At 41.2% G+C, this 57,671-nt stretch carries 57 protein-coding genes and 3 tRNA genes (1 of these 60 running past the window's edge); 40 read left to right on the top strand and 20 right to left on the bottom strand.

Features of this window, described 5'->3' with window-relative positions; all coding sequences use genetic code 11:
- Positions 1-152 carry the start of an alpha/beta hydrolase gene (locus tag FTU77_RS09980; RefSeq protein ID WP_180055692.1) on the bottom strand. Its footprint begins 811 nt before the window's first position, so the window shows 152 of its 963 coding nt (coding positions 1-152); it begins with the start codon at positions 150-152; its stop codon lies beyond the left edge, outside the window.
- A 246-nt stretch (positions 153-398) separates the two neighbouring features.
- Entirely contained in the window at positions 399-1,610 is a 1,212-nt protein-coding gene (locus FTU77_RS09975; protein WP_078191526.1) for an iron-containing alcohol dehydrogenase, read from the bottom strand.
- Between the two features lie 400 nt (positions 1,611-2,010).
- On the opposite strand from FTU77_RS09975, the gene FTU77_RS09970 reads away from it, so the two are divergent.
- Positions 2,011-3,711: an NAD-dependent malic enzyme gene (locus FTU77_RS09970; protein WP_180003556.1), complete on the top strand. Its 1,701-nt coding sequence runs from the start codon at positions 2,011-2,013 to the stop codon at positions 3,709-3,711.
- A gap of 138 nt (positions 3,712-3,849) precedes the next feature.
- Here FTU77_RS09970 and FTU77_RS09965 read toward each other — a convergent pair.
- From FTU77_RS09965 to FTU77_RS09955, 3 genes are all read right to left on the bottom strand, one after another.
- A tRNA-Gly gene (locus tag FTU77_RS09965) sits at positions 3,850-3,925 on the bottom strand.
- 46 nt (positions 3,926-3,971) lie between these two features.
- Positions 3,972-4,047: transfer RNA gene (locus tag FTU77_RS09960), tRNA-Gly, on the bottom strand.
- Between the two features lie 47 nt (positions 4,048-4,094).
- Positions 4,095-4,167, bottom strand: a tRNA-Gly gene (locus FTU77_RS09955).
- A gap of 242 nt (positions 4,168-4,409) precedes the next feature.
- On the opposite strand from FTU77_RS09955, the gene FTU77_RS09950 reads away from it, so the two are divergent.
- The 5 genes from FTU77_RS09950 to FTU77_RS09930 all read left to right on the top strand — a co-directional run bounded on the left by FTU77_RS09950 (position 4,410) and on the right by FTU77_RS09930 (position 7,341).
- A complete protein-coding gene (locus FTU77_RS09950) occupies positions 4,410-4,721 on the top strand; it encodes a BolA family transcriptional regulator (RefSeq protein ID WP_078191519.1) in 312 nt (103 codons plus the stop codon).
- Between the two features lie 8 nt (positions 4,722-4,729).
- Positions 4,730-5,122, top strand: coding sequence for a SirB2 family protein (locus tag FTU77_RS09945; RefSeq protein WP_168378832.1), 393 nt, complete (start codon positions 4,730-4,732; stop codon positions 5,120-5,122).
- A 63-nt stretch (positions 5,123-5,185) separates the two neighbouring features.
- Positions 5,186-6,022, top strand: coding sequence for a ParA family protein (locus FTU77_RS09940; protein ID WP_180003554.1), 837 nt, complete (start codon positions 5,186-5,188; stop codon positions 6,020-6,022).
- 13 nt (positions 6,023-6,035) lie between these two features.
- Complete coding sequence (locus tag FTU77_RS09935) at positions 6,036-6,440, top strand: hypothetical protein (RefSeq protein WP_078191516.1); 405 nt, start codon at positions 6,036-6,038, stop codon at positions 6,438-6,440.
- Between the two features lie 307 nt (positions 6,441-6,747).
- Entirely contained in the window at positions 6,748-7,341 is a 594-nt protein-coding gene (locus tag FTU77_RS09930) for a LysE family translocator (RefSeq protein WP_168378830.1), read from the top strand.
- A gap of 19 nt (positions 7,342-7,360) precedes the next feature.
- Here the strand turns inward: FTU77_RS09930 and FTU77_RS09925 are convergent, their stop codons facing one another.
- Positions 7,361-7,987: a DedA family protein gene (locus FTU77_RS09925; protein ID WP_180003550.1), complete on the bottom strand. Its 627-nt coding sequence runs from the start codon at positions 7,985-7,987 to the stop codon at positions 7,361-7,363.
- 194 nt (positions 7,988-8,181) lie between these two features.
- Between FTU77_RS09925 and FTU77_RS09920 the strand changes: the two genes are divergently transcribed.
- The 3 genes from FTU77_RS09920 to FTU77_RS09910 all read left to right on the top strand — a co-directional run bounded on the left by FTU77_RS09920 (position 8,182) and on the right by FTU77_RS09910 (position 11,608).
- Positions 8,182-8,604: a DoxX family protein gene (locus FTU77_RS09920; protein ID WP_078191513.1), complete on the top strand. Its 423-nt coding sequence runs from the start codon at positions 8,182-8,184 to the stop codon at positions 8,602-8,604.
- A gap of 212 nt (positions 8,605-8,816) precedes the next feature.
- The gene (guaA, locus tag FTU77_RS09915; protein WP_078194056.1) at positions 8,817-10,385 is read left to right on the top strand and encodes a glutamine-hydrolyzing GMP synthase; all 1,569 of its coding nucleotides are present in this window, start codon (positions 8,817-8,819) and stop codon (positions 10,383-10,385) included.
- A gap of 287 nt (positions 10,386-10,672) precedes the next feature.
- Entirely contained in the window at positions 10,673-11,608 is a 936-nt protein-coding gene (locus FTU77_RS09910) for a restriction endonuclease (protein WP_180022190.1), read from the top strand.
- Positions 11,609-11,655: 47 nt separating this feature from the next.
- On the opposite strand, the gene FTU77_RS09905 is transcribed toward FTU77_RS09910, so the two are convergent.
- Both FTU77_RS09905 and FTU77_RS09900 read right to left on the bottom strand, forming a co-directional pair.
- Positions 11,656-12,990 carry a GGDEF domain-containing protein gene (locus FTU77_RS09905; protein ID WP_257222233.1) on the bottom strand — a complete coding sequence of 445 codons (1,335 nt, stop codon included), beginning with the start codon at positions 12,988-12,990 and terminating at the stop codon, positions 11,656-11,658.
- A 144-nt stretch (positions 12,991-13,134) separates the two neighbouring features.
- Positions 13,135-14,310 carry a GGDEF domain-containing protein gene (locus tag FTU77_RS09900; protein ID WP_180055690.1) on the bottom strand — a complete coding sequence of 392 codons (1,176 nt, stop codon included), beginning with the start codon at positions 14,308-14,310 and terminating at the stop codon, positions 13,135-13,137.
- A gap of 392 nt (positions 14,311-14,702) precedes the next feature.
- Between FTU77_RS09900 and FTU77_RS09895 the strand changes: the two genes are divergently transcribed.
- The 3 genes from FTU77_RS09895 to FTU77_RS09885 all read left to right on the top strand — a co-directional run bounded on the left by FTU77_RS09895 (position 14,703) and on the right by FTU77_RS09885 (position 16,946).
- Positions 14,703-15,650 carry a pirin family protein gene (locus FTU77_RS09895; RefSeq protein WP_180039790.1) on the top strand — a complete coding sequence of 316 codons (948 nt, stop codon included), beginning with the start codon at positions 14,703-14,705 and terminating at the stop codon, positions 15,648-15,650.
- Between the two features lie 68 nt (positions 15,651-15,718).
- The gene (locus FTU77_RS09890) at positions 15,719-16,117 is read left to right on the top strand and encodes an OsmC family protein (RefSeq protein WP_180055689.1); all 399 of its coding nucleotides are present in this window, start codon (positions 15,719-15,721) and stop codon (positions 16,115-16,117) included.
- 151 nt (positions 16,118-16,268) lie between these two features.
- Entirely contained in the window at positions 16,269-16,946 is a 678-nt protein-coding gene (locus FTU77_RS09885; protein ID WP_180055688.1) for a glutathione S-transferase family protein, read from the top strand.
- Here FTU77_RS09885 and phoR read toward each other — a convergent pair.
- The 3 genes from phoR to FTU77_RS09870 all read right to left on the bottom strand — a co-directional run bounded on the left by phoR (position 16,943) and on the right by FTU77_RS09870 (position 19,950).
- Positions 16,943-18,301: a phosphate regulon sensor histidine kinase PhoR gene (gene phoR / locus FTU77_RS09880; RefSeq protein ID WP_078191505.1), complete on the bottom strand. Its 1,359-nt coding sequence runs from the start codon at positions 18,299-18,301 to the stop codon at positions 16,943-16,945. The two genes, FTU77_RS09885 and phoR, sit on opposite strands and share 4 nt — an antisense overlap.
- A gap of 23 nt (positions 18,302-18,324) precedes the next feature.
- Positions 18,325-19,035 carry a phosphate regulon transcriptional regulator PhoB gene (phoB, locus tag FTU77_RS09875; RefSeq protein WP_078191504.1) on the bottom strand — a complete coding sequence of 237 codons (711 nt, stop codon included), beginning with the start codon at positions 19,033-19,035 and terminating at the stop codon, positions 18,325-18,327.
- 231 nt (positions 19,036-19,266) lie between these two features.
- Positions 19,267-19,950, bottom strand: a complete 684-nt coding sequence (locus tag FTU77_RS09870; RefSeq protein ID WP_180055687.1) for a TetR/AcrR family transcriptional regulator — start codon at positions 19,948-19,950, stop codon at positions 19,267-19,269.
- Between the two features lie 224 nt (positions 19,951-20,174).
- Between FTU77_RS09870 and FTU77_RS09865 the strand changes: the two genes are divergently transcribed.
- The 9 genes from FTU77_RS09865 (at position 20,175) to FTU77_RS09825 (ending at position 29,768) form a co-directional block, all read left to right on the top strand.
- The gene (locus tag FTU77_RS09865) at positions 20,175-21,005 is read left to right on the top strand and encodes an SDR family oxidoreductase (RefSeq protein WP_180010800.1); all 831 of its coding nucleotides are present in this window, start codon (positions 20,175-20,177) and stop codon (positions 21,003-21,005) included.
- Positions 21,006-21,543: 538 nt separating this feature from the next.
- Positions 21,544-23,025 (top strand): carbohydrate porin, encoded by a 1,482-nt coding sequence (locus FTU77_RS09860; RefSeq protein WP_180055686.1) that lies wholly within the window; start codon positions 21,544-21,546, stop codon positions 23,023-23,025.
- Positions 23,026-23,058: 33 nt separating this feature from the next.
- Entirely contained in the window at positions 23,059-24,114 is a 1,056-nt protein-coding gene (locus FTU77_RS09855; RefSeq protein WP_180022184.1) for an ABC transporter substrate-binding protein, read from the top strand.
- Positions 24,115-24,123: 9 nt separating this feature from the next.
- Positions 24,124-25,377: an MFS transporter gene (locus FTU77_RS09850; RefSeq protein WP_180022183.1), complete on the top strand. Its 1,254-nt coding sequence runs from the start codon at positions 24,124-24,126 to the stop codon at positions 25,375-25,377.
- A complete protein-coding gene (locus FTU77_RS09845) occupies positions 25,374-26,222 on the top strand; it encodes an ABC transporter permease (RefSeq protein ID WP_180055685.1) in 849 nt (282 codons plus the stop codon). Before FTU77_RS09850 ends, FTU77_RS09845 begins: the two co-directional genes overlap by 4 nt.
- The gene (locus FTU77_RS09840; protein WP_180055684.1) at positions 26,219-27,013 is read left to right on the top strand and encodes an ABC transporter permease; all 795 of its coding nucleotides are present in this window, start codon (positions 26,219-26,221) and stop codon (positions 27,011-27,013) included. Before FTU77_RS09845 ends, FTU77_RS09840 begins: the two co-directional genes overlap by 4 nt.
- Before the next feature lie 12 nt (positions 27,014-27,025).
- Positions 27,026-28,081, top strand: a complete 1,056-nt coding sequence (locus FTU77_RS09835) for an ABC transporter substrate-binding protein (RefSeq protein WP_257223620.1) — start codon at positions 27,026-27,028, stop codon at positions 28,079-28,081.
- Between the two features lie 2 nt (positions 28,082-28,083).
- Positions 28,084-28,917 (top strand): ABC transporter ATP-binding protein, encoded by an 834-nt coding sequence (locus FTU77_RS09830; protein WP_078191496.1) that lies wholly within the window; start codon positions 28,084-28,086, stop codon positions 28,915-28,917.
- Between the two features lie 20 nt (positions 28,918-28,937).
- A complete protein-coding gene (locus tag FTU77_RS09825; protein ID WP_078194039.1) occupies positions 28,938-29,768 on the top strand; it encodes an ABC transporter permease in 831 nt (276 codons plus the stop codon).
- Between the two features lie 174 nt (positions 29,769-29,942).
- Here FTU77_RS09825 and FTU77_RS09820 read toward each other — a convergent pair whose 3' ends face one another.
- Entirely contained in the window at positions 29,943-31,037 is a 1,095-nt protein-coding gene (locus tag FTU77_RS09820) for a sigma-54-dependent Fis family transcriptional regulator (protein WP_078194038.1), read from the bottom strand.
- Positions 31,038-31,267: 230 nt separating this feature from the next.
- On the opposite strand from FTU77_RS09820, the gene FTU77_RS09815 reads away from it, so the two are divergent.
- Positions 31,268-31,483: a molybdopterin-binding protein gene (locus tag FTU77_RS09815; protein ID WP_067765474.1), complete on the top strand. Its 216-nt coding sequence runs from the start codon at positions 31,268-31,270 to the stop codon at positions 31,481-31,483.
- A gap of 45 nt (positions 31,484-31,528) precedes the next feature.
- Positions 31,529-32,353, top strand: a complete 825-nt coding sequence (locus FTU77_RS09810) for an ABC transporter ATP-binding protein (RefSeq protein ID WP_180055683.1) — start codon at positions 31,529-31,531, stop codon at positions 32,351-32,353.
- Positions 32,354-32,517: 164 nt separating this feature from the next.
- Here FTU77_RS09810 and FTU77_RS09805 read toward each other — a convergent pair whose 3' ends face one another.
- The 3 genes from FTU77_RS09805 to FTU77_RS09795 form a co-directional block, all read right to left on the bottom strand.
- Entirely contained in the window at positions 32,518-33,885 is a 1,368-nt protein-coding gene (locus FTU77_RS09805) for an LLM class flavin-dependent oxidoreductase (protein ID WP_180055682.1), read from the bottom strand.
- Positions 33,886-34,138: 253 nt separating this feature from the next.
- Complete coding sequence (locus tag FTU77_RS09800; RefSeq protein ID WP_180007962.1) at positions 34,139-35,506, bottom strand: MATE family efflux transporter; 1,368 nt, start codon at positions 35,504-35,506, stop codon at positions 34,139-34,141.
- Positions 35,507-35,653: 147 nt separating this feature from the next.
- Positions 35,654-36,808 carry a methionine aminotransferase gene (locus FTU77_RS09795; RefSeq protein WP_180055681.1) on the bottom strand — a complete coding sequence of 385 codons (1,155 nt, stop codon included), beginning with the start codon at positions 36,806-36,808 and terminating at the stop codon, positions 35,654-35,656.
- Between the two features lie 231 nt (positions 36,809-37,039).
- Here FTU77_RS09795 and FTU77_RS09790 point away from each other — a divergent pair, with 231 nt between their 5' ends.
- Genes FTU77_RS09790 through FTU77_RS09775 form a run of 4 tightly spaced genes read left to right on the top strand, consistent with a single transcriptional unit; the run spans position 37,040 to position 43,890 of the window.
- Positions 37,040-40,354, top strand: coding sequence for a type VI secretion system Vgr family protein (locus tag FTU77_RS09790; RefSeq protein ID WP_180055680.1), 3,315 nt, complete (start codon positions 37,040-37,042; stop codon positions 40,352-40,354).
- A gap of 11 nt (positions 40,355-40,365) precedes the next feature.
- Positions 40,366-40,947 carry a hypothetical protein gene (locus tag FTU77_RS09785; protein ID WP_180003511.1) on the top strand — a complete coding sequence of 194 codons (582 nt, stop codon included), beginning with the start codon at positions 40,366-40,368 and terminating at the stop codon, positions 40,945-40,947.
- Positions 40,931-43,243 (top strand): hypothetical protein, encoded by a 2,313-nt coding sequence (locus FTU77_RS09780; protein WP_180055679.1) that lies wholly within the window; start codon positions 40,931-40,933, stop codon positions 43,241-43,243. Before FTU77_RS09785 ends, FTU77_RS09780 begins: the two co-directional genes overlap by 17 nt.
- Entirely contained in the window at positions 43,240-43,890 is a 651-nt protein-coding gene (locus FTU77_RS09775; RefSeq protein ID WP_180005344.1) for a hypothetical protein, read from the top strand. The genes FTU77_RS09780 and FTU77_RS09775 overlap by 4 nt, the downstream gene beginning before the upstream one ends.
- Positions 43,891-43,933: 43 nt before the next feature.
- Here the strand turns inward: FTU77_RS09775 and FTU77_RS09770 are convergent, their stop codons facing one another.
- On the bottom strand, positions 43,934-44,854 hold the full coding sequence (locus FTU77_RS09770) for a Dyp-type peroxidase (protein WP_180010769.1): 921 nt from the start codon (positions 44,852-44,854) through the stop codon (positions 43,934-43,936).
- A 158-nt stretch (positions 44,855-45,012) separates the two neighbouring features.
- On the opposite strand from FTU77_RS09770, the gene FTU77_RS09765 reads away from it, so the two are divergent.
- A complete protein-coding gene (locus tag FTU77_RS09765) occupies positions 45,013-45,633 on the top strand; it encodes a LysE family transporter (RefSeq protein WP_180026143.1) in 621 nt (206 codons plus the stop codon).
- A 106-nt stretch (positions 45,634-45,739) separates the two neighbouring features.
- Here the strand turns inward: FTU77_RS09765 and znuB are convergent, their stop codons facing one another.
- Genes znuB through FTU77_RS09750 form a run of 3 tightly spaced genes read right to left on the bottom strand, consistent with a single transcriptional unit; the run spans position 45,740 to position 47,805 of the window.
- Positions 45,740-46,540, bottom strand: coding sequence for a zinc ABC transporter permease subunit ZnuB (gene znuB / locus FTU77_RS09760; protein WP_180024703.1), 801 nt, complete (start codon positions 46,538-46,540; stop codon positions 45,740-45,742).
- A gap of 3 nt (positions 46,541-46,543) precedes the next feature.
- A complete protein-coding gene (gene znuC / locus FTU77_RS09755; RefSeq protein WP_078194027.1) occupies positions 46,544-47,305 on the bottom strand; it encodes a zinc ABC transporter ATP-binding protein ZnuC in 762 nt (253 codons plus the stop codon).
- 2 nt (positions 47,306-47,307) lie between these two features.
- On the bottom strand, positions 47,308-47,805 hold the full coding sequence (locus tag FTU77_RS09750) for a transcriptional repressor (protein WP_078191481.1): 498 nt from the start codon (positions 47,803-47,805) through the stop codon (positions 47,308-47,310).
- Positions 47,806-47,944: 139 nt separating this feature from the next.
- Here FTU77_RS09750 and FTU77_RS09745 point away from each other — a divergent pair, with 139 nt between their 5' ends.
- The 12 genes from FTU77_RS09745 to FTU77_RS09690 all read left to right on the top strand — a co-directional run bounded on the left by FTU77_RS09745 (position 47,945) and on the right by FTU77_RS09690 (position 57,320).
- Positions 47,945-48,784 (top strand): metal ABC transporter solute-binding protein, Zn/Mn family, encoded by an 840-nt coding sequence (locus FTU77_RS09745; protein ID WP_180005341.1) that lies wholly within the window; start codon positions 47,945-47,947, stop codon positions 48,782-48,784.
- 170 nt (positions 48,785-48,954) lie between these two features.
- Entirely contained in the window at positions 48,955-49,353 is a 399-nt protein-coding gene (locus FTU77_RS09740) for an ATP synthase subunit I (protein ID WP_078194025.1), read from the top strand.
- A gap of 102 nt (positions 49,354-49,455) precedes the next feature.
- On the top strand, positions 49,456-50,331 hold the full coding sequence (gene atpB, locus FTU77_RS09735; RefSeq protein WP_078191478.1) for a F0F1 ATP synthase subunit A: 876 nt from the start codon (positions 49,456-49,458) through the stop codon (positions 50,329-50,331).
- 84 nt (positions 50,332-50,415) lie between these two features.
- Positions 50,416-50,661, top strand: a complete 246-nt coding sequence (gene atpE, locus FTU77_RS09730; protein ID WP_000424060.1) for a F0F1 ATP synthase subunit C — start codon at positions 50,416-50,418, stop codon at positions 50,659-50,661.
- A 38-nt stretch (positions 50,662-50,699) separates the two neighbouring features.
- Positions 50,700-51,170, top strand: a complete 471-nt coding sequence (locus FTU77_RS09725; RefSeq protein ID WP_078191477.1) for a F0F1 ATP synthase subunit B — start codon at positions 50,700-50,702, stop codon at positions 51,168-51,170.
- A gap of 12 nt (positions 51,171-51,182) precedes the next feature.
- Entirely contained in the window at positions 51,183-51,719 is a 537-nt protein-coding gene (locus tag FTU77_RS09720; protein ID WP_078191476.1) for a F0F1 ATP synthase subunit delta, read from the top strand.
- A 42-nt stretch (positions 51,720-51,761) separates the two neighbouring features.
- A complete protein-coding gene (atpA, locus tag FTU77_RS09715) occupies positions 51,762-53,306 on the top strand; it encodes a F0F1 ATP synthase subunit alpha (protein WP_078191475.1) in 1,545 nt (514 codons plus the stop codon).
- 88 nt (positions 53,307-53,394) lie between these two features.
- Entirely contained in the window at positions 53,395-54,264 is an 870-nt protein-coding gene (gene atpG / locus FTU77_RS09710; protein WP_078191474.1) for a F0F1 ATP synthase subunit gamma, read from the top strand.
- A 29-nt stretch (positions 54,265-54,293) separates the two neighbouring features.
- Positions 54,294-55,688 carry a F0F1 ATP synthase subunit beta gene (atpD, locus tag FTU77_RS09705; RefSeq protein WP_180055678.1) on the top strand — a complete coding sequence of 465 codons (1,395 nt, stop codon included), beginning with the start codon at positions 54,294-54,296 and terminating at the stop codon, positions 55,686-55,688.
- Positions 55,689-55,714: 26 nt separating this feature from the next.
- Positions 55,715-56,134 (top strand): F0F1 ATP synthase subunit epsilon, encoded by a 420-nt coding sequence (locus tag FTU77_RS09700; RefSeq protein WP_078191472.1) that lies wholly within the window; start codon positions 55,715-55,717, stop codon positions 56,132-56,134.
- Positions 56,135-56,251: 117 nt separating this feature from the next.
- A complete protein-coding gene (locus FTU77_RS09695) occupies positions 56,252-56,797 on the top strand; it encodes a hypothetical protein (protein WP_168378804.1) in 546 nt (181 codons plus the stop codon).
- A 217-nt stretch (positions 56,798-57,014) separates the two neighbouring features.
- Positions 57,015-57,320 (top strand): hypothetical protein, encoded by a 306-nt coding sequence (locus FTU77_RS09690; RefSeq protein WP_168378803.1) that lies wholly within the window; start codon positions 57,015-57,017, stop codon positions 57,318-57,320.
- A 6-nt stretch (positions 57,321-57,326) separates the two neighbouring features.
- Here the strand turns inward: FTU77_RS09690 and FTU77_RS09685 are convergent, their stop codons facing one another.
- The gene (locus tag FTU77_RS09685) at positions 57,327-57,533 is read right to left on the bottom strand and encodes a hypothetical protein (protein WP_180055677.1); all 207 of its coding nucleotides are present in this window, start codon (positions 57,531-57,533) and stop codon (positions 57,327-57,329) included.
- Between the last annotated feature and the right edge of the window lie 138 nt (positions 57,534-57,671).

Here is a 57,671-nt window from a genome sequence, read left to right as displayed (position 1 = left end):
TAGAGCACCGCTTTGGAGGTAGGAGCCGCTGCTTTTTTGCGAACCAGTGTGGCAACCACTGGGCCTTCATAATCATCAGGGAAGGTCAGCGTGGCTTGTTCATAACCTGCGCCCAAAATGTCAGGTTGATACTGAATATGTGAATGGCTCATTATTATACTCATCAATATTATTGGACATTATGCTTTATCCTTGATGAGCCATGAGCTTTTGTCAAATGAATAATCGATGCTGTTTTACCGACTAAAAAAGAGTGACCTCAGTATGAAAGCAACCAATCTATGGTCGCTTTCCTGAAATAAAAAGTGAAATGGATTCAGTTGAAGCCTACATCACCAGACTCAAAGGGTAATGTAGGCACTTGGGTCACTTAAACATGAAGACCTTTGAGGCTTAACTTAAACTGCTGCTTTGAAGTCGACCACAGAGGCATTGGCTTTAAGCGCTGCCTTGAAAATATCAACCACTTGAGCATGATTCGCTTTACGTGGGTTGGTGAGCATGCAGGCATCTTTTTGCGCATTTTCAGACATGATGCTGAGGTCTTGTTCTTTCACACCGAGTTCAGAAAGGCTCGATGGAATGCCAATCGAAGCAGACAGTTCACGGATTGCTGCAATCGCTGCATAAGCCGCTTCAGTCACCGTTAAACCGTCGGTTGGCACACCCATGAGCTGTGCGATACGTGCATAGCGGTCAGGGCAGGCGATCAGGTTAAATTCGCAAACGTGTGGTAACAGCACGGCATTACATACGCCATGTGGCAAGTTGTAGAAGCCGCCAAGTTGGTGCGCCATCGCGTGGACATAACCTAAAGATGCATTGTTAAATGCCATCCCAGCTAAGTACTGTGCATAGCTCATTGCATCACGTGCTTCTAGGTTTTCGCCATTGGCTACGGCAGGGCTGAGCCATTCGCTGATCATTGCAATGGCCTTTTCAGCACAAGCATCGGTAATGGGATTGGCTGCTGTAGACACATAAGCTTCGACCGCATGCGTTAATGCATCCATACCGGTTGCTGCAGTGAGCGCCGCAGGTTTCGCAATCATCAGCTTCGGGTCATCAATGGCGATAAGAGGGGTACAACGCCAATCGACAATCGCCATTTTAACGTGGGTGTCAGTATTGGTAATGATACAGAAACGGGTCATTTCTGATGCCGTACCTGCGGTGGTATTAATCGCAATGAGTGGAGTCATTGGGACTGTACTTTTATCGATGCCTTCATAGTCACGAATATGACCACCACCCGCAGTGACTAAGCCAATGCCTTTGGCACAGTCATGAGAAGAGCCGCCACCGAGAGAGACAATAAAATCACAGCCATTGTCATTATAGGCATCTACACCGCTATGCACGTTGGTGTCAGTTGGGTTGGGTTCTGCGCCCGGGAAGATGTGACTTTCTACGCCAGCTTCAGTTAAATATGCGGCAATGGTGTCTGCCACACCAAATTTGTAAAGACCGGCATCGGTCACGATAAGCGCTTTTTTTGCGCCAAGATTTTGTGCCTTTGCACCAATTTCTTTAGCACAGCCGGGGCCAAAAAGTGAAACACAAGGGATGTAAAAACCGTTTGTTTGATCTGCAATATTTTTAAAAGCCATGGTGCGATTCCTTCTACCATTCATTGTCATTTGTTATGGGTGATACTCACCTAAACTGAGTATTGCGAGGGATGTTTTAAATTCACACCTACCAAAGACCTACCAAATTTAGGGCTTTGTATTGAACTTATTTAATTGATTGAAATTTAATCATTAATTATTTTTGCTATTTTCTGAGATTCGCTAAAAGTCGTATACGTTTAAGCCCAAATAGGCGTTGCGATGATTGGATGCATGATCGAGTTATCAGATTATAAAATCTAACTAAAACTACTATCAATTTACTAAATGCCCCAAAGCACTCGAATCAGGATAGGCTATAACAAATAACGAGATAGTCACTTTTGTGCATTTCGCTTTTTGCAGTGCGAAACAAAAGATTAATTAAACGAGTTAAATAATGCCCAGTGAAAATTTGAAAACGAAACGTCCTTTATATATTCCTTATGCCGGAAATACACTTTTAGAACTCCCACTTTTAAATAAAGGTTCTGCGTTTAATGAAGATGAACGTAAGAGCTTTAATTTACACGGTTTGATTCCACACGTAACAGAAAGCATTGAAGAACAAAGTCAGCGTTCTTATCAGCAATATTGTGCATTTAATAGTGATATCAATAAGCATATTTACCTGCGCAATATTCAAGACACCAATGAAACATTGTTCTATCACTTAATTGAAAACCACCTCAGTGAGATGATGCCGATCATCTATACACCAACAGTGGGTGAGGCTTGTCAGCGCTTCTCGGACATTTACCGTCGTCATCGTGGGATTTTTATTTCATATCCTGACCGTGATCATATCGATCAAATTATTCATAACGTGAATAAAAAGAATGTGAAAGTGATCGTGATTACGGACGGTGAACGTATTCTTGGTCTTGGTGACCAAGGCATTGGGGGGATGGGGATTCCGATTGGTAAGTTGTCGCTGTACACTGCGTGTGGTGGGATCAGTCCAGCCTATACTTTGCCGATTACTTTAGATGTCGGAACCAATAACCAACAGCTGTTGAATGACCCGATTTATATGGGTTGGAGTCAGCCTAGGATTAGTGGTGAAGAATATTATCAATTTGTCGATGACGTGATTAAAGCCATTCAACAACGTTGGCCTAAAGCGCTGATTCAGTTTGAAGACTTTGCACAAAAAAATGCGATGCCTTTACTGGAAAAATATCGCGATAAAATTTGCTGTTTCAATGACGATATTCAAGGGACAGCAGCAGTGTCTGTCGGAAGTTTAATTGCGGCATCACGTGCAGCAGGCAAGCAGCTCAAAGATCAAATCGTCACCTTCTTAGGGGCGGGTTCAGCAGGTTGTGGGATTGCAGAACAGATCATCAAGCAAATGGTGGCGGAAGGTTTAACCGATGCTCAAGCACGTGCGCGGGTGTTTATGGTCGACCGCTTTGGTTTAATTACTGAAAATCAGCCGAATCTTTTAGATTTCCAACGCAAGCTTGCGCAAGCACCGGATAACGTCGCACATTGGGCAAATGCAGATTCGGTCATCTCACTCCTGGATGTGGTTACACATGCCAAACCGACTGTATTGATTGGGGTTTCGGGACAACCGGGGCTGTTTAGCCAAGAGGTTATTGAAACGATGGCTGCAAATTGTGAACAGCCTATTGTGTTGCCACTATCTAACCCGACATCACGTGTCGAAGCGGTGCCTGCAGATATTATCGAGTGGACCAAAGGTAAGGCCCTGATTGCGACAGGTAGTCCATTTGCACCAGTGAATTATCATGGCAAGATTCATCAGATTTCACAGTGCAATAACTCCTATATTTTCCCGGGGATTGGACTGGGTGTGATTGCATCTGGGGCGAAACGTGTGACGGAAAATATGCTGATGGCATCTAGTACGGCATTGGCGGACTGTTCACCAAAATTGGCAGATCCAAATGCTGATTTATTGCCAAGTTTGGATTATTTACAGGATATTTCGAAGAAAATTGCATTGAAAGTCGCGTTGGCTGCGATTGCTGATGGTGTTGCGCCAAATGTCAGCGTTGAAGTGCTCGAACATGCGATTGAAGCGAATTTCTGGAAACCTGAATATCGTGATTATGTCCGTGTGACCTATTAACGCAATTTTAATTTTTATTCATATTTGTGGAACCTGACTCAAACCATGTTCCACATACTGAATAAATATAGATTGATTTTGATTGGTGTAAGCGATAGATAAAAAAGCCCCCATCTTTCGATGAGGGCTTTTTGAATTTGGAGCGGGAAAGGAGACTCGAACTCCCGACCCCAACCTTGGCAAGGTTATGCTCTACCAACTGAGCTATTCCCGCGGAGTCTATCCTGTTTTTTTACTAAAAAACTGAATCGAAAAAAATTTGGAGCGGGAAAGGAGACTCGAACTCCCGACCCCAACCTTGGCAAGGTTATGCTCTACCAACTGAGCTATTCCCGCGGAGTCTATCCAATTTTTTAAATAAAAAACCGAATGAAAAAATTTTGAGCGGGAAAGGAGACTCGAACTCCCGACCCCAACCTTGGCAAGGTTATGCTCTACCAACTGAGCTATTCCCGCATAGCCACGTATAATACATTAAGGATTTTTCAGGTCAATAACTTTATGAAAAACTGTGCATCGTTTGCATAAAATAAAAACAATTTGTTTGAAAATTGGAAGATTTTTGCAGGTCGAAGGCTTCCATTTTGATGAAATCATGCAATTCAGATGGTTTCAGCAACTTTGCGACACAAGAACTTGAACAAATACAGGCTATACTAAGACCAGTTGAACCTTTTTTTGAATTTGGGAGAGCCGTTTTGAGTTTAGAACAGCAATTAATTGAGCGTCTACAGACATTAGCGCCTACACATCTTGAAGTGGTGAATGAGTCCGCAGGTCATGGAGGTTATTTCCCAGGTAAAGAGTCGCATTTTAAAGCAGTGATCGTGAGTGAGGCATTTGCAGGTTTGCGTTTGGTGCAACGTCATCAAAAAGTCTATGCCGCAGCCGGTGATTTACTTAGTCCGGGGCAAATTCATGCCTTGGCCATTCATGCGTTTTTACCCGAAGAATGGAAAGGTCAAGACACCACTAGCCCTGAATGTGCGCATGCACCTAAGTCATCTTAAGGTGAGCCATGGAAACGCAATTAATCATTAAAATCATTCATATGTGTGGTGTGGCTTTAGGCTGTGCTGCCATTTTCATTCGTGCTTTTACGTTGTTTAAAGGGACGCAGGGCAATTTACCCAATCCGGCAGGGCGGAAGTTTTTTGTTGCTTTGCAACATGGCTCAATGACATTAATTGCCGTGACTGGAATTATCTTATTGTTTATGAAGAACTTTGATGTGCAGCCATGGTTCTATGCCAAAGTTGTGCTGTTTTTGGTGCTGCTGTCTTCTTTATCTAAAGCGTATAAAAAAGATGACAGTATTTTATTGGTTCAGCGCCGTGCGGGCTTATTTATTGCAGCTATTGCACTTATTTTCATCATTACATTGGTTATAATCAAACCAGTTTTTGGATAAATGGCTTATCCACATGGCCGATTTCAAGGCTTGAGTAGAAAAACAAAGATTAGAGGGTTTTGAATGCGTACGCGTGTGGTATTTAACCAAAAAGGTGGTGTGGGGAAATCGAGTATTACGGTCAATTTAGCGGCGATAAGCGCGCACCAAGGTTTAAAAACTTTGGTGATTGACCTCGACCCTCAAGCCAATTCAAGTCAATATTTGTTGGGGGATGATGCGACGTATTCGGCAGATAAGCCTGCACTTGAACCCAATATTGAAAATTATTTTGAAGAAGTCTTGGGGACACAACAAAGTAAAGGTTTGTTGGGAAATGCCATCGGTTCGATTTTGAAAGGTCGTGCCAAAGGTTTGGAAAGCTATGTGCATGCATCACCTTATCCACGCTTAGATGTGATTCCTGCCAGTCCAAATTTAGGCGCGTTGGCACATGCCTTAGAATCTAAGCATAAAATTTACAAACTCCGCGATGCTTTGCAGCAGATGAGCGGTCAATATGATCGAGTGTTTATTGATACACCGCCGGCCTTTAACTTTTTTACCTTATCTGCGTTGATTGCGGCAGATCGCGTGCTGATTCCATTTGACTGCGATGTGTTTTCAAAACGTGCCTTACAGACCCTGATCGAAAATGTGTTAGAAACGCAGGATGATCATAATGATCATTTAGAAATTGAAGGCATTGTGGTCAATCAATTTCAGGCACAGGCGAAGTTGCCGCGCGAAGTTGTACAACAACTCAAAGATGAAGGACTTCCTGTATTGGACAGCATGTTACCGCCTTCGGTGCTGATGAAAGAATCTCATCATAAAAATCAACCTTTAATCCATTTGGCTGCAGATCATAAATTGACGCAAGCCTATCAATCATTGTTCAATGAAATTGAGCAAAAGTAGTATCGAGAAAAGTATGAATGCACTTAAATGTGGTCTAGTTGCTTTCACTGCTGTTGTATTGGGTGCATGTGCAAGTACGCCAAAACCAAGCTATGTTTCACCTACACAGTATCAGTCTTTGAGTTGCCAACAATTGCAAAGCGAATACAACCGAATCCACGACTATATTCAAAATGGTGTAGAAACACCGAAGCGTACAGGCGTTGGTGTGGGTGTAGGCCTTGGTGGTGGCTGGGGCAGCCGTGGAGGTTGGGGCATTGGTCCGAGTATTTCGGTCAATATGGGACAATCTTCAAATACCAAACGTACCGAACTTTCACGCGTTCTAGGTGAGCAAGAAGCGATTGTACAGGCAGCAAAATTTAAAGGTTGTCCGATTATCGTTCGCGCAAATTCGGCTACCGCAGCAAAATCATAAGCGGATCATGAGCTGAGGCTTAGGCCTGTGCTATGAGAAAAGTGTAATAAAATTTGTCAGTAGGTGAGGCGTCTACTGGCATTTTTTTTGAGCCAAATAAACTGCACTGTTTAGAGCCAATAAAATATTTAAATCTATGAAAAAATTAAATTAAATATTATTGGTGTATTTCAATACTTCCTTCTGGTCTTGAACATTCAGCGTGAGTGCATTGACTTGTACAAGGATAAAACTGACCTAGCGCGTACTTGTTTTTTTAAATTCATTTCGGCTAAGGTGTGCGCTTTGAAACATTGTCTGGGTATTTATGATTGAGAGTTGGCTTTTTGTATTGGCAATGATTGCGGTGATGATGACGCCGGGACCTAGCAATGCACTAATGGCAAGCTCTGCACATCAACAAGGCATTGCAAAGACGTGCATGCTGATTCCTGCAGAATTATTGGGCTATTTCTATGCCATTAATTTGTGGGCGTTGATTATTCATTTAAGCGCTCCAGTGTGGCCGAATTTAATTCACTTGCTACATTTTCTCAGTATTGCCTATGTTTTATGGTTGGCTTTTCATTTGTGGAAATCGACGCATTTACATCAGTACAATCAAAAACATCCTTCAATTCAACCACGTGAATTATTTATTTCCTCGTTAAAAAATCCTAAAGCGTTGCTTTTTGCTGCAGGTATTTTCCCAATTGAAACTTGGGCTAGCCCATTAAATTTTATTTTGGTTTTCGCTGTATTTAGCGTGGTTTTGCTACCAGTTGCATTGTTTTGGATGTCATTTGGACGGACGATTTTGGCCGGTAAGACCCAAAAAATTAAGGCCGATCTTCTGTATAAAGGATCGGCCCTGATGCTGATTTTATGTATGTTTCCCGTGGTTTTACGCTTTTTTGCTTAAAGGTGTTCACCACATCGGTTTATTTCTTTAATTTTGCTCGAATAAAACCAATCACGCCCGGTAAAATACTAATAATAATGATGCCGAAGATCAGATGGGTGAAGTTATCTTTCACGATGGGCATATTGCCAAATAAATAACCCAAAGTGATAAATGAGCCAACCCAACAAATCGCACCAATCATGTTAAAAGTCAGGAAGTACTTATAGTTCATGCTGCCTGCACCTGCGACAAAAGGCGCGAAGGTTCGTGCAAAAGGAATAAAGCGGGCAAAAATAATGGTTTTACCACCGTGTTTTTCAAAGAATTTTTGCGTATTGACCAAATGTTGACGGTTAATGAAGCGTGATTCAATTTCAAAGACACGTGGGCCAATATATTTACCAATATGGTAATTCAGCGTGTCGCCCAAGACCGCAGCGATAAACAGCAAAATCACCAAAACCCATGGATCCATGGCACCTGTTGACGCAGCGAGCGCGCCTGCTGCAAACAGAAGACTGTCACCCGGTAAAAAGGGCATGACCACTAAACCGGTTTCAACAAAAATGATCAGGAACAGAATTGCATAAATCCATACGCCATAATTGGTAATGAACTCGAGTAAATGGTCATCAACATGTAGTATAAAATCAATCAGTTCCATGGGGCTTATATGTGTAAAATAGTGGTCTGATGCTATCAGTCTGGGGCAGCAAAGTCAGTATTAAAACGTAATTAATTATCAGTAAAATCGTTCTATATATGGAATGATGAGTATTATAAAAGCATATTTAAAGAGAATAAGAAACGACCTAATCTAAGCACATCTTTTGAACAGTATTAAAAATAGGTTTCAGTATGTTTAATCCAAATCTAGTGGTGAAAAATCTGAGTCAACAGCCGCAAATCAATGCGGTAATCAGTCTCGTTGCACGTATTTTGATGGCTTATATTTTTATTGTGGCAGGTTGGGGCAAAATTACCGCTTACACTGCAACCGCAGGTTATATGGAGTCAATGGGTGTACCGGCAGGGCTACTTCCGATCACCATTTTAGTCGAGTTGGGTGGTGGCTTAGCTTTATTGTTTGGTTTTCAAGCGCGTTTTGCGGCACTGGGTCTAACCGTATTTAGTTTAATCACTGCATTTTTATTCCATGGTGGTGCAGAAGATGGCATTAACTTTATGAAAAATTTGGCGATGTCAGGCGGCTTATTATTTCTCATGTTACATGGTGCAGGTAAATTCAGTTTTGATCATTGGATCGAAAAATCAAAATAAAGCGGTCATGAGTCCGAGCATCCATCAAAGCGGCGTTCTGCCGCTTTTTTCATGTCTATCGCTGATTTAAAGTAAATCAATAAAGCCCTGAAATGTGTTGTAAAAAACATCGTTTGGCTTGTGGTTTTTGCCCCTGTCCGAATAGTGTGCGAAAGTCCAAGAAAAATGTTAGAATACGGCGCTTATATTCGTTGCCTGCATAGTTGTTTGCCATGACTACCAATACCCAAATTACTGAAGACCGTATCCTGATTTTGGATTTCGGTTCTCAATATAGTCAGCTTATTGCACGTCGTGTACGTGAAGCTGGTGTTTATTCAGAAATGTACGCATTTGATATGTCTGAAGAAGACATTCGTGCATTTAACCCAAACGGGATCATTCTTTCAGGTGGCCCAGAAAGTGTTCATGAAGAAGGTAGTCCGCGCGCACCACAAGTTGTATTTGAACTTGGTGTACCTGTTTTAGGTATTTGCTATGGTCTACAAACCATGTCAGAACAACTTGGCGGTAAAGTTGAGCCAGGTACTGTGCATGAATTTGGTTATGCAGAAGTTGATATTAAAGTCCGTGATGCTTTAATTGGTGATCTTGAAGATACCAAAGACCAATTAAAAGTGTGGATGAGTCATGGCGATAAAGTGACTCAAATTCCTGAAGGTTTCCAAATCACTGCAAGCACACCAAGCTGCCCAGTGGCGATGGTTTCTGATGAAAAACGTCGTTTCTACGGTATCCAATTCCACCCAGAAGTGACACACACTGCGAAAGGTGCTGAGTTATTGTCTAACTTCGTACATGGTGTATGTGGTTGCCGTAACTTGTGGAACTCAGAAAACATTATCGATCTTCGCGTAGAACAACTGCGTGAGCAAATTGGTGATCAAAAAGTTCTATTGGGTCTTTCAGGTGGCGTAGATTCATCTGTTGTAGCTGCACTTTTACACCGTGCGATTGGCGACCAATTGACTTGTGTATTCGTAGATAACGGTTTACTTCGTTTGAACGAAGGCGAGCAAGTGATGGACATGTTTGCGAAAAACATGGGTATTCGCGTGATTCGTGCCGACGCTGAAAATCGCTTCTTAACAGCGCTTGCTGGTGAAGTTGATCCAGAGAAAAAACGTAAAATCATCGGTCGTGAATTCATTGAAGTGTTTGCTGAAGAAGCACGTAAGCTTGACGGTGTGAACTTCCTTGCTCAAGGTACCATTTACCCAGACGTAATTGAATCTGCAGCAAGCAAACAAGGTAAAGCACACGTGATTAAATCACACCACAACGTGGGTGGTTTACCTGAAGATTTAGCATTCGAATTGGTTGAGCCAATCCGTGATTTGTTCAAAGACGAAGTACGCCGTTTAGGTACAACTCTTGGTCTTCCATTTGAAATGCTTTACCGTCATCCATTCCCAGGCCCAGGTCTAGGTGTACGTATTCTTGGTGAAGTGAAAAAAGAATATGCAGATATCCTTCGTCTAGCAGATGACATCTTCATGCAAGAACTTCGCGCAAGCGGCTGGTATGACAAAACTGCGCAAGCATTTGCTGTATTCCAACCCGTGAAATCGGTTGGTGTGGTGGGTGATGGCCGCCGTTATGCATGGGTGATCGCGCTTCGTGCTGTAGAAACTGTGGACTTTATGACTGCACGTTTTGCACACCTTCCTTATGATCTTGTAGACAAGATTTCTACACGTATCATGAACGAGATTGCTGAAGTTTCTCGTGTTGTTTATGACGTATCGTCTAAACCACCTGCAACTATTGAATGGGAGTAATTTAGGGATTTCAAGAAACAACGTTTCTTGCCTAAATTACGGCAAAGGCTATGCCTGCGCCAGACTGGGGTTTCACGAAGCACTGCTTCGTGCCAGTTTTACGCCAAGAGCTATGCTCGCGGCAGTTTTGGATTTCAAGAAACAACATTTCTTGCCTAAATTACGCCAAGAGCTATGCTTGAGGCTATTTAGGGAAACCTAGATAATTCTACTAATAAAAAAGGACGCCTCGGCGTCCTTTTTTTATTTATAATTATGAAAAATACTATTTTAAAAGAGCAGGTTAAATGTCATTGCCTACATACGATCAGTTGATGCTTCCATTAATGAAACTTTTAGCAGAACAAAAAGAGGCAATAAAATTAAGTTCTGCCACAAAAATTTTAGCTGAAAGATCTGGGTTATCTGAAGCTGATTTAAATTTAAGGCTATCTAGTGGTACAAAAACAGTATTTTATGATCGTGTTGGCTGGGCGAAAACATATTTGGTTAAAGCAGGTTTGATACAACAACCATCACGTGGTCTTTGCGAATTAAGTACTTTAGGTTGGTCTATTGATTTTTCTAGCTTATCCAATATAACTAATCAGTATTTGATGCAGTTTGAAGGGTTTTCTGATTATAAAATTGGTTCTAACCATAATAAAAATATTCAAAATCTAGTTCTAAAAGAAGAGCATGCTACATCTATTCAAACAGAACATTTGACGCCTGCAGAAATAATCGAACAATCATCAACGGAGCTTAATCAAACAATTAAAGATGAGCTATTAAATAAAATTAAAAGTAATTCACCCAAATTCTTTGAGCAATTAGTTGTCGATTTGTTGGTAATAATGGGTTATGGCGGTTCACATCAAGACGCAGCCCAAGCAATAGGTAAAACCAGTGATGGTGGCATTGACGGTATTATCAGTGAAGATCGTTTAGGTTTAGATAAAATATATATTCAAGCTAAACGTTGGGAAAATACGGTGGGGCGCCCTGACATTCAACAGTTTAAGGGAGCTTTGGCTGATCAAGTGGCGAAAAAGGGCGTATTTATTACTACTTCTTGTTTTAGTAAAGAAGCAATTGAGTCAGCAAAGAAATCAGGCATTGTTTTAATTGATGGTGACAAGCTTACATCTCTCATGATTGAATTTGGCTTGGGTATTCAAATTGAAAGAAGTTTCCATATTTATAAAATAGATCAAGACCGTTTTGATGAAGATAGTTTTTAAATAAACTTAAAGGACGCTTCAGCGTCCTTTTTTTATATCTCAACATTCTATTTATAAACAATTGACCAACTACGATCGCTCTCATTATTCGGTTCAGCTTTGGACTTCGCTTTATGGGTAAAGCTTTGCCAAGACTTCGTCGATTTACGTTCGGGCTTCATGCTTGGGTCATAGCGTTCGACACGGTTACGGCCATTTTCTTTTGCCTGATACAGCGCAATATCAGCTTGCTTAATCAGTTCAGTTAAATTTTGTTTATGTGATTTAAGCTGTGAAACACCAATGGAAACGGTAAATTGGATCGGGTGATTTGCGACATTCAGCAAAGATTGATTTTGAAGCGTTAAACGAATACGTTCCGCGATCAACATTGCATCCTGTATTTGCGTTTCCGACAAAAGCACAATAAATTCTTCGCCACCAAAGCGAGCCAAAACATCTTTTTGGCGCATTTCTTTGCGGGTGGTTTCAGCGATACATTGCAGCACCTGATCACCAACATCATGCCCGTAATTATCATTAATATGTTTAAAATGATCGACATCAAACATCAGTAAGCAGGTGCTTGCGGGTGTTGGCCATTCATGGATGCGATGTTCAGCCAGTTGAACAAACTGACGACGGTTATATAACTGGGTGAGCTCATCTGTATGCGCTAGATTTTTCAGCGTATGCATATTCCAATCGTCAAGCAGGGTGCGTAAAAAATGACGTCGTGCATTGAGCGTATTGTTCCAGCTCATATGCAGGCTGATCATCCAAACGGGAATAGACACGACCACAAAAATCAGCGCTTCTTGCCATGATAAAAGCTGACTCACCGCAAAATATACCAATAGCGAAATGAGACCCGAACAATACAAGGCAGGCTTAAATTGTGTTTGTACGCAGACATTGGCAATTAAAATAAAGATCGCCGCACCATAGATATAGGACGAGACCATTGGGCTATTTGAAGCCAGTAATAAGCCAATCCAAATCGCGGTGCTACAGACCGTCCCGATCGGTAAGATCATGTCGAGTACACGAATGTCTTTTTTGTATTTAAACAGATAAAAGCTGACCAATAGGGCAGCAATAATCATGGCCACTCGAGAAAGACCTGACCAAAAGAACATGTCAGGGATAATAAAAATGTCAGCAAAGAAATAAAGAAGAAATGTAATCTGCGCCATGTAATTCACTTGACGTAAATAAGGTAACTGATGGGCATACTGATGTTGTAGAAAATAGTTTCTAAACTGCGTAGGAATACGTGCAAAAGGATCTGCAATGGCTTGTTCAATCTCGGCACGATTGGCAAGATCACACTCAGAAAGTTTCAAAGTATGATTATGATTTTTACGAACTTCCTGAGCAGACGAATTAGTCCGAGAACTCATTCGTACATCAACAGACATGTCCCTTCTCCATAAATGGCTTAGGATAAATTATGAACAAAAAACACACAAAAATATCTACCTGAAACTAGGGATTTTTCGAATGAATGATAAAAAATCGTCTGATGAATTTTACAAAATATATTATTAACTCGCTGTTTTATAAGTTGAAATTTGATTGCGTCCAGCGGATTTTGCTTGGTAAAGTGCCTGATCGGCCATGCGAATTACACTTTGTAAATCTCGGTTTTTTTGACCAAATTCGGCAACACCAATTGAAACGGTAAATTTAAGTTTTTGTAGTGTATCAAGTTCTAAATAATCATCGGCTATTGCCCGTCGTAGACGTTCGGCAATATCTTGAGCCTGACGCAAGTGTGTCTGCGGTAAAAGAATAATAAATTCTTCACCACCGAAGCGGGCAATGATGTCTTGGCTACGTAAAGTATGTCGGCACGTTTCGGCAATTTGTTGTAAAACATGATCACCAATATAGTGCCCAAACTGATCATTAATATTTTTAAATTTGTCGACATCAAAAATCAGTAATGAAAGGGGCTGTAACGATTTGGACTGATGATGAATATGATAATTGGCAAGTTGAATAAATTGACGTCGATTGTTTAAGCCAGTCAGCACATCGGTATGCGCCATAATATTGAGCGCTTCACGGTTCAACTGATCGAGTTTACTGTGTAAAAACACAATTCTGGATTTTTGTGTTGAATTCCAACTGATATACAAACTAAATAACAACACGGGCGAATAGATCAAGATAAACAGTTGCAGTTGATGGATATTGCCAGAAATGGCGAAATACACCCCAATCAGTAAAATAAGACTGATACATAGAGAAATGAGCACAGCAGCCTTAAAGCGGATTTGCACACATAAATTGGCTAACACAATAAAAACCAAAGATGCATATAAATAGATCGGCACATCGGGGCTATTGGATAAATTGAGTAGGCTAAACCACAGCGCAGAAGCACCAACGATCGATAGGGGAAGCATCAAGTCAAAGAGTAAAATGCTCTTACTATATGTATAAATGCCCCATGTGATGCCCATCATCAGTAAGGTATAGGCCGTTTTTAAGCCTATCGCGAGCAAACCCACATCGGGCAACATAAACCAATCCGCTATGGCATAAGAGAGATAGGCCAATTGTGCAACGATGTTGACTTGGAAAAAGAATTTAAAAAGTTGACGACGATGGTAGTGGAAAAATTCTTGGCGAAATTGAGCAGGAATACGAACAAAGGTTCCTTTCAAGGCTTTTTGGATCAGTGCACGTGATTCTTTCTTATACTCATTGATCATGCAAGATTACCGACGGGTGAGCATGGTTTGTATGTAAATTTATGTAACTCAAATAATTTATATCATTTTTATTTAAAATTAAACACGTTATTTCAATGATTTGTGAATTATTTGGTATTGTTTGGTCAAAAGTGAGTGTTAATTTATGTTACTTAAATTTACATTTCACGTGATTTGAGCAAGTAATTTAGCATTGTGTGTTGTCTAAATAATCATCGATAACTGTTATGCTATATGTCATATTAGGCAACAAAAAACGATTGTCCTATCTCTGTGATTCAGCGTATTAATGACAGCTGAAGAAGATTGAGTTAATGCAGATATAATGGAAAAAAATGCATAGCTCTAGCCGATAGTCCTTGCATCGGCTTAGCCAAATTTAGGGTAAGAATATGACCAATACCAATTACACAGAAATATCTCATTCCGACGATTGTGAAAAATACGTCAATCAGTTCATTCAAGAATTTCCACTGCGCCGTGCTGAAATTGGTCAAGGCACAGTGATAAAACGTGCTTTACCGAGTCGGCATAAACGGATGATTGGTGCATGGTGTTTCCTTGACCATGCCGGTCCAGTGCATTTTCCTCAAGGTGATGGCTTAGATGTTGGGCCGCATCCACATATTGGTTTGCAGACGTTTACCTGGATGATTGATGGCACCATGATGCATACCGACAGTTTGGGCACACATCAGTTAATTCAGCCCAAACAAGTCAATCTCATGACAGCGGGTTATGGTATTTCGCATACTGAGGTTGCTCCAGAGTCTGAAACACAAATGCATGCTGCGCAGCTTTGGATTGCATTGCCAGATGACAAAATCAATATGGCGCCCCAGTTTGACCATTACCCAGAGTTGCCTGTGGTGACACAAGACGGGATTGAATTGACGGTATTGGTGGGTGAATTTTTACAGACTAAATCGCCGGTAAAAGTACATAGTGAATTATTAGGTGTCGATCTGCGTAGTTCGGAAAGTCAAAGTACCGTCTTGCCGCTCAATCCAAAATTTGAATATGGCTTTATGGCCCTTGAAGGGACTGCCAGTGTCAATGGTCACGAGCTCAATGAAGACAATATGGTGGTACTTGAGCCGGGCTTAACCCAAGTCAAAATTGATCTGCACGCAGGTGGCCGTGTTTTATTATTAGGGGGTGAACCTTTTGAATCACCGATTCTACTGTGGTGGAATTTTGTGGGGCGCACACAAGAAGAATTGAATATTGCCCGTGAGCAGTGGATTAATCAGGACGAACGCTTTGGCTCTATTCCTGACTATGATGGTCCACGACTAGAAGCACCGGCTTTCCCTGATAAAATGCGTCCATCACGTTAACTTAAAAATAAAAATGAACAGCCGTACCTGTGGTAAAAATGGTGCGGCATAACCATGAGGGAGTCATTATGGGTATCGTCGCAACGGCAACAGTAAACACCTTACAAGCACCGTGGTCAGGTGAAATTCAGAGTGGAAAACATCAACTTATTACCGATAAGCCCGAATCATTTGGCGGCGGGGACTTAGGTTTAGCACCGTATGATTTACTGTGTGCCTCCTTAATTTCATGCACCATGATTACCTTGCGCATGTATGCAGCACATAAACAAATTCAATTGGGTGAGTTCCGTGTTGAGGCAGACTTTTGTGCGAACCGTGAAGGCGCTGAATGGGTTGAGCGACGTCTGCATTTTCAAACGCCCTTGGATGCAGAATTAGAGCAAAAAATCTTGTCCATTTGTGAAAAAACCCCAGTGACAAAAACTTTATTGCGCAGTGTAGACATTAAAACCACTCTAGTTTAATTTAAATGCAGGTCGCTGCTGTACTGTGCAAAATTTAGTTTTGATATAGCCCTAAGCAGTGATCTGACACTTTTTATGATTTAACTACTTCAAAATAATAATGGCTTGCCAGAAATAAGAAAATTTTAGACTTCATATAGGAGATGAACCCATGCGGGTGCTACATCATCTAGAAAAATCTCGTTCATTTCGTATTTTATGGGCAATGCAGGAATTAGGACTGGATTATCAGGTTCAGTTTTATCTGCGCCAGCCAAATTTGTCTGCTCCCCCTGAGCTTAAAGTCATCCATCCTTTAGGAAAGTCGCCCATATTGCAGGATGATGGACTGGTCTTGGTAGAATCTGCAGCGATCTTGGAGTATTTACAAGAGAAGTATGATCGACATGATTTTTTTGCAGCCAAGGCGGAACATTCAAAACAACAATATCGCTTTTGGATGCATTATGCCGAAGGTTCTCTGATGCCATTATTGGTGATGCAGTTGGTCATGAGCAATGTGCCACGCCATGTACCTTGGGTCATCAAACCCGTAGCTAGCCGCATTTGTGATGGGGTCAAAAAAGGTTTTGTACGACCGCGATTAAAAGAACATATCGTGTTTTTAGAAAATCACTTAGCGGAAAATGAATATTTTGCGGGACCGTTTAGCTTTGCGGATATTCAGATGACGTTTCCATTAGAAGCTCTCATGACAAGAACACAAGGGCGATATCCACAAATTCAGTCTTTCTTACAACGGATGCAGCAGCGTCCTGCATATCGCCGTGCCAAACAACAAGAACAACAGTTGGAAGCGCAGCAAGATCGGCAGGATGATTCTGCTTAGCTCACGTGATACAAGCGTTCTTTAGGGAAAACCACTTTAAACAGCGAGCCACGATTTTCTTTGGATTCAATTTCAAGGTGTGCCTGATGTTGCATCAAAACGTGTTTTACGATGGCTAGACCTAAACCTGTCCCCCCCGTTTGGCGGCTACGGGCACTGTCCACACGATAAAAACGTTCCGTCAAACGGGGTAAGTGCTTCGGGTCAATCCCGATGCCGGTATCTTCAACGGTAAAATAACCATGCGTACCATCATCATGCCAACCAATGGTCACAGTACCACCTTTCGGGGTGTATTTAATCGCATTGGTGATGAGGTTACTAAAGGCACTCGCCAATTCCATATCTGATCCGATCAGGTCACAGTGACTATCAATCTCGAGATTCAGTGTATGTCCATAATCCACATTGTAAGCATGTGCATCGTCATACAGTTGGTTCATTAGGCTAGGCATTTCAATGATTTGATTTTTAGCAACTTTTTTATCATTTTCAAGACGAGATAATAATAACAAGTCATTGACCAAAGCATTCATACGGCGGGTTTGAGACTGCATTTGATCGAACGCACGCTTCCAGCGTGGATTTAAATCTTCCTGATCGGTAAAGGTTTCGATATAACCACTTAAAACCGTGAGCGGTGTGCGTAGCTCATGTGAAATATTATCGACAAAGTCTTTACGCATCTGCTCAAGGTTATGCATACGTGTGACGTCATAAGCCACCAATAAACGACTTTCGCGACCAAAACGGGTTAATTTGACTTGCACATAATGGTCTTCAAGTACCGATGATTTCATTTTTAAACCATCGGGGGCTAAATCGATATTGGTAAAGTATTCGATAAAACTAGGCTGTCTTAAAATACTTAAAATATTGCGCCCTTGATCGAGCTGTTGAATCCCCAACAACTTTTCTGCGGCAGGGTTCCACCATTCGATTTGATGTAATTCATCAATCAATACCACAGCTTCAGCAAGCGCCACCAAGGAAGATTGAGCGCGGTCAATTAGGCCGACCATTTCAGCTTGTACGATGCGTTCTTGGCGCTGGGCACGGTATACATTAAAGAGCAAAGCCCCCCAAATGCCGTCTAAATTCGGCGGGACATCATAAGGACGGTTTGAAATCCATTCGTTGACCAAGTACAGCGAACGCATTTGCAATGCAAAGAACACTGCAAAGGCAATTAAGATGCAGATCCATAAGTACCCGATACCAAAGCCGATGAGTGCAGCAATGAGCAGGAAAAATGCCAGCAGTCTTAAATCCTGCTTGGCAAAAGTCCATAAACTGCTGTAACGGAATTTTTTATGTTCACTGGCAAGTTCTGGGACGGGATACGGTTCGTACATAGAAAATTAAAGACCTAAAATGACTAACCCATCACAGCGTCTGCACGGGTAGAGAAACGGTAACCTGTACCACGAACAGTTTGGACATAACGATCGGCTTGGAAAGGTTCAAGAACTTTACGCAAACGACGAATATGAACGTCAATGGTGCGGTCCTCAATATACACGTTTCCACCCCAAACCTGATCTAATAATTGAGCACGGGTATAGGCACGTTCAGGATGAGTCATGAAAAAGGCCAATAGACGATATTCAGTCGGTCCCATATCTAAAATGGTGTTGCCAAAGCTGACACGTTGGCTGACTGGATCGAGGATTAAGCCATTGGCATCAATGGTTTTTTCACCACCCAATGCATTTGAGCGACGCAGCACCGCTTTAATCCGTGACACCAACTCACGGGTGGAAAAGGGTTTGGTCATGTAGTCATCTGCGCCCGCGTCTAGACCTTGGACTTTATGGTCTTCTTCACCACGTGCAGTGAGCATGATGACTGGAATTTCTGACAAATTTTCATCGCGTTTTAAACGACGACATAGGTCTACACCACTCACGCCACCAGGCATCATCCAATCCAATAAAACCAGTGCAGGACGCTGATCTACAATCATTTGGTGCGCTTGTTTGGCATCTTCAGCTTGCTGACATTGAAAACCAGCCATATCCAGTGAAGTATGGATCATTTCCCGAATCGGGAGTTCGTCGTCGACGATTAAAATATAGTCATCTTTCACAGCGCAATACCCTATTTTATGTAAACGGTAGACCGTTTTATATTTATGACAGGCTTATTACAAAGATTAATTATGACAGTATCATTGCAAAAATGATCTTTCATTGGGGTTTAGAAAGAAATTGTGACAATTTAAATCCTGAAATATTCAACAACATGGGCTTTGCATCATGCTGTTGTCACAAAAAAATCATTCAAAAAAAATTGTAAAGATCAGTGTTGAGGCCAAAATTTATTTACTGGGTTTTTCAGAGAAAGCATCTAACAAGGCCAAAAAGACCACGCTACATGACGATAAAACCTCATCAATCGGCTGTTTATAACCACTCATGACCCAACGAATCGCGATTTGGGTGACATAACCATTGAGACCAGTTGCGACCATCGAAATTTCACGTTCTGAACGATCAATATTCGGCATCATGAGCATGACAAAGGCATGAATCATACGGTCAAAGCGCATCATGGTTTCATGAATTGTGGCTTGGTTATGTAGCTCTTGTACCAACATAGCATCGATGTAAATGATGCGCGCCATACGGGGATTATTTTTTAAAGTTAACAGTAGGGCAGTTAAACCCGCTTCAATCATTTTTTTAGAATCGGTTGATGCTTGCATGATGGCTTGCATCACGTTTCGTTGCAGTTCATCGATTAATTTTAAAAAGATGGTCTGGAACAGTTGCTCACTTTTCTTAAATGATTCATAAAAATAGCGTTCGGTCAGCTTGGCTTCCAAACAAATATCTTTCACAGTCACTGAAAAAAAGCCATGTGTTCCATAGGCTTCTATACCGGCTTCAATCAGTTTTTCACGTCGCGCTTGCTTACGTTCACTGAGAGAAAGCCCTTTAAATTGACGTTCCTTCACATTTTTTGCCTGTTGTTGTTCTGTGTGATTTGTTGCATCTGTCATGAAAATATACGCTGAACTAAAGCAGAATTTTGTCTTATTTTAGCAATAATTTCAGTTTAAACCTATGTTTAAGCATTGGCAATTTCAACAGCTTAGCACGTCCTAAGATGACATTGACAATATGTATTGTCAAAACTATATTAAGTTGACGAACTGCACACATTGGCAAATGAGATCACGCTGTGATAAAGCCAAGCGGCAGCATAAAGGAATAAGGAATCACAATGAAAAACTTCAAAAATAAAGTGGCTGCCATTACAGGTGCAGGTTCAGGTATTGGTCAGCAATTGGCAGTGCTTTTGGCGAAACAAGGCTGTCATCTGTCTTTAAGCGATGTGAATGAACAGGGTCTAGCGGCAACCGTTGAATTGGTGAAAGCCAGCAATGTACGTGTAACCACGCAAAAACTCGATGTGTCAGACCTTGCAGCAATGAAAGCATGGGCAGCACAGACCGTTAAAGATCATGGTTCCGTGAATATGATTTTTAACAATGCGGGTGTGGCTTTGGGCACGACCGTTGAAGGCGCAAGCTACGAAGAGCTGGAGTGGATTGTCAATATTAACTTCTGGGGTGTGGTTTATGGCACCAAAGAATTTTTACCGTATATCAAGCAAAGTGGTGAAGGTCATATCATCAATATTTCCAGCTTGTTTGGTCTAACTGCACAGCCAACACAGTCGGCATATAATGCCACTAAATTTGCAGTACGTGGCTTTACCGAATCTTTACGCCAAGAATTGGATATTGAAAACTGTGGCGTGAGTGCGCTATGTGTACATCCGGGCGGGATTCGTACCAATATTGCCAATGCCGCAAAAATGAATGACAGCTTGAAAAGTTTAGGCATGAACCCACAAAAATCGGCACAGTCGTTTAATAAATTCTTGCGTTGTCCACCTGAAGAAGCGGCTCGTCAAATCATTGCAGCAGTACAAAAAGATAAGCGCCGTTTATTGATTGGTAATGATGCAAAAGCGATTGATTTAATTCAACGTTTGCTACCGACGGGTTATCAAAAATTAACTGCCATGGCGACTAAATTTGGTCAATAAGCGGTAATTAAAATCAATTGAAAAGAGCCCACGTCAGTGGGTTTTTTTTTATGGCTAAAGGAAAACACAAGGTGTATTTTTTATTTCATAAAATGAGATATAAAAATGGAGATATCTGATGATTTGAAATAAGCAACTGTTGAATAACCAACAGTTTTTTGGCGTTAAAACCAACAGAATTTATCAGGTTTAAATAATAAAGCTTTAAAAAATAAATACTTAAAATGTTGGCACAGTTGTTGCCATATTAGAGTGAACAAAACTCACCACTGTATGGAACATTTATGAGTACTTTTACGCATCGATATCTTTCTGCTTTTCGTGTCCTGCAACAGGCATGTTGTTGTGCTATGACACTCGCGATGATGCGCGCTTAAATTCTAAAAGCTGTCTTCGAGTTTCGGTCGTGCATAAGTTGAATAAAACCTACGACCACTCAGATTAATTTTTAAAAACCCACGCAGTACATTCACTTCATGCACCTTGCATGGGGTTGGGGGATTTTGCGCTTTGGGAAAAATGTTAGTGAAACCAAATCATGAAAAAAACCACATTAACCGTTGCGGTCGGACTGATTTTATCCGCAACCAGTCCGCTGAGTTTTGCATCGGATGAAGCACTTCAGCAAGAACTGAGCAGCTTAAAACAACAAATTGAGAGTTTGCAAAAACGCTTAAATGCAGTGGAATCTGGGACGACCAAAAGTAAAGTCGTAGAAACGGCCGCGTTGACGACAGACGATACGAGCAACGCCGCTGATGTTGAAGGTGAAACGCAGGTTTCAGAAGTGACCGCAGCAACATCCGAAGATATCGACGGCTTACGTGCAGATATTGAAAACTATAAGTACGATCAGTCACGTCAATATGAACGTCAAACCACCAAATCGACTCGTGATACAACCCTGTATGGCACAGTTCAACTACGTGCCAGTGCGCTCGATGAAACGGGTGTGTTGGGTGCAACCAAATCAACATTTGATATTGGGACTGCGCTGATTGGTGTGCGTGGGAATTTATTCCGTGATTATAACGAAGGCAAAAACCTCGATTATCAATTGTCCTTTGGTTATGGCAAACGCAATGATGGCACCAATAACAGTAACTTTAACTTACTAGATGCCTTTGTTCGCTATAACGCTTTTGCCACCAATGCGGGCCCTGAAACTGCCAAACTCAACTTTACGCTCGGTCAGCAGTTATTGCCCTTTGGTCTAGATGTGCAGTCTCCTGAAGATTTGCGTCCGACCATTAATACCGCTGCAGCTTCGACCTTTCTAGGACTGTTTAACCGTCAAAATGGATTTATCGTCCGTGGAGATGCCAAACCTTTTGTCGACTTTGCATCGAACTACCGTGCGCCGCTATTTGAGTATGCCTTAGGGTTGACCAATGGGAACGCCAGTAATAAGGCAGATGACAACAATGGCAAAGATTATATCGGTCGTGTGGCTTTTACCTTGCCAGTGGACTACGCCAGCATTTTCCGTGAGTTGAAGTTTGGTGCCTCTTATATCAAAGGCGAATCGAAAATTTCAGCCGGCGGAATCACTGATAATGCTGCGAAACGTGATCGTTTGGGTTTCGATATTTATTATAACCACGCACCATTTGGTGTGACCTATGAATATCTGCAAGGCAAGACCGATTATGTCGACACCGTAGCCCAAGACATCAAAGAAGCCAAAGCGGAAGGACATACTTTTACCGCTTTCTACACCTTGGGTGATCAGTTCTACAACAGTATTAAATCCAACGCCAAATTTGATGATTTCTGGCCGAAGTCAGTCCAAGGTTATTACCGTTTTGACCGCTATAACCCGAATAAAAACAACGCAAGCTATCTCGATACCGCGAGCGGTCGTATTGGTGAATATGACATTCACTCTTTGGGTTTAAACCTATTTTTTGCGCAAACCACAAAATTCCAATTACAGCTGAATCACTATCTGTTTGATGTCGAAACGGCAAATCAAAAAGACACCAATGAGCTGCAAGCTCAGGTTCAGTACACCTTTTAATTCAAATATTTAAACCATTAAGGAACATTTAAAATGAAAATTATCTCTAAAAAAATCGCAGCCACATTCTTGGCACTTTCAGCACTTGGTTTAAGCGTTCAATTGCATGCTGCCAATCCCAAAGAAATTCGCATTTCAGTATCAGCTGCGGGTGAGGGGGGTAAACCCAAAGTGGGCGGTAGTTTTGTAGCTACAGCACATTTACGAGGTGTGCTCGAACAAGAATTTAAAAAAGATGGCATTAAGGTGAATTGGCTGTTTTTCCCAGGAGCAGGCCCTGCAACCAACGAAGCTTTAGCCAATGGCAAAGTGGACTTTGCATTGCATGGCGATTTGCCCTCATTGGTTGGACGTTCAACGGGATTAAAAACCAAAGTGTTGTTCTCGACAGGGCGTTTTGGTCCTACCTATGTGGTGGTGCCTGCCGGATCAAATGCTAAATCCTTTGCAGATCTAAAAGGCAAAAAATTCTCCGTCTTTAAAGGCACCAATGGTCAGATCGTCTTTAACCGTGTATTAGCAAAATACAATTTAACTGAGCGCGATTTACGAGTGATTTCGCAAGATGCCTATTCGGCGCGTACTGCGTTAGCGACAGGTGATATTGATGCCACGATTACTTCACCGTTTAGTTTGCAAGCGCGTGGTGTGGCGAAAACATTACTAGAAATTAAAGATCCCAAAGTTGCACCGATTGCGCACTTTTGGGTGACAGAAAGTTTTGAAAAACAATATCCAGAGGTGGTGCAACGTGTCGTGACGACACTGATTAAACAAGCGCAGTGGAGTTCTCAAGAAGCTAATCGTAGTGCGCAATATAAACTTTGGGCACAAAGTGGCATTCCGTTGGTGGATTATCAAAAAACGTGGGATGGCTGGAATTTAAAAGACCGTACTACACCGCTATTAGACGAGTTCCACCGTTCACAAATTGACAGTGCTTTAAAAATTGCCAAAGACGCTCGTTTAATCCGTCGTGATGTGGATACCAAAACATGGTATGAGCCGAAGTATCTGAATAATGCCTTGAAAGAGCTGAAGTTAGAGGGTTACTGGCGCCAATTTAATGCTCAAGGTCAACCGAAGTAAGTCGCAGCCATGAGTCGTCCGATTGAAAGCAATGTGATTGCCAGTCCATTAACCACCAAATTTATGAGCAGTTTTGTGCTGCTTACGATTTTGGCTGGACTGGGTGTGGGTGTAGCACGGGTATTAATTTCCTTGTATGCCGTGCATTTAGAAGCCACCGAATTGCAATTGGGGCTAATTTCTGCAGCGCAAAATTTTGGCATTTTGATCATGGCATTGCCGATTGGCGTGTTGGTACAGCGCTTTGGGTCTTTGAAAATATTCTGCATCGGCAGTGTGTTGGGCGCTGTGGTCTATAGCTTAACGCCACTCAAAGCTGGTGCATGGTATCTCTTTGCAGTCACAGCCTTAGTAAGTTTTGTCTTACCCATGCGCTTTGTTTCGATCAATACCGTTTTTTTGAGCAACTTAAAACGTTTAGGTCCAGTCCGTGCGGGTTGGTTTCGCGGTTCGCACATGATGGGATATTTCCTGATTGCGCCTGCATTGAGCGTGTTGTTGGTCGAGCATTTCGGCTATGGCGGAAGTTTTTATGTGGTGTCTTTGCTTTTTTTAGGCACCTTGCTGTTGGCTCCGTGGTGCTTTCAACGTAGTACTCCGCAAGCGACGAATCGCCCGCATTTTCAATGGCGAGATATTGTGGCGCCTTTGGCACTCATCAAAACCCATGCCTCGCTGCGGATTGTCTGCATATTGGAATTTTTGAGCAGCGTGGCAAATAACTACTTTGGCTTTTTCATTGTCGTGATCGCTATCCAAAGTTTTGCACTTTCAGAGCCAATGGCGGTGATGCTGCTGACCGTACAAGGCATTGTGTTTGTGGGATCGCTATTTAGCATGGGAGGTTTGGCTGAGCTGATGGGTTATCAAAAGTTTTATTTGATTGGCCTAAGCCTGATGGCAACGGCATTACTGATTTTAGCCTTAACCAAAATCACGCTGTTGATGTGGCCTGCTTCGGTCATGTTTGGACTTGGACTCGGTATGTTGCATATCGCCAATTTTATGTCTTTCGCCCGAGTCGGTGAGCAAACTGCGATGGCTAAGATTTCTCCAATTTTAGCCCTCGTCGGACCTTCGGGTGGGCTGTTGGGTGGCTTGATAGGCGCCGTATTTGGCGCACAGGTTGGACTACAAAATTTATTTTTACCAATCGGGCTGGTGTTTATTGGTCTGATTATTTTGATCAGCAAAGATCATGAATTTATTCAATTTTTAAAACCTGATGTCTCAGAACAGAGCGTAAAAGGACAAGAATTATGAGCCTTACGGATGTATCTGCACATTCGGTTCCCTTGCAAAGTGACCGAAGTGCGTTGGATTTTTTTAAGACCTATTTAAAACTAACTTTGCAAGTGGCGTGTGGACTCCTGATGCCAGTTTTATTGTTCGGTTTGTGGTATGTGGCAACACTCAAACATTGGTTGCCAGAGCAAATTTTACCTGCACCGAATTTGGTGTGGCAAAGCATAGTTGAATTATGGCAAAGCGGTGAATTGAGTTTTCATTTTGCCATCAGTGCCAAACGTATTTTATGGAGTGTCTTGCTTGGTGCCAGTGTCGGGATTTTGCTTGGTACTGTGTTGGGATTGGCCAAACGTAGTCGGGACTTTATTTTTCCGACGGTGAATCTTGTTGCGCAATTTCCCATAGTTGGCTGGATTCCATTATTGATGATTTTCTTAGGCATCGATGAGGCTTTGAAGATTGCCGCTATTTCATTGGCTGTGTTACCACCGCTGTTGATTGCAACCTATAAGGGCATTACTCATGTGCCGAATAGTTTGATGGAAGTGGCAGAGGTTTACCAATACAGCAATTGGCAGAAACTCAAAGAAGTGATTTTCCCAGCTGCACTACCCAGTGTGATCAGTGGTTTACGTCAAGGCATTATGCAGGCGTGGTTGGCATTGGTTTTTGTCGAGTTATTAGCAAGTAGTGAAGGAATTGGTTATCTCATGGTGTGGGGACGTCAGCTAATGCAGATGGACTTGATCTTCATGGCGATCATCCTGATTGGTATTACGGGCTATGTCTTAGATACCTTGCTGGCTTGGTTAGAAAAAACGGCACGCTTTCATGCAACCCGAGTAGGAGGCAACTCATGAGCATTCTTTCATTACACGGGGTAGCGCACCAAGTCTTAGTTAAAACAGCAAAAGCACTCGTTCTACCTGTGGCATTTATCGCACTGTGGGCAGTGGCTTCACAGCAAAACTGGGTCGATCCAAAGTTGATTCCTAGTCCATGGCTCGTGCTGCAAAAAGCTGTGACCGTGCTCCAACAACCGAGCTTTTTGACAGGCTTCGGCGAAAGTTTGGCACGAAATTTTATTGGCTATGGCATAGGTGCGATAGCAGGTGTGTTGTTTGGGATCTTGATCGCGAGTTCACGCCTTTCGAATTGGTTATTTGCACCGAGCTTTCATGTATTGCGTCAAATTTCGCTGTTTGCATGGTTGCCACTAATTTCGACCTTTTTAGGTGAGGGACACGGCGCCAAAGTGCTGTTTATTACCTTATCTGTGTTTTACCCCGTGGCGCTACATACCTTTGAAGGCGTGAGCAGTATTTCGCATAAATATCGAGAAGTGGCCGAAGTCTATCAATTTCCCAAGACATACGCGTTTCGTAAATTGATATTACCCGGTGCTTCGGCGCAGATTTTTGTCGGTTTACAACTTGGGCTGATTTTCGCATGGCTTGCCACCATCGGCTCTGAATTTTTATTGGCGAACTATGGCAATGGTCTGGGCAATATCGTGATTCAAGGGCGTCAGGCTTTTGATGTCGAACTGATTATTCTTGGCATGTTGCTGATTGGTGCTGTGGGGGTGTTGCTCAATACGGTACTGACTTGGGTTGAGCGTAAAGTTTTAGTTTGGCAGCAGGTTGGATAGGAGAACATAACAATGAAAAAAATGACAATCCATAACATTCCTCAACTTTGGCGCAATATGTTCCTTGCAGCATTGGTCGGTGGCACAGTCTTGGTTGGTTGCAGCACGCAGCGAGTGGATGAACCTCAGCAAGTGGCTTTAAAAGAACTACGCTATCAAAGTTATCCGGGACTGGTGTCTTTGCCTGAGTTGGCACAAGACTTGGGCTATTTAGGCGACATTAAACTCAGTTATGTCGGCACAGTACAAGGTGGGCCACAAGATTTACTCACCTTGGTGGCAGGAGATGTTGATTTCGCCGGAGCCTTTAATGGCGCTGTGGTGAAGGTCATCGCTGCGGGGCTAGATGTCGTCCCCGTAGTGGCTTCTTATGGAAGTGATGCTGAACAAAACGTGGGTTTTTATGTGCTAGAAAATAGTCCTATTCGTAGCCCACGAGATTTTATTGGCAAGAAAGTCGCAGTGAATGCCTATGGGGCGCATTATGATTTTGTGGTGAAAGATTATTTGGCTCGCCATGGATTAACCGATGATGAAATCCGTCAAGTTGAGCTGATTATGTTGCCACCAGTGAGCTCAGAACAAGCTCTACGGAATGGTCAAATTGATATTGCGGTGTTCTCAGGCATTTTGGAAAAACGGGCCTTAAAACATGGTGGTGTACGTAGCATCTTTAAAGATATTGATTTATACGGGCCCTTTACCGCAGGCAGTTTTTCGATGCGTGGAGAGTTTATTCAAGCGCATCCTGAGTTGGCTCGTACTTTTGTCAGTGGCGTGGCCAAAGCTCAGGAATGGCTACACAACACGCCGAAAGAGCAAATCATTGCCCGTATGGAAAGCATTATTGAAAAACGTCAACGCAATGAAAATACAGCACTGATTCCATATTACACAGGCACAGGTGTCCACGAAGTGGGTGGTGTGCAAAAAGATCAGGATTTTGCCCCATGGGTGAGTGCCTTAGAAAAAGAACACAAATTAAAACCAAATCAAATTGAGGTCAGTCGCATCTATAGCAATGAATTTAATCCCTATGCGAAAGACCAAAAATCAAAAGGAATATAACAATGACCAGTGCATTACATTTAGATCACGTGCGTAAGGTATTTCCTGCACAAAACCATGTCGGCAGTAAAAACTATAAGCCTGAATTTGTTGCCGTAGAAAATGTCACTTTGGATATTCAGCCGGGTGAATTTGTTTCAATCGTGGGGCCAAGTGGCTGTGGAAAATCTACATTATTAGACTTAATTGCGGGTTTAACCAAACCGTCTGCAGGGCAGATTTTACTGAGTGGCAAGCAGATTACTCAACCGGGTTTAGACCGTGGCATTGTGTTTCAGCAATATGCGCTCTATCCATGGTTAACCGCACTGGAAAATATCGAATTTGGTCTAGAAGCCAAAGGCGTAGCAAAAAAAGAACGCCGTGAAAAAGCCGAATACTATTTGCAGCTTGTGGGTCTCAGTGGCTTTGAAAAGCATTATCCGAATGAGCTTTCCGGCGGGATGAAACAGCGGGTTGCGATTGCCCGAAGTTTGGCTTATGAACCAGAAATTTTATTAATGGATGAGCCCTTTGCTGCCCTAGATGCGCAAACCCGAGAAACCTTACAAGCCGAGCTGATCAATATCTGGAAAAGCTCGAAAAAAACCATTGTTTTTATTACTCACAGTATTGATGAAGCAATTTATCTGAGTCAGCGCGTGGCGATTATGACCTCAAGACCGGGGCGAATTAAGGAAGTGATTGAAATTCCTCAAAGCCTGCGCAGCTCCAGTGAAGATGTCCGTTCATTGCCTGAATATGGCCGAATTCGCCATAAAATTTGGTCATTGCTCAGTGAAGAAGTGATTAAAGCGCAAGCCCTCGAAAAACATAAACAGCTTGCACATAACTAAAATATTCAGAGGATTTATTTATGTCATCGACTAAACAAGCCATCAGTTATACGCAATCGTATAACGACATTAAACCCAGACTACAATTCACTTGGTTAAACACGGTCTTTAAACGCACCATTGCCATTGTAGCTTTTTTCTTGCTGTGGGAGATTCTGCCGCGGAGTGGTGTGGTCAATCCGGCTTTTTTACCGCCGTTATCTGTAGTATTGGAAACCACATGGCAGCTATATCAAAGCGGTCAATTAGGCATCCATTTCTTGGCCAGTATAAAGCGTTCAATTATTGGTTTCATTTTGGCCCTAGCGATCGCTATTCCTTTGGGTCTCATCATCGGTTGGTACAAGCTCGTGGCTGAAACCTTAAATCCATTGTTAGAACTGTTTCGAAATACCACAGCACTAGCATTAATGCCGCTGTTCATCTTATTTTTAGGCATTGGTGAAACCTCAAAAATCAGTCTGTTAGTGTATGCATGCACATGGCCGATTTTATTGAACACCATTACAGGCGTACAAACAGTCGATCCTTTACTGATTAAATCGGCACGAACCATGGGCCTAAAACCCTATCAATTGTTCCGAAAAGTGATTCTGCCTGCATCCGTACCCACGATTTTTGTCGGTATCCGTCTGGCAGGGGCGATTTCGATTTTGGCCTTAGTGGCAGTAGAAATGTTTGGTGCCAAAGCAGGTCTGGGATATCTGATTATTTATTCGCAATTTAGCTTTGAAATTCCACAAATGTTTGTGGGTATTTTAGTCATTACCCTCGTGGGTTTATCCTTCAACTATTTCTTGATTGGACTAGAAAAATACTTCACAGCGTGGAAACGCAACCCTGTGGAATAATCTAAATGCAATAGAAAAATAAATAAAAAACCTCGGGATATACCGAGGTTTTTTATTACTGATTTTTTATATTTTAAATAATGCAATGAATAAAGAATAATGTAGATGACTATTTATTTATCAGTTTTGTATGGATTATTATTTTAATGTGGAGAAAATAAAAATATGACTTATTTATAATAAGCCATATTTAATTAGGCGAGTGCGAATGACGTTGCGTGTCACTCCAAGCAAACGAGCCGTATGCACTTGATTGTATTGACAGTGCTGATACGCACTTCGGATAAATTTTTCTTCAATCAGCTCATTAATATTGTCATGCTTAAGTTGATTTGCGGCTTGAAAAATTTGTAAAAAGGTCTGCTCAAGTAACTGTCCAGCATCTTGAATATCTTTGATGTTGGCTACAGCAGAGGTGGCATTTTGTAAGTTAAAAGGTTCTGCACGCGAAAACGACGATGCACTTTGAATACTCGAAAAACTAATATCTTCTGGTTCAATCACACCTTTTTCACTGACTAAAATCGCATGTTGAATGGTATTTTCTAATTCGCGAATATTTCCCGGCCAGCTATGTAAATGGAGTTTCTTGAGCGCCAATGGGCTGAGGCGTAATGGTGTGTCATGTGGGTTGGTTTGATAGACCTGAATGAAGTGTTTAACCAAAGGCAAAATGTCACCACGACGCTCTGAGAGACGTGGAATGCGTAGCAACGCCACATGTAAGCGGTAGAATAAATCTTCCCTGAAACGCCCGTCCTGTACGGCATGCTCCAAATCGACATTGGTTGCGGCTATGATTCGGACATTAATTGGAATGGATTTGAGTGAGCCGACTCGAACGATCTCTCTTTCTTGTAAAACACGGAGTAATTTGACTTGCATAGGCAAGGACAGGTCACCAATTTCATCTAAAAATAAGGTGCCATTATGGGCTGCTTCAAACCAACCGACACGGCTATTAATTGCCCCTGTAAAGGCTCCTTTTTCATGTCCAAATAGTTCGCTTTCGACTAATGACTCGGTAAAGGCACCACAGTTCACTGCGATAAATGGACCTTTGGCACGATGGCTTAATTGGTGGATTTGGCGTGCAACTAACTCTTTTCCTGTGCCTGTATCACCAATGATGAGTGCATTGGCCTCACTTGGTGCAATTTGTTCAATTCGTGACAACAACGCTTGCGATAACGGGTCTGCAAAGACCGTCGCTGTTGCCCGTTTATGTTTCAGTGCAGAGGGCACTGCAGGGTGGGTCAAAATAGACATATCGTTTCTTATAGTTGTTGAAAATGCAGATCATGATGAAAGATTTAAAAATAAAAGATAAATAATAATTCGATATTTAAATATCAGTTTCACCGATAAATTCATGCGTGGATTATTTATCTGATTTTAAGATAAATAAAATCGGGATAACTAAAGGATAAATCAAGATATAGCAAGTGATTGAACTGTTTTATAGTAAAGCTCTCTTAATAACAAAAGGCATAATTAAAATGGCGATTACTTCAGTAAATGTGCGAAACCAATTCAAAGGCGTGATTAATGAAATCGTAGAGGGTCCTGTGGTTTCAGAAATTGATGTGGAAACCAAAGCGGGCTTTTTTACGTCCGTGATCACGACGCGTTCGGTGAAGGATTTAGACTTAAAAGTAGGTTCAGAGGTGGTGGTGTTAATTAAATCGACGGAAGTGTCGCTGGCTAAACTCTAAGGTTTAGTCCAGCAAAGTTTGTCAGCACAAATAGAGAATAATGATATGAGCGTAGAACAAGCTGGTTCGGTTTCTATTCAGCAGCTAACGAAATATTATCCCACACAAAAGCAAGAAGACTTAACCGTACTTAAGGACATTAACCTGAATATTCAGCCGGGTGAGTTCATCAGTATTGTGGGAAGTAGTGGCTGCGGAAAATCCACATTATTACGGTTGTTGGTTGGTCTAGAGCGTCAGTTTCAGGGCCAGATTTTGGTTGATGGTCAGCCTATACAGGGCACGAGTTTGGAACGTGGTATCGTGTTTCAAGATCATCGCCTGTTTCCATGGTTGACGGTAAGAGAAAATGTACGGATTGCCTTGCATAAAAGTCAGTTTAGCCGTGCAGAAGAAGATGTATTGATTGATGAACATTTAGAGTTGGTCAAATTAACCCAATTTAAAGATGCTTATCCTTCGCAGTTGTCTGGTGGGATGAATCAACGTGTGGCGATTGCCCGTAGTTTGGTGAATCGACCACAGATTTTATTACTCGATGAACCCTTTGGCGCACTCGATGCATTGACGCGGCAAAATTTACAGGATGAATTACAGCGAATCTGGCAAAGTGAAAAAATCACCATGATTATTGTCACCCATGATGTCGAAGAAGCGGTATTTTTGGGCGATCGAGTGGTGGTCATGCAGCCGCATCCGGGACGAATTAAACGTATTGTAGATATTCATTTAGCCCATCCGCGTAAACGCGAAGATGTCCGTCTGACCAATATTAAAAATGACATTTTGACTGACTTTAGTGATCCAGTAAAAGATCAGTTGCTTGAACCTTTATCTCACCGATTTGCCGATTATAAATTTGCATGGTAAGTCTGAATTGACCATCACCTAAACTTTTCAAAGCCCTGAATTCAGGGCTTTTTTTAGGCTTATCAAATATAGGTCAGTATGATCATCGCTTAAGTTGGATCAATATCAGTCCATAAAAATGCCCCTGTTGAGGCATTTGTTTTTCAGTTTTATTAAACGTTGGTTTATGAGGCTTGGGAGGTATGTCTTTTTTCTAAAACATATTGGTTTTCAGGTCGTTTTAAACCTAAGTTTTCTCGTAAGGTCTTGCCTTCATAAGCCGTGCGGAATAGACCACGACGTTGCAGTTCAGGGACAACCAAATCTACAAAATCATCTAAGCTTGCAGGTGTGGTTGGTGGCAAAATATTGAAACCATCCGCCGCTTCATTTTCAAACCAAGCTTGTAGTTGATCGACTATTTGTTCGGGTGTTCCAATCAGCGTCCAGTGCCCACGTGCGCTTGCAACCCATTGGTAAAGTTGTCGAATGGTAAAATTATTTTTACGCGCAATCTCTAAAATCAGTTGTTGACGGCTTGCGCCATTTTGCGCCTGTGTTAAATGTTCTGGTAGCGTTTGGTCGAGGTCAAATTGCGACAGGTCTTCAGTAAAACCACCCAATTGTTTGAGTAAGTTCAGTCCCAAAGTCGGATGAATATATGCATTTAATTCATCGTATTTTGCCCGAGCTTCGACTTCAGTTTGTGCAACAAAGATCGATACACCCGGCATGATTTTTAAGTCATCCGCATGGCGGCCATATTTCACTAAGCGGTTTTTGACATCACGATAAAAGGCTTGAGCATCTGCTAAATTCTGCTGTGCTGTAAAAATCACTTCGGCATATTTACCGGCCAGTTCACGACCATCTTCAGATTGCCCAGCTTGAACAATCACCGGATAGCCTTGCGGTGGGCGAGAGACGTTGAGAGCACCCAGTACCTGATAGTATTGGCCCTGATGATTGGGCTGATGTTGTTTTCGGGCATCAAAAAATTGCCCAGTTTCTTTGTTGTAATGGAAGGTATCATCCTCCCATGAGTCCCAAAGTTTTTGAGTCACCTCAATAAATTCATCGGCACGTTCATAACGCTCTTTGGGTTCAGGGTGCTGCTGAATGTTAAAGTTTTTTGCGGCATCGGCAGAAGCTGTCGTTACTACATTCCACGCAGCACGACCTTTAGAAATATGATCTAAAGAAGCGAATTTTCGCGCCAAAATGTAGGGGTCTTCATAAGTCGTGGACGCTGTGGCAATAAAGCCAATATTTTGCGTCACAGCAGACAGGGCTGCAAACAATGTGACGGGTTCAAAGCCGACGCCTTTATCGCCCAAACCTTTCTCACCTTCGATAGCAGAACTCCAACGGACAGACAGACCATCGGCAAGAAAGTAAGCATCGAATAAACCACGTTCTGCGGTTTTTGCCAGTTCAATTGCATAATCAATATTGAGATGATCTTGTGGGCGAGATTCGGGATGACGCCAACCCGCGACATGCTGTGAGGTGGTTGGAATAAAAGCCCCAAGCTTTATTTGACGTTTAGACATAAAAAATTTCTCATCCCAATTATTCTTAAAAGATAAAAGGAATAAGAACAAAATCTATGCCAAACCATAATTGTTTGAAAATAAGAGGGTTTTAATTTTTTTTGGTTCTAGGTGTAGATAAATCAACAGGATATAAAACCAAATGTTGAAAAATAAACAGCAGTTTAACGGCAAACTTTATGCATGGACCAGTACAAGATTTTCCATATGTAAACTTAAAGCGTGTATTGGCATTGAACGCTATTAGCAAACTTTATAGCAATACTTTGATGGCTTTTCGTCTCCATACCAGTTGGTAATACAGCCCTTGTAAAATACATAAGCTGACAAAAGCCAAAGCATAGGCATACCAAATGCCTTTTAAGCCCCACCATTCACTAAATAGGTAGGCACACGGCACTTCAATGCAAATAATCGCCATAATATTAATAATCATCGGCACGGTCACCGTTCCACTGGCCCGCATAATGGAAGCAAAAATCGCACTGGCACCAAAAAATAAAATCGACCAAAGCACAATGAACAGCAATTCTTGACCGAGAACCACAACTTCAGGATCTGTAATAAACAGCGCCATTAAATGTTTAGAGAATAAATAGCCCAATGCCACCAAGATACCAGTAATTATGAAATTCATCCCGATGGCCGTACGTTTCACGCGATTAATTAATTCAGATTGACCCGAACCGATGGCTTGCGCGGCAAAAATAGAAGCTGCAATCGCGATAGACAAGGCAGGGAATTGGATATAATTCAAAACCTGATTGACCGCGCCATATGCAGCAGTGGCATCAGCACCATGGCGGTTAACTAAACCGACAATCACGAGACCAGCCACAGAGGTCGTGACCATCTGAATACCCGTTGGAATTCCCAGTCTTAAGATAATTTTGCTGAGATCATGTTGATGGCGAATATGACGAATCAACTCGAAGTCGAGTTTGAGCGGGTGATCTTTCTTTTTTAAGTAGAAATATAAAAATACCAAGGCAATTAAAAAGCCGATATGACTGGCAATGGCAGGGGCAATAATACCTAAACTTGGAAATCCAAATTTTCCTGCAATCAGTACTGGTGTAATGATCAGCCCTGAACCAATGGTCATACCCGATGCAATCAGCGGTGTTGTACTGTCACCGACCCCACGCAAAATCGAGGTGTAAATAATATAAATAAAGAGTAGTGGACTACCCGCAAGCATCCATTGCACATAAGGCAAAGATAAATGCATCACGTCAGGGGCTGTGCCTAAGGCCAATAAAATGGGCTTGGCAAATATCACCCCTAAAAAGGCAATGATGCTGCCACCAATCAAGGTCATAAAAAGGGTGGAACCCACCACAGTACGAACTTTTTCAAGGTTTTGTGCGCCCCAAGCTTGACCTACCAACACGGTTGCGCCTGCCGAGAGTCCAATCACAAAAGCCATTAAACAGAACAAGATCGGGAAAAATACCGCAACCGCTGCAATGGCATGCACCCCAAGCATCTGACCGACAAAAACGGTATTAATGGTCCCAGATAAATTCTGCAAAATATTGGTGGCGATCAAAGGCACCAGAAAAACTAAAAACGTTTTCCATAAATTTTGCTGAGTAACGAGGGACTGTTGTTTTGACATGCTCAGGTCCTAGACGCTGCTTTTTATGATTTTAAGTTACTGATAACACTATCATGTTTGCATTCAAAAAAGCCTTAGTTTTTGAGTAACCAAGGCTTCATTATTCCTACATGTCTGTTTTAAAAAAACGTTTGGGCAGATACTGCTTTAAACTGCGGAGAGAATCTCTGCAGCTCGATCTAAGGTGGCATCTTGTTTGGCAAAACAGAAGCGTAATAATCGTAAATTTTCAGGCGGTTTTTGATAGAACACCGAGACTGGAATCGCTACGATTTTATGTTGCTCTGCCAACAACTGACACATCTCCACATCGCTTAAATCTGGGCGTATGGCACTGTAATCAAGGTTTTGGAAATAGGTACCTGCCGATGGAATCAACTCAAATCTAGAGTGGCTTAAGCCGGCATTGAAACGGTCACGTTTGGCTTGGTAAAAATCGGCCAATTCAGCAATATGCTCAGGATGTTCTGCCATAAAGTTAGCCAGTGCCATTTGTACGGGCGTAACACCGCAGAAATTGGCAAATTGATAGATTTGGCGAAACACTTGCATCAAGGCTGGCGCTGCAATGCAATAACCGGTTTTCCAACCTGTGACGTGAAAAGTTTTACCAAATGAACCCACGACAAAACTACGTTCACGCAGCTCAGGAAATGACAAAGCAGATAGATGCTGACGACCATCAAAAATTAAATGCTCATAGACCTCATCCGACAGCACAATAATATTTTTATCTCGAATCAGTTCGATCAAGTTGAGCCAGTCCTCACGCCGCCAAACAGCACCTGTTGGATTATGCGGTGTATTGACAATAATCATCCGGGTTTTATCGTTAATCGCAGCGGCAACACGATTCCAATCCACAGTAAAATGTGGCGTCTCTAAGGCAATGTGAATGGGATGAGCCCCAACCAATTTTACACTGGGCGCATAACTGTCATAGCTCGGATCAAAAATAATCACTTCATCATCCGCATGAACCACGGCTTGAATGGCACTAAAAATACCAATGGTTGCATCCGGGGTAATGGTCACTTCGGTGTGAGGGTCAATATTTAATTGGTCTCGATGGGCAAACAGTTGGACCAATTGCTCACGCAAATGTATCAGTCCATCGCCGGGTGCATATTGGTTAAAACCTTGTTGCGTCGCATCACTTAGCGCATTTAACAGTGCAGGAGGTGCAGGGAAATCAGGAAAACCTTGAGATAAATTCAGTGCATTTAGACGCTGCGCCATTGCGCTCATGACGCTAAAAATAGTCACACCTTGTGCAGGCAGTTTGGATTCAATTGTGATCATGGAGCTTAAAATTTTTAATAGGTTGCATTTTGAGTGTAGCAGCATCTCAGCGGCTGCGAAAAGTTAGATCAGCAAAATTGATCCAGTATTGACGTTCCTATTCACTTGAATCCTAAAGTGATATAAAAGCCAAAAAGAAGAATTCAACAAATTATTTGCAAAATAGGGTAGACGAAAAAATAAACATTTCCTAAAATGCCGTCATTAAAAAAAATTAAATACATAATAACAATGCTTAAAAATATTCACGCCATGGTGGAAAACTTTGGCTTTAGCGTACAGAAACGTGCGCTACACATTCATTTCTCAAATGAACATCTAAATTCTGAAGTTTTTATTCAACGGATTGAAGGTCAACACCGTATTAATCAAGGCTTTCGTGCGGAAATTATTTGTCTCTCGACCAATGCTCATTTGGCTTTAAAGCAGTTTATAGGCGGCCGAGTGGCTGTCGATCAAGTGACAGATTTGGGACAACTCAGTCGCCTGACTGGTGTGATTACAGGTGCAAGCCAAGGTCAAAGTGATGGTGCATTGACCGTTTATAAGCTGGTGATTGAGGATGCCACAGCACTCTGGCATAAGCGTCGTAACAGCCGTGTCTTTATGAATAAATCGGTACGGGAGATGACCGAGATTATTTTTAGTGAATGGCAGAAAAAAAGTGCGCTGTTTGCTGCCAGTTTAAGCTTGAACTTAGAGGGGCTGGCACGTACCTATGATGTGCGTCCATTCACCATGCAGGCGAATGAAAGTGATTATGCATTTTTGACCCGCCTTTGGCGCAGTGAAGGGATCAATTGGTTAATTGATGAAGCGGAGTTATTTGTCGCATTTTCGGCTGCACCGATGCAAGCACAGCAGCTGCGTTTAATTGATACGAATCAGGCTTATAGTGCTTTGGAACGGAAAAAGATTCGCTTTCATCGTAGTCATGCCACGGAACGTTTGGACACAATCACCAGTTTTGTGGCAGAACGCTTTTTACAATCGACCACAATTCAAACGCAGCGTTGGCAAGCTCAACATTTGGCACAAGACCAAAGTAATCCGCTCTTAAGCGCCCATGCACAGAGTGAGCAACAGCACAATGAAACCTTAAGTTTAGAGCAGGCGTGGACCATGAGTTCGGCTTGGACAGCTGATCTTAAAGGTGCAGATCAGGCGACCACTTCAAATACACAGCAATTGGATCAGTTGAATCGGCAACTCAATCAATATCAGGAATTACAAGCCAAATATTTTACCGCCAGCAGTAGCGTAAGGGATGCACAAGTTGGGTATTGGTTTGAATTAGAAAATCATCCTGAAATCGATCAACATCAAACGACAGATCGTGAATTTCTCATATTGGGCAAAGCATTTTATAACCAGAATAATTTACCCAAAGATATTTTGGTTCAATTAGAGAAGTTACTTGCCGCGAGCCGTTGGCTATCTTTAGGGGATGAACGGCAGGCCAATGACCTATATGTGGTCCGTCGGCAAATTTCCGTGGTGCCTGAATATGATCCTTTATTACACCGGCCACCTGCGTTTCCACAGCGGGCTAAAGTGGTCGGTCCAGAAGGTGAAAGTATTTATGTCGATGCTTGGGGGCGTATCAAAGTTCGGTTTACGTTCACCCGCAGTGACGACCACAGTCATGATGGTGGAGCAGGGAGTAATGATAATGACAGTGACTCGGCTTGGGTCGATGTACTGACTCCATGGGCGGGTGAAGGTTATGGGGCACGTTTCCATCCTCGTATTGGTGAGATTGTGGTCATCGACTTTTTTGAGGGTGATGTGGATCGTCCCTTTGTAGTAGGACGAATACATGAAGCTGAACGATCTCAGACCATGTTTGACCTCAAAGGTCAACTTCCTAAAACCAAAAAACTCAGTGGTATCCGCTCGCAAGAAGTTGCGGGAACAGGCTTTAACCAACTGCGCTTTGATGATACGACGGGTCAGATCAGTACCCAATTACAAAGTAGTCATGCAGCGACACAGCTGAATTTAGGTAATCTCAGCCATCCTAAAGAACAAGACAGTAGCCATGGCCGTGGAGAGGGGTTTGAGCTACGAACGGATGCTTGGGGGGCAATGCGTGCAGGTAAAGGTTTACTCATTAGTACCTATGCACAGGATAAAGCAGTTGCCGATCATCTTGCTGCTGCTGAAGCTCAATCTCTTTTAAATCAAGGGCATCAGAGCATGAATATGCTGAGCGGCGTAGCCGTAAAGCAGCAGACCGATGCATTAAATGTGATTAATCGTTTGCCGAAGTTAATAAACTCTTTAGAAATCAAAAGTACTGCCGAAGGTGTCAAAGCGACTTTAAATTTGTTCAAAGAGGATTTAAGTCGAGACCCATTGGCAGCGTTAAAAAACTGCAAAAGTTTTGTCAAAGAAATGGGCTCAATCGCACATGATGTCAAAAGTACAGTAAAAGAATTTAAAGCATTTTTTAATGATGCCGAAGATGCCTTTGATAACTTAAAGTCTGTCATAGATCATATTGAAGAAAATGGTAAGGATGTGATTCAAGGGCGGGTTGCAAGTCTGAAAAGTAACCTAAAAGAAGATCCATTAAAAGTATTAAAAGATGTGGGTAAATTGATCGAAGACATCAAATTTAACCCTGATGATTTGTTGAATAATGGTGGTTTTGGTTTGCCACCAGCGATGACACCCATAAAAGCATTAGAAAAAGTACAAGGCTTTATGGAAGGCTATGCGCAGGGTTTAGAAAAATCCAATACAGCGGCAAAACAAGAACAAGGCAAATTATTCCGCCAAGCGTTGATGTTGCTTGCATCACCTAATGGTATTGCACTCACTACACCGGAAGATATTGTTTTACAAGCCTCGCAGGATATTGCAGAAAGTGCGCAAGGTTCGATTAATTTCAGTGCTCAAAAGAATATTGTCGGTCATGCACAAGACAAAATCAGTCTGTTTGCGGCTCAAAAGGGCCTGAGTGCTTATGCCGCAAAAGGGAAAGTTGAATTACAAGCCCAAGATGATGCTATTGAAGCAATTGCACGAAAGGTGATTAAGCTCATTTCAACAGAAGATAAAATTGAAATTACCAGTCCTAAAGAAATTGTGCTGACTGCAGGAGGTTCACAGCTGAAAATTAATGGCAGCGGAATATTTACCACGACAGGCGGCAAGTTTGAGAGTAAGGCGGGGCAGCATAGTTTTGTGGGAGGAGCGACTGTAAATGCACAATTGCCTAAGCTGCCTGAAAGTGGGCTGTATAGTATGAGATTTGACTTAAGTCAAATATTTGATACTAATATATTAAAAAATATGAAATATAAACTTATTAACCATTCTAAAAAAATTGAAGCTGAGTACCAGTTTGAGCAACAAAGTAGTGCACGTATTTATAGTGATGCTATTGAAAATGTAGAACTGGCATTAGTACCAGGTGCTTATATAACTCTATATCAAAAAAATGCAGCAATGGATGCAGAGTCTTTAGATGAAGAAATTCAAGGTTGCGGATGTGATGACGAAATGCATCTTTGTGATGAAATTAATTTAGAAATATAGAAGGTATTATCTTGAATAAATATATTTTAATTGGATTGTTTTTGATAAATTTCTTTTCTATCAACAATATAATATACGCCAAAGGGCCTGATTTTGAAATAGTTTCAAAATGCACAGACGAATATGAATCAAGTTGCAATATTTACAGAGTAGTTGATGGGGACAATAAATTATTGCTAGAAGATGTTAAGTCTCCAATTATCACAAAGATTAATAGTGATATATTTAGGGTTAGAGTTTCGTGTGGATCTCCATGCCAAGTAAACTTTTTTTATGGAGAAACTAGTGAAGATTCTACTAATGAATTTATTGCTTTTAATGAAAATAATCATTGTTTGATAGAAAGTGATAGTGTTAAGAAGAAAATATATGCAAGGATAATTTTCACTGGTAGGAAAAAAATTATTGCTGATTTAAATGATAAGGAATACTTGGGGTTAAATCAAAGATTTGATTATTATAATTATTTTAAAAAGAAAAGTAAATTTTTAGAAAATGGTAATTTAATATTGTTGGCAGATGATTATTCAAGTTTATTAATTAAAAAAACAATAATAAAACCATGCGGAGAAAATAATGAAGTATTCAGATGAATTTATAGCATTTGTTGCAACAATCTCTGGAGAAGCAGGTGTTTGTAGCATTACTTCAAAAAAAGCAGTTGCACATTGTATTATGAATCGATTAGGGTTTGGTGAGTGGGTAGGTCATCCAAGCATTATACAATATTTATATGATGATTTTGATGCTTTAACTGAACAAACGGCTGCTGTAAAAAAGGTTAAAGCTGAAATGAATTCTAATAAGGTTTCAAAGGATACTCAAGATATTATAGATGCTGTGTACCCTATTTACATGAGGGAAGAAGAAGATTTCACAAATGGAGTGGTATTATATTATAGCCCAAAAGCTCAAAAATTTTTGAATAATAAGGACCCAAAAAATTATAAATATCCACCAAATTTTGTCAACGAATTAACAGAAGAAGTGAAAATAAATGGTACTGAAAATGATGATATGTGCTGGATAAGGTATAAAGGAACTTCACGATTTTTTATTAAATTCATCGATCAATCTGCTAAAAAATTAATGGGATCAAGAGTCAATGTAAGTTATAAGAAGACAAAATATATTCCAACAATGAGTAATTTGTTAATAGATGAAGAGGGCTTTATTAGATCTATTTTAGTAAAGGGTGGATGGGGAGCAAGATTTTCTGTTGATGGCTCATCTGTGAAAGATGAAAATAATAAAGAATTAATGTTGATTGCTGATGGAAAAAACCATCATGTCATAATTGTTGTAGATAATGGAATGGGTGGTATAAAAACACGAACAGATAAACATAACCAGGAGCTACCACAAAATAATAAAGACGGAAGAGAAAATACTGAAAATAGTAATAATCAAGAAAATAATTCTAATAAATTAGATGTAAAATTTGATCTTAGAGTTTTAGATAGTGATGGAAAACCGATTTCAAGAATTTCTTATTTTTTAAAATATAAGGGAAAAGAGAAAAAACACTCAACTGAAAATGATGGTGTTGAAAAAGGTATTCAGGCAGAAAGTGGAGAAAAAATCGCAGTTTTAGTTAGTGGAAGAGATTCCAAACAAGAAGTTGGAATTTTCACTGTATTAAATGATAAAAAAATATATGATATACAAATTAAGTTACATAAATTTGAAATAATTTTTAGGCATAAAAAAAGTGGAAAATCTATAAAAAATTTAAATTTAGTACAATGGTACAGAGGTAAAGAATACCCTAAAAAAACTAATGATGAAGGTAAGATAATTGTAAATGCTATGCCAGGTTTTGATTTAAATTATAAATTAAGAAATGGTCAAAATTTATTAACAATAAAAGTCGATAAAAATAAAACTATTAGATTCATAGATGTTGACTCTCAGGTGTTGGAACAAGCAAGTAAAGATTTAGATTTGATAAATGCTGAAAAAAAATCATCAAAAACCAAAAATACTAGCCAAGAGCAACAAACTCGAGATGAAACTCCCAAAAGAGATCAAACACAAGCAACAAGTCAAGATGGACACCCAAAAACTACAGTTAATGACAATAATGAAGAAGCAGAGTTCAGTGTTCTTACATATGATAAAAAAACTGATCAGCTATTTAGTGGTGGTAATTATTTAATAGAATATAGAGGTAACAAAAGAAATCATTCAAGTGGTACTCATGGATTAGGAAAAAAAATACATAAAGCTAATGTTGGTCAGAATATAAAAGTTATCACACTTGAATCTGAAAAGGAGATAGTCCATTTTAATGATGTAATCAGAAATGGAATGAAAGATATAGATTTAAAAATAGATAAACCTTCAATACCATTGGCAGTACAAGGAGTTAATGTTGGATTTAATGGTGTAGCTGAACAGTGGAGGAAAGATATTGTTAGTCAAAAAACAAAAAATGTACTAGCGTATCTTGCGAAGGAAGCGGGAATGAAAGAAATTCTGATCACAAGTACTATAAGAACTCCAGAATCACAAGCAAGAGCAATGTACAACACAACTATTAGTTACAGTGCACCTGGTGAGGCAGTAAAAAGAGTACGTGATGATTGTAAGAAAAAAGGCTTATCTAAAGATGCTACCATAAAAAAAATGGTTGAAAAAATTATTGAGTTTCAAGGTAAAGGACTAAGAGTTTCGCTGCATTGTGTATCTCAAACTCAGTATGAAAAGATGAATGTAGTAGACATTGGATTAAATAGTAATGGATTTGGTTCGAATACAAACTTAAGTAATTTAGGGCAAAAATTTAAAAATGTCTGTATTAAAGCTAAGTCTGAAGGAAAAATTTCTGGATTTATTCCAGGTGATGCAAAAGGTGAGGGCGCTATGCATATTGAGATTATGCAATGAATTTTTATCATATAATAATAGCTTGTAGTTTGTTAGTAGGATGTAATTCATCGGATCGCGAACAAAATATTGATTTAAATGCAGTTAGTAATAAAAATGAGAAAATATATGAAAGAGTTGATTTTTATTATGCGTTTAAACAATGCAATGTCAAACGGAATTGCAGAATTCTTAAGCCTAGTGTGCTAGATGAAAGTTATTTTCTAAATGCTTACAAACCAAATAACGATGAGTTTTTTATCAAAAAAAATGGTGAAAATTACGAAATTTTTTACAAAATTTTTATGATAGAAAATATTGAGATGGGATGGGCCAAGTTAACTCGGTTAAACAATAATGAAAATCTGATTTTTAATGTCGATAAAATATTTCAATCCTATGGAAAGATGAACCCAATAGGAGGAGGTGATTCTTTTAAAGATGTTGAATCATCTAAATCAAAAGAAAGTATTTATTACCTTAATGAATATTATGATGAATATTCATTTAAGCAACCGCAAAAAATTATTTTGGAAAAACAAAAAGACAATACTTACTTATTGGATTGTAATTCTTATATGAGTGATTTAGATCCAAAAAACAATTTTTCCGGAATTTTTTATAGAGTGTGTTCTGAGGGAGAGAAAATTTATTTTAAAATAATTTGATTTTCTAAGAATAAAAAGCCGACACTCGTCGGCTTTTTCTACTTTACCCTTCTAAAACTTCTTCCAATAACTCTTCACTCGGTGCAAAGTAATAAGCGCCATCCATAGGAGTGACAAAGTGAAGTAAGCGGTCATGAATGCCGTCACCACTGGTGCCAAACATACGTACTAGCATGCTGTCGATAATGCTTAAATCATTGGTATATGCCACAAAGAACAAGCCTTGATCGCCACGGCCATCACCATAAGGGAGTGAATGACGCAAAATCGCCATTTCTTCACCTTCACCATCTTCTACAACTGTACGTGATACATGTGAGTTTTCAGGCTGTTCATCTTCATCTAACTCAATAGACTCAAGTTTAGTACGGCCAATTACATGCTCTTGCGCATCGACTTTCAGCTTTTTCCATTTATCCAAATTATGCGCATAACGCTGTGCAAAAATAAAAGAGCCATTGGCAAATACGCCAGCTTCTTCAGCTAGTAATGCTGTTTCAGCACGATCATCTGGAAATTGCGGATTTTCAGTTCCGTCAATAAAGCCGGTTAAATCACGGCCATCAAAATTGCGGAAGCACACACGTTCATCCAGTACGTCAACTTTATCTTGAATACCATCAAAGAATGCTTGGCTCAGCGCAAAGCAAATATCTGTACGCTGTGCTGCAATATGGATAAATACATCTGCTGGGGCTACAGGCATGTTAAATGAACCTTGAATTGGATCAAGTTGTTTAAAGCCTGCCGGGGATTGACTGTAAAGTTGTGCCCAAAGTTCTGGTCCAAAAGCCACAGCCGTTTTAATCTGTGCATTTGGATGTTGGGTAATCAGACGATCACGAGTATTAAGTAAGTCTTCAAGTTGTTCTTTTAATTCGCTAATCGTTAAATCTTTTAAACGTAAAACAATAAAACGAGCATGATCTGAGGGTAATGGCAAAATTACAGATTGAGCAGACATTCATGGCTCCTAAAAATTATAATTTCTGAGTGGCTGTGTGTATTGTGCCTTAAGCAGCGCTGAGAGTGTAGCCTTCATTTGGCCTTTTAGCGTGCATTATTGTCATGAAAATAGAGTAAATGTCTATAATACAGACCCATTTCAAACTTGAGCTAATGATGTCCTATCAAATCTGGATTGCATATATGTTGGCATGTTGGGTGATTAGTGTTTCCCCAGGTGCAGGTGCAATTGCGTCTATGTCGAGTGGTTTGAATTATGGGTTTAAGCATGGGTATTGGAATGCCATCGGCCTGCAATTGGCACTTTTGGTTCAGATAGTCATTGTTGCAGCTGGGGCAGGGTTCTTATTTGCGACGACACCATGGGCTTTTCTGATCGTGAAATGGTTTGGTGTGGGCTATTTATTGTATTTGGCTTATTTACAGTGGACAGCGCCAACAGAGTCAATTGAAATCCAACAAGATTTACCAAATAAATCACCTTCAAAATTAGTTTTACATGGCTTTTTGGTCAATATGAGCAACCCTAAAGCGATTGTATTTTTATTGGCTGTTTTGCCGCAGTTTTTAGATTTATCCAAACCCCAATGGATTCAATATGTCATTATGGCTGCAACGATGATTAGCATCGATCTGATTGTCATGGCGGGGTATACCGGTCTCGCTGCAAAAGTGCTGCGGTTATTAAAATCACCCAAACAACAAAAATATTTGAATCGAACCTTTGCGGTATTATTTGCTTGTGCTGCGAGTTTATTGAGTTTGGTGCATCAATAAATCCAGTGAGATGATTCTGAGTATCGTATTTGACGTGCAAAAAAAGCCATGCAACTGCATGGCTTTTTTTTTGATATGTCGCGAATTGAACAATGAACGTTGCTACTTAAGCCACTTTCTTAAATTTTTGCATAATAAAAATTAGGGCAAAGAGCAGCGCCATAGTTAATACAATGGTCAGTCCTGTAGAGGTGTTTAAACCAGCACTTGACCATAAACCTACAGTTACACCGACTTGGGCAATGATGAAAGACCACAGTACCATTTGCTTCGGAGAATTTGCCAATAAACGAGCGGTTAATGCAGGAATCACTAACAGTGCACCCATCAGCAATGAGCCGACAGCACGTAAAGCCAATACGGTAAATAAGGCCAGTAACAACATAAAAATCAGACGTTGCCATTTGGCGCTGACACCTTCACTGACCGCAATATCGGGGTCAATGGCAATCTGAATCTGCGATTGCCAACTTTTATACAGCACGGTCAGTGCCACAATGATCACAATTGCAAAGACAGGCAAATCTGACCAAGAAATAGTGAGTAAATCACCAAATAAATAGCTGAGTAATTCAGGTCTTAAGCTTGGCAAATGTTGTATGAACAGTAAGCCTGAGCACAGGAGTGTTGCAGAACAAAGCGCGAGCAAAGCGTCATTGGGTAAGCGAGGGTCGTGTAACACCCATAAGATTGCAACCAATAAGAGCGCAATCAATGTAACGCCTGTCCAAAGCGGTAGACTCATCGCACCGGCAATGGCGACACCGAGTAAAGTGCCATGTGCCATGGTGTCCGCAAAAAATGACATGCGACGCCATAACATTAAACAGCCAAGCGGCGCAGTCAGGAACACCAGCAAAGTGCCCATGATCCATGCTGGCAAAAGGAGTTGTAGCCATTCCATCATGGATTATGCTTCCGGTTCAGGGTGAATATGGGGACGAGAGTCATGCTGGCAAGGCGTTGCACTATCGCCATGTGCACAGTGATCATGGTGGTGTTGATAGAACACACGGTTTGTCCCAAAGATCGCTTGATATTCAGGATGTTGCTGGACATTTTCAGGCAAGCCACTACAACAAATATGCTTATTGAGGCAAACCACACGATGTGTTCCTTGCATTACCCACTGTAAATCATGAGAAACCATCAAAACTGCACAGCCATATTTTTCTGGCAAGCTACGCACGTAGTCATACAGTTCTGCTTCAGACTGGATATCCAGACCTTGCATAGGTTCATCCAGAACCAATACATTCGGTTGACGCAATAAAGCCCGTGCAATCAATACACGTTGACGTTCGCCGCCCGACAATTGCTGAACTTTAGATTGTTGCAACTTGGCAATGCCTGTATCACGAATTATTTCTTGCTTGATATTGGCATCACATTTTTCTAGGGCCAATAAATCACACACACGTAGCGGTAAGCTGTGTGATGGATTAAATTTTTGTGGCACATATGAGAATTTTAATTTTTGTGTGCTGATCACTTTGCCGGAGACAGGTTTTACAATACCCAACAACACTTTGATGAGTGTGGATTTGCCTGCACCATTGGGACCAATCAAGGTGACAATTTCTTTTTCGTGTAAGGCGAAATCTACATTCTTTAAAATGTCACGTTCATCGATTCGGACATGAACATGCTCTAAAGCCACAATGGGCTTCATATTTAGTGTTTGCTGCGGCACTGCTGACAGATCCCTGAAATTTCAATAATACTGTGATGTGCAGTAAAACCATCGGATGCAGACAATTCATCAAGTTGCGCCATCAAGCCTTGAGCAGATGCTTCTTTGACTATTTTACAATCGGTGCAAATCAGGAATGCGGCTTGATGTCCTTCGCGCGGATGACAACATGGGATGTAAGCATTAATCGACGTTAGACGATGAATCAAACCTTTTTCAAGCAGAAAATCCAGCGTACGGTACACCGTCGGTGGCGCTGCAGGTCGGTCAGACTCACTTTTGATTTTAGCCAAAAGATCATAAGCGCCCATTGGTCCCGTTGCGTTCAATATCAGTTCCAATACTTCTTTACGCAAGGGCGTAAGTCGAGCACCCGTCGCACTACAGAGACTCTCAGCTTCAGCAAGGCGCTGTTCGACATTATGATGATCGTGTACACCATGCAAAGCATTATGATGTTCGTGTGAACATGCGCTCATAGCAAACCTCGAGTACGAAACTGTATAAAGAAAAAGACTTTAAATCTTAACATGAAGCGTAAGTACTTACGAACAGACGTAGGTTTTTTTACGATTTTGTTATATTATAACACTATTCATTTTATGGTGCTCTCTCCCCATGTCCCGTGTATTTCTTTTTTGTAGTTTGGCTTTATTCAGTGTGATGAGCTGGGCGCAAGGTCTCGTTGTTTCTACACAACCGATTTATCTAATCGCGAAGGATGTACTTAAGGGCGTAGAGCAGCCCAAACTACTGCTTGACCATCAATCTGGACATGATGTGAGCTTGACGCCTGCACACCGTAAAACCGTGCAAGATGCCAATCTCGTTTTATGGCTAGGCCAAGCGCATGAAGCGCCATTGGCAAAAATGTTGGGTGAAAGTGGTAAAAGTATCGCTATTTTAGACTCAGGCATTATCAGTGCGTTGCCTTTGCGGGATGTTCGTGGCAATGCATTAAAAGGCACAATCGATACCCATGTCTGGCTTGAACCAAACAATGCGGTTCGAATCGGCTTTTTTATTGCTGCTTTACGTTCACAACAGTTTCCAGAACATCGTGAAAAATATTGGGCCAATGCACGTGCATTTGCGCAGAAACTCTTGGTTACTGCGCAAAAAACCGATGTGTCGAGCCGTGCTCAACCTTACTGGTCTTACCACGATGCCTATCAATATCTTGAGCGCTCACTGAATTTGAAATTTACCGGTGCGTTGACAGATGATCCACATGTCGCGCCGACATTGGCACAAATCAAATACTTGAAAGACCATCGTGCTCAGCCAAAAGTATGCTTACTTGCAGAAGCACATGCCAGTCAAAATCAGTATCAAAAGCTCGGTGGCATCGTCTTTCAACCGGTTGACGAAACGATGAGTGGGGCAGGGGATTTTGTAACAGCATGGAAGATGTTGGCTGATGAAACACTGAAATGCACACTAAATGCACGAAAGTAAAGTAAAAAATAAACAACTATTGATTAGTTTGAAAGCAGTTTGCCAATTTAAAAAAACACGACTAAGGTCGGGAAAAGATTGCAAGTTAAGGGGTGTAACTCTATAATGCCTGCGATTAAAAATAATCATCAGTTAAACTTGTCAAGCAGAATTGCTGTGAGTGAACAAAAATGAGTCGAACTAGTCGCATGATTGATCGACGATTAGCGAAAGCTTTAGTCATCTTACAAGCAGTAATGATTCCTGTTTCAGCCCTGATTGGTTGGGTCCTTAAAGACACAATCACAGCATATAGTGCAGCTTTGGGTGCGTTGGTATGTTGGCTAGCAAGTAGCTACTTTTCATGGCAGTCGTTTCGTGCGGCTGGTGCCCGTGCCTCTAAACAGGTGCTGTCAAACATGTATCGTGGCTTAATGGGCAAGTTTGCAATCGTGATTGTTGGATTCATTTTGATTTTGATCAATGTCAAACCGTTGTCAGCGGTGGCATTGTTTTGTGGTTTTATGCTCGTACAAAGTATGTCGTGGGTCGCTCCTTTTTGGGCAACACGCTTAAAAAAACGAGTATAAACACAACAAAAAATTGAAAAGTTTTTTGGAGAGTAACGAGATATCAGGCAGCACGCGATATTCGTTTTCTCTATTAGTTTTGACATTGACCAGGTGTGATTTATGGCTGCTGAAGAACATGCCCTTACTTCGACCGAGTACATTCAGCATCACTTGACTAACTTGACCTATGGCAAAATGCCAGATGGTACTTGGAAGTTAGCTGAGACTGCTAAAGAAGCTCAAGAGATGGGGTTCACTGCTATTCACTTGGATTCAATGGGTTGGTCTATTGGCCTTGGTATAGTTTTCTGTTTGTTGTTCTGGGTTGTAGCGAAAGCTGCAAACTCTGGTGTTCCGACCAAGTTCCAGTCTGCAATCGAAATGATTATCGAGTTCGTTGACTCAAGTGTCCGTGACACTTTCCATGGCAAATCGCGCTTAATCGCGCCGTTAGCGCTGACCATCTTCGTGTGGATTTTCCTCATGAACTTGATGGACTTGATCCCTGTTGACTGGATTCCTTATACAGCTCAATTGATCGGTGCTAACGTGTTTGGTATGGATCCTCACCATGTTTACTTCAAAATCGTTCCATCTACTGATCCTAACATTACCTTGGGTATGGCATTATCAGTATTTGCGTTAACTATTTTCTATAGTATCCGTGAGAAAGGTCTTGTCGGATTCGGTGCAGAATTTGCACTTAACCCATTTAACCCAAGTAACCCAGTTTTAAAAGCATTACTTATTCCAGTAAACATTATTCTTGAATTAGTAACTTTTATTGCACGTCCAATCTCATTGGCTCTTCGACTGTTCGGTAACATGTATGCGGGTGAGTTGATCTTCATCTTGATCGCATTACTACCGTTCTGGATCCAGTGGGCGTTGTCTGTGCCTTGGGCGATCTTCCATATTCTTGTTATTACGTTACAAGCATTCATTTTCATGATGTTGACTATCGTATATATGAGTATGGCTAGCGAAAAGCATTAATGGTATTGCTCAACTGTCAAAGGGTGGTTGGGCACACAATTTTTTAACTTAATTTGGTATAAACCTAACCTCTGAGGAATTATCATGGAACTCACTTTAGGTCTAGTTGCAATTGCATCTGCTATCTTGATCGCTTTTGGTGCTTTAGGTACTGCGATTGGTTTTGGTCTTCTAGGCGGCCGTTTCTTAGAAGCTGTTGCTCGTCAACCAGAATTGGCTCCACAACTTCAAACTCGTATGTTCTTAATCGCAGGTCTTCTTGATGCTGTGCCTATGATCGGTGTTGGTATTGGCTTGTTCTTCATCTTCGCTAATCCATTTGTAGGTTAATCAGCTTAATTCCTAAATTAAACTATTGAGGAATAGCAATGAATATCAACCTCACATTGATTGGCCAAGCGATTGCATTTGCGATTTTTGTCGCATTCTGCATGAAGTTTGTATGGCCACCACTAATCAATGCGATTAGTGAGCGTCAGCGTAAAATCGCTGATGGCTTAAACGCTGCTGAAAAAGCAAAAGCTGACCTTGCGGATGCGCAAGCACAAGTGAAAGCTGAATTAGACGCGGCTAAAGCACAAGCGGCTCAATTGATCGAACAAGCGAACCGTCGTGGTGCGCAATTGGTAGAAGAAGCGCGTACTCAAGCTGCGGCTGAAGGTGAGCGTATTCGTCAACAAGCTAAAGAAGCTGTTGATACTGAAATCAATGCTGCTCGCGAAGAATTACGTCAACAAGTTGCTGCTCTTGCAGTTACTGGCGCAGAAAAAATTCTGAACCAGCAAGTTGACGCAGAAGCTCACAATGCCATGCTGACTCAGCTGGCTGCTAAACTTTAAGAGAGGCGGATTATGGCTGAACTCTTGACGTTGGCACGCCCATACGCTAAAGCAGCATTTGCTTACGCTTCTGAGCAAAATGCAACTGACGCTTGGTCAAATGCATTGAATTTGCTCAGTGCTGCGGTGCAAGACGAAGCATTTTCAGCTTATCTAAATCGCCCTGAGCTTACTCCTGCTGAGCAGGTAAGTGTTTTCGCAAAAGTTTTAGGTGAAGACCAGACAGCAGCAGTGTCAAACTTTTTGACATTGCTTGCCGATAATGACCGTCTGGCACTTCTTCCTGAAATTTCAGAAGAATACGAACAGCTCAAATCACAGAATAACAATACTGTGGATGTAGTGATTGAATCTGCATTCCCATTGACTTCTGTACAAGAACAATTACTTGCGCATGCATTAGAGAAAAAATTCGAAGCTGCCGTAAATGTTTCTGTAGAAGTTAACCCAGCGTTAATCGCGGGTGTAGTTATTCGTGCAGGCGACCAAGTGATAGATGATTCTGCGCTTAACAAGCTTGAAAAAATGCGGACTCGTCTTCTTGCTTAACAGCTCGAAGACTGAACTTTAAAAAGATTGAGGTATAGCGCAATGCAACAACTGAATCCATCCGAGATCAGTGCGCTCATTAAACAGCGTATCGGCGATCTGGACACCAGCGCGACCGCTAAGAACGAAGGGACCATTGTTATGGTTTCCGACGGTATTGTGCGCATTCACGGCCTTGCTGATGCAATGTACGGTGAAATGATCGAATTCGACGGCGGCTTATTTGGTATGGCACTGAACCTAGAACAGGATTCAGTGGGTGCCGTTGTCTTAGGTAACTACTTAAGCCTTCAAGAAGGTCAAAAAGCTCGTTGCACAGGTCGTGTATTAGAAGTTCCGGTTGGTCCAGAACTTTTAGGCCGTGTAGTAGATGCTCTTGGTAACCCAATTGATGGTAAAGGCCCTATTGACGCAAAACTTACTGATGCTGTTGAAAAAGTAGCACCAGGCGTAATTTGGCGTCAATCAGTGGATCAACCTGTACAAACTGGTTATAAATCAGTTGATACCATGATCCCTGTTGGTCGTGGTCAACGTGAGTTGATCATCGGTGACCGTCAAACTGGTAAAACAGCTATGGCGATCGATGCGATCATCGCTCAGAAAAATTCTGGCATTAAATGTGTATACGTAGCAATTGGTCAAAAACAATCGACTATCGCTAACGTAGTACGTAAGCTAGAAGAAACTGGCGCTATGGCGTACACAACTGTTGTAGCAGCTGCTGCAGCTGATCCTGCAGCGATGCAGTATCTTGCTCCGTATGCTGGTTGTACAATGGGTGAGTACTTCCGTGACCGCGGTGAAGACGCGCTTATCATTTATGATGACTTGTCTAAACAAGCTGTTGCTTACCGTCAAATTTCATTGCTTCTACGTCGTCCACCAGGTCGTGAAGCATATCCTGGTGACGTATTCTATCTACACTCACGTTTACTTGAACGTGCTTCACGTGTATCTGCTGACTACGTTGAGAAATTCACTAACGGTGAAGTTAAAGGCCAAACTGGTTCATTAACTGCATTACCGATTATTGAAACTCAAGCCGGTGACGTATCTGCATTCGTACCTACAAACGTAATTTCGATTACTGACGGTCAGATCTTCTTAGAAACATCATTATTCAACGCAGGTATTCGTCCTGCTGTGAACGCGGGTATCTCTGTATCACGTGTTGGTGGTTCTGCTCAAACTAAGATCATCAAAAAATTGTCAGGTGGTATCCGTACCGCTCTTGCGCAATACCGTGAATTAGCTGCGTTTGCTCAGTTCGCTTCTGACCTTGACGAAGCAACTCGTAAACAGCTTGAACATGGTCAACGTGTAACTGAGCTTATGAAGCAAAAACAATATGCTCCATACTCAATTGCTGACCAAGCTGTTTCAATTTATGCATCTAACGAAGGCTACATGGCTGACGTAGAAGTGAAGAAAATCGTTGCATTTGATGCTGCGTTGATCTCTTACTTCCGTTCAGAAAATGCTGCGTTAATGCAAAAAATTGACGAGACTGGTGCTTACGATAAAGAAATCGAAGCAGCAATCAAAGCAGGTATTGAAAGCTTTAAAGCGACTCAAACTTACTAAGATTCAACTGTGTTGAATCTGGTTTTGGTTTGGTTCACGGATCAACCTTCGGAAGCTCGAAAGGGCTTTCGAATACTAGGTTAAGCGTATGGCAAATTTAAAAGAAATTCGCGCCAAAGTAGCTAGTATCAAAAGCACGCAGAAAATTACTCGCGCGATGCAGATGGTAGCAGCTTCTAAGATGCGTCGTGCGCAAGAGCGCATGGCTCAAGGCCGTCCGTATGCCGAAAATATGCACCGTGTAATTGCTCATTTGGTACAAGCGAACCCTGAATACAAACACCGTTATATGGTTGAACGTCCTGTAAAGCGCGTTGGCTATATCATTGTTTCTTCAGATCGTGGCCTTGCTGGTGGTTTGAACATTAACTTGTTCAAAAAAGTGGTAAAACACGTGCAACAGCAACAAGAGCAGTCAATTGAAGTTCAATTTGCTTTAATTGGTCAAAAAGCGGTTTCGTTTTTTAAAAACTACGGCGGTAAAGTTCTTGGTGCAACTACAAACGTAGGTGATGCTCCGAGTCTTGAACAGTTAACTGGTTCTGTACAGGTGATGTTAGACGCGTTTGATAAAGGCGAGTTAGATCGTATTTATCTAGTGTCAAACGGCTTTGTCAACGCCATGACTCAAAACCAAAAAATCGAACAGCTTGTTCCTTTAGCAGCTGCTGAGGAAAGCGAAGGTCTAAACCGTCAATACGGTTGGGACTATATCTATGAACCAGAAGCTGAAGAGCTTTTAAATGGTTTATTGGTTCGTTACATTGAGTCTATGGTTTATCAAGGTGTGATTGAAAACATCGCATGTGAACAGTCTGCTCGTATGGTTGCAATGAAAGCTGCAACTGATAACGCGGGTGAATTGATCAAGAGCCTACAACTTATTTATAACAAGCTGCGTCAAGCCGCGATTACTCAGGAAATCTCTGAGATCGTTGGTGGTGCCGCTGCCGTTTAACATTATTAGTTTGAATTGAGGAGACAGCAATGAGTAGCGGTCGTATCATTCAGATCATCGGCGCGGTTATCGACGTCGAGTTTGAACGTAACAGCGTTCCTAAGATCTATGACGCTCTCCATGTTGATGGTACTGAAACTACATTAGAAGTTCAGCAGCAACTTGGTGATGGCGTAGTTCGTACTATTGCAATGGGTTCTACTGAAGGCCTTAAGCGTGGTCTTACTGTAACTAACACTGGCGCGCCTATCTCTGTACCTGTAGGTACTGCATGTTTAGGTCGTATCATGGACGTTCTTGGTCGCCCTATCGACGAAGCTGGTCCTGTTGGTACTGAAACTCGTTTACCAATTCACCGTCAAGCGCCTTCTTATGCAGAACAAGCGGCTTCTACTGACCTTTTAGAAACTGGTATTAAAGTCATTGACTTACTTTGCCCGTTCGCTAAAGGCGGTAAAGTTGGTCTGTTCGGTGGTGCCGGTGTTGGTAAAACTGTAAACATGATGGAGTTGATCAACAACATCGCAAAAGCTCACTCAGGTTTATCTGTGTTTGCTGGTGTTGGTGAACGTACTCGTGAAGGTAACGACTTCTATCACGAAATGAAAGACTCTAACGTTCTAGACAAAGTAGCAATGGTCTACGGTCAGATGAACGAGCCACCAGGTAACCGTTTACGCGTAGCGTTGACTGGTTTGACTATGGCTGAGTACTTCCGTGACGAAAAAGACGAAAACGGTAAAGGCCGTGACGTTCTATTGTTCGTCGACAACATCTATCGTTATACACTAGCGGGTACTGAAGTATCAGCACTTCTAGGTCGTATGCCATCTGCAGTAGGTTACCAACCGACTCTTGCAGAAGAGATGGGTGTTCTTCAAGAACGTATTACGTCTACTAAGTCTGGTTCTATTACGTCAATCCAAGCGGTATACGTACCTGCCGATGACTTAACAGATCCATCGCCTGCTACTACCTTCGCTCACTTGGACGCGACTGTTGTATTGAGCCGTGACATCGCATCTTCTGGTATTTACCCAGCGATCGATCCACTTGACTCTACTTCACGTCAGTTAGATCCACTTGTAGTGGGTACTGAGCATTACGAAATCGCTCGTTCAGTTCAAAACGTTCTTCAACGTTACAAAGAATTGAAAGACATTATCGCAATTCTTGGTATGGACGAATTGGCAGAAGAAGACAAACTTACTGTATACCGTGCACGTAAGATCCAACGTTTCTTCTCTCAACCGTTCCACGTAGCTGAAGTGTTTACTGGTGCTCCTGGTAAACTTGTACCGCTTAAAGAAACAATTCGTGGCTTTAAAGGTCTTCTAGCTGGTGAATACGACCACATTCCAGAACAAGCGTTCTACATGGTTGGTGGTATTGACGAAGTTATTGCTAAAGCTGAGAAACTTTAATTAGTTACCTAATTTAGGAGATTCTCATGTCAACTATGCAATGTGACGTTGTAAGTGTTAAAGAGTCTTTGTACTCTGGCACTGTAACTATGCTAATTGCTAAAGGTGCTGGTGGTGAGTTGGGTATTATGCCTGGCCATGCACCACTAGTAACTTTGCTCAAGCCGGGCGCAATCCGCGTTCTGCTTGAAAATGGTACAGAAGAATTAATCTATGTATCAGGTGGTGTACTAGAAGTTCAACCGCACGTTGTTACTGTACTTGCAGATACCGCAGTACGTGCTGACAACCTTGATGAAGCAGCAATTATTGAAGCTCGTAAACAAGCTGAACAATTGTTAGCAAATCAAAAGAGCGACTTGGACTCAGCTGCTGCTTTGGCTGCTCTTGCAGAAACTGCTGCTCAGTTGGAAACCATCCGCAAAATCAAAAACCGCGCTCAATAAGACGCTGTTCGAGATTGAAAGAGCCACCCGAAAGGGTGGTTTTTTTATGTTCAAATATACAACTTAAATCGAGATGGATATAATATTTAGCAAATAAATCTTGATATAAAAAATAAAATGAAACTCAACATTAAAACAACCAATGAAGATTTTTATGTATTTCAGGTGCTAAATGAAAATCTGATGAATCCTGTTGTATATGACAAATTCGAAGTTAAGTTTCTCAGATTAGTGTTTAAATTTTTTATACTATTAATTGTCGGTCTCTTTATTTTTATTTTCTTCAAAAATGATTCTTCACTTTTGAATTACTTGATTGTTTTAGTCGCTCTTTTATTAGGATTATTGCCCAAAGTAAACTCTCTTTTTCAAAATATGTTTAAGATACGATATATCGATCATATGGCTGAAAATTCGAAAATTTTCATTGGGGATAAAGAAATTGAGATTACAGAGAAAAATCTTATCGAAAGTACTGAGTATTACACTCAAATTTTTTCATGGAGTTTAGTATCAAATATTGAGAAAACGCAAACTCATTTAATTGTTTTCTTCGGTATGTGTATAGGGATTATTTTGCCCTTAGACCAAATTAATAATGACGTAGAAAAGATAATACAACAATATTGCCCAAATATTGAGTTCAAAGAACATAACTGGTAAGTAAATTTCATTTGATTGTCTTTGATGAATTTGAAGTGATTTATTTGTAATGAATAATTGAGAAATTTCTATTCTCCATAATATTCACATCAAATCTCTTATCAAAATTTTCCCCTAATTTTTTCAGCTCAGGCTTTATATCTATCACCTAAAGTTGAATATATTTTATTCAATATTATCTTTATAGTGATTAAATTCAATTAGCTAGCATTGCACCATGAACCTTATCGCCTATGAGCCGCATTTTTGGGAACTTTATCAAGACTTTGATCAATATTACTTGAGCATAGCGGTTGATCTGAGTTCTGTCGTGTCATGTTGGGATGTTGAACTCACCCATGAAGAAGTTCAACAATATGAACACCGTGGACGCGTAAGTATTCAAGAGCTGGCTAAATCGATGGTTGCTGCTGCCTATAAAGGTGATTTTGCTTCATTAGAAAGTCGTTTAGTGAAACCTTATGAGCGTCAAGCGATGCAATCGGCTTTTAAAAAATGGCAAGATAGCCAAAAAGCAGGTTAATGCTCGTTATTCATGCATGGGTAAAATTGAAAACTCGCCGTGACTGATAATTTTAATTTTAAAAATTTGATCAAAGCCTTCATCCTGTGATGGAACTTGAAGCTTGCGATAAGTAGCACGCACGCCAACTTCTGGAATATGGGCTTTGCCTTCACGAAAACTGTTGCGCTTTAAGGTACTGTCCAAATCGGTTTCAAAATAATAAGCAATCACTTCAAACCCAGTGTCAACGGCATTCTAAAATTGACCCCTTTTACCTTACAAATGGCAAAGTAAAATTGACCCCTTTGATCTCGTATTAAGTTTCAACCTGGGGCTGAATCCCAATTCTTTTTTTATCCTTCAAACGAT

The organism is Acinetobacter sp. YH12142 (assembly GCF_013418435.1).
In the GTDB taxonomy this organism is placed as follows: Bacteria; Pseudomonadota; Gammaproteobacteria; order Pseudomonadales; family Moraxellaceae; genus Acinetobacter; species Acinetobacter amyesii.
The sequence above is the reverse complement of the archived record's forward strand: the minus strand, read 5'-3'. Positions and strand labels throughout refer to the sequence as shown.

Bases quoted from the DNA above. Each gene is read 5' to 3' on its own strand.
- FTU77_RS09975 (WP_078191526.1), bottom strand. From the start codon at position 1,610: ATGGCTTTTAAAAATATTGCAGATCAAACAAACGGTTTTTACATCCCT.
- FTU77_RS09970 (WP_180003556.1), top strand. From the start codon at position 2,011: ATGCCCAGTGAAAATTTGAAAACGAAACGTCCTTTATATATTCCTTAT.
- FTU77_RS09945 (WP_168378832.1), top strand. From the start codon at position 4,730: ATGGAAACGCAATTAATCATTAAAATCATTCATATGTGTGGTGTGGCT.
- FTU77_RS09940 (WP_180003554.1), top strand. From the start codon at position 5,186: ATGCGTACGCGTGTGGTATTTAACCAAAAAGGTGGTGTGGGGAAATCG.
- FTU77_RS09935 (WP_078191516.1), top strand. From the start codon at position 6,036: ATGAATGCACTTAAATGTGGTCTAGTTGCTTTCACTGCTGTTGTATTG.
- FTU77_RS09930 (WP_168378830.1), top strand. From the start codon at position 6,748: ATGATTGAGAGTTGGCTTTTTGTATTGGCAATGATTGCGGTGATGATG.
- FTU77_RS09925 (WP_180003550.1), bottom strand. From the start codon at position 7,987: ATGGAACTGATTGATTTTATACTACATGTTGATGACCATTTACTCGAG.
- FTU77_RS09920 (WP_078191513.1), top strand. From the start codon at position 8,182: ATGTTTAATCCAAATCTAGTGGTGAAAAATCTGAGTCAACAGCCGCAA.
- guaA (WP_078194056.1), top strand. From the start codon at position 8,817: ATGACTACCAATACCCAAATTACTGAAGACCGTATCCTGATTTTGGAT.
- FTU77_RS09910 (WP_180022190.1), top strand. From the start codon at position 10,673: ATGTCATTGCCTACATACGATCAGTTGATGCTTCCATTAATGAAACTT.
- FTU77_RS09905 (WP_257222233.1), bottom strand. From the start codon at position 12,990: ATGAGTTCTCGGACTAATTCGTCTGCTCAGGAAGTTCGTAAAAATCAT.
- FTU77_RS09900 (WP_180055690.1), bottom strand. From the start codon at position 14,310: ATGATCAATGAGTATAAGAAAGAATCACGTGCACTGATCCAAAAAGCC.
- FTU77_RS09895 (WP_180039790.1), top strand. From the start codon at position 14,703: ATGACCAATACCAATTACACAGAAATATCTCATTCCGACGATTGTGAA.
- FTU77_RS09890 (WP_180055689.1), top strand. From the start codon at position 15,719: ATGGGTATCGTCGCAACGGCAACAGTAAACACCTTACAAGCACCGTGG.
- FTU77_RS09885 (WP_180055688.1), top strand. From the start codon at position 16,269: ATGCGGGTGCTACATCATCTAGAAAAATCTCGTTCATTTCGTATTTTA.
- phoR (WP_078191505.1), bottom strand. From the start codon at position 18,301: ATGTACGAACCGTATCCCGTCCCAGAACTTGCCAGTGAACATAAAAAA.
- FTU77_RS09870 (WP_180055687.1), bottom strand. From the start codon at position 19,950: ATGACAGATGCAACAAATCACACAGAACAACAACAGGCAAAAAATGTG.
- FTU77_RS09865 (WP_180010800.1), top strand. From the start codon at position 20,175: ATGAAAAACTTCAAAAATAAAGTGGCTGCCATTACAGGTGCAGGTTCA.
- FTU77_RS09860 (WP_180055686.1), top strand. From the start codon at position 21,544: ATGAAAAAAACCACATTAACCGTTGCGGTCGGACTGATTTTATCCGCA.
- FTU77_RS09855 (WP_180022184.1), top strand. From the start codon at position 23,059: ATGAAAATTATCTCTAAAAAAATCGCAGCCACATTCTTGGCACTTTCA.
- FTU77_RS09850 (WP_180022183.1), top strand. From the start codon at position 24,124: ATGAGTCGTCCGATTGAAAGCAATGTGATTGCCAGTCCATTAACCACC.
- FTU77_RS09845 (WP_180055685.1), top strand. From the start codon at position 25,374: ATGAGCCTTACGGATGTATCTGCACATTCGGTTCCCTTGCAAAGTGAC.
- FTU77_RS09840 (WP_180055684.1), top strand. From the start codon at position 26,219: ATGAGCATTCTTTCATTACACGGGGTAGCGCACCAAGTCTTAGTTAAA.
- FTU77_RS09835 (WP_257223620.1), top strand. From the start codon at position 27,026: ATGAAAAAAATGACAATCCATAACATTCCTCAACTTTGGCGCAATATG.
- FTU77_RS09830 (WP_078191496.1), top strand. From the start codon at position 28,084: ATGACCAGTGCATTACATTTAGATCACGTGCGTAAGGTATTTCCTGCA.
- FTU77_RS09825 (WP_078194039.1), top strand. From the start codon at position 28,938: ATGTCATCGACTAAACAAGCCATCAGTTATACGCAATCGTATAACGAC.
- FTU77_RS09820 (WP_078194038.1), bottom strand. From the start codon at position 31,037: ATGTCTATTTTGACCCACCCTGCAGTGCCCTCTGCACTGAAACATAAA.
- FTU77_RS09815 (WP_067765474.1), top strand. From the start codon at position 31,268: ATGGCGATTACTTCAGTAAATGTGCGAAACCAATTCAAAGGCGTGATT.
- FTU77_RS09810 (WP_180055683.1), top strand. From the start codon at position 31,529: ATGAGCGTAGAACAAGCTGGTTCGGTTTCTATTCAGCAGCTAACGAAA.
- FTU77_RS09805 (WP_180055682.1), bottom strand. From the start codon at position 33,885: ATGTCTAAACGTCAAATAAAGCTTGGGGCTTTTATTCCAACCACCTCA.
- FTU77_RS09800 (WP_180007962.1), bottom strand. From the start codon at position 35,506: ATGTCAAAACAACAGTCCCTCGTTACTCAGCAAAATTTATGGAAAACG.
- FTU77_RS09795 (WP_180055681.1), bottom strand. From the start codon at position 36,808: ATGATCACAATTGAATCCAAACTGCCTGCACAAGGTGTGACTATTTTT.
- FTU77_RS09790 (WP_180055680.1), top strand. From the start codon at position 37,040: ATGCTTAAAAATATTCACGCCATGGTGGAAAACTTTGGCTTTAGCGTA.
- FTU77_RS09780 (WP_180055679.1), top strand. From the start codon at position 40,931: ATGAAGTATTCAGATGAATTTATAGCATTTGTTGCAACAATCTCTGGA.
- FTU77_RS09775 (WP_180005344.1), top strand. From the start codon at position 43,240: ATGAATTTTTATCATATAATAATAGCTTGTAGTTTGTTAGTAGGATGT.
- FTU77_RS09770 (WP_180010769.1), bottom strand. From the start codon at position 44,854: ATGTCTGCTCAATCTGTAATTTTGCCATTACCCTCAGATCATGCTCGT.
- FTU77_RS09765 (WP_180026143.1), top strand. From the start codon at position 45,013: ATGTCCTATCAAATCTGGATTGCATATATGTTGGCATGTTGGGTGATT.
- znuB (WP_180024703.1), bottom strand. From the start codon at position 46,540: ATGATGGAATGGCTACAACTCCTTTTGCCAGCATGGATCATGGGCACT.
- znuC (WP_078194027.1), bottom strand. From the start codon at position 47,305: ATGAAGCCCATTGTGGCTTTAGAGCATGTTCATGTCCGAATCGATGAA.
- FTU77_RS09750 (WP_078191481.1), bottom strand. From the start codon at position 47,805: ATGAGCGCATGTTCACACGAACATCATAATGCTTTGCATGGTGTACAC.
- FTU77_RS09745 (WP_180005341.1), top strand. From the start codon at position 47,945: ATGTCCCGTGTATTTCTTTTTTGTAGTTTGGCTTTATTCAGTGTGATG.
- FTU77_RS09740 (WP_078194025.1), top strand. From the start codon at position 48,955: ATGAGTCGAACTAGTCGCATGATTGATCGACGATTAGCGAAAGCTTTA.
- atpB (WP_078191478.1), top strand. From the start codon at position 49,456: ATGGCTGCTGAAGAACATGCCCTTACTTCGACCGAGTACATTCAGCAT.
- atpE (WP_000424060.1), top strand. From the start codon at position 50,416: ATGGAACTCACTTTAGGTCTAGTTGCAATTGCATCTGCTATCTTGATC.
- FTU77_RS09725 (WP_078191477.1), top strand. From the start codon at position 50,700: ATGAATATCAACCTCACATTGATTGGCCAAGCGATTGCATTTGCGATT.
- FTU77_RS09720 (WP_078191476.1), top strand. From the start codon at position 51,183: ATGGCTGAACTCTTGACGTTGGCACGCCCATACGCTAAAGCAGCATTT.
- atpA (WP_078191475.1), top strand. From the start codon at position 51,762: ATGCAACAACTGAATCCATCCGAGATCAGTGCGCTCATTAAACAGCGT.
- atpG (WP_078191474.1), top strand. From the start codon at position 53,395: ATGGCAAATTTAAAAGAAATTCGCGCCAAAGTAGCTAGTATCAAAAGC.
- atpD (WP_180055678.1), top strand. From the start codon at position 54,294: ATGAGTAGCGGTCGTATCATTCAGATCATCGGCGCGGTTATCGACGTC.
- FTU77_RS09700 (WP_078191472.1), top strand. From the start codon at position 55,715: ATGTCAACTATGCAATGTGACGTTGTAAGTGTTAAAGAGTCTTTGTAC.
- FTU77_RS09695 (WP_168378804.1), top strand. From the start codon at position 56,252: ATGAAACTCAACATTAAAACAACCAATGAAGATTTTTATGTATTTCAG.
- FTU77_RS09690 (WP_168378803.1), top strand. From the start codon at position 57,015: ATGAACCTTATCGCCTATGAGCCGCATTTTTGGGAACTTTATCAAGAC.